The organism is Paenibacillus sp. J5C2022 (assembly GCF_025567625.1).
GTDB lineage: Bacteria > Bacillota > Bacilli > Paenibacillales > Paenibacillaceae > Pristimantibacillus.
The window spans coordinates 1-57671 of record NZ_JAOQJC010000034.1 but is presented as its reverse complement, the minus strand read 5'-3'; the positions used below and the strand labels follow the sequence as shown (position 1 = coordinate 57671).

Genomic DNA, 57671 nt, shown 5'->3' with positions numbered 1-57671 from the left:
CTCCGTACCGTCTGGCGGCAGGCGGCCAATCCACTTTTCGCAGCGCGCTCCTTAGCCGCTTCCATCCCCATCTGCCGCCCCATATGAGGACGGCAAGCGCAAGCAGCATGACGAGGAAGTATCGCTGCAGCCATTCGTAGCGAATGCTCCAATAAGCGTCGGAATACCCTTCGGCGTCATTGGATTGCTTGAAGTAAGCCAGCGCAGTCCGGTAATCCCCTTCGCGAAGCGCTATTTTGCCAAGGCCGTTGAAGGACATGTTCATCATGCCGTTCTCCGCAATGACAGCGTCCCAATACTGCTTGCTCGCCTCGTAGTCACCCTCGTAATAATAATGCGCCGCGGTCAGGAAGCGGTCTCCGAAGGACGTGCGCTTGAATACATGAATGGCATTCACACTGCTGTCTGCTACCCACAGTTCATGGTTCGCCCCTATTGCAATACTCGTGGCATAATTGACGGTACCAAGCTTATATACATTGCGGTTCACTCCTCCGAAGTAGAACAAAGGCTCTCCCATGGGATCGTAGATCGTCACATACCCTTCCTTGCGGTCAATGCCGTAAATATATCCCTGTCCGTCTATCGCCGCATCGACGAGATCCCACTCCTCGAACGGCTTGTTGCCGAAGGCGTCGAACCCGCCGGCGTTCAGCTTCTTGATCTGGCCGTCGTTGGCGAATCCGATGCTCGTCGTCAGGTAGAAGCCGTCTTCCGCGATGCTGACATTGCTTAGGCTGTTCGGTCGCTTCGCCACTTCCTTCGCCAGCTGCTCCCTGTTCAGCACAAGCCGCTTCAAGCGGTCAAGCGCAGTCAGCTTCGTCTTGTTCGCACCGAAAAATCCGGTGAACTCCCCTTCGCTGTTCATGCGCAGCAGGCCTTGATACGTATCCTTCGCCACAACATACATGACGCCTCTTGCGTCAACGACCAGCTTCGTCGGCTTGAAATAATAGTCTTCGCCGAGCAGGTTGCTCTCCGGCTTGCCGAACGTCCCCATTACGGTACCGTTCGGCGCAAACTTTACGATTGTGCCGCCACCTGTGTTAGCGGCGTAGACCGCACCTTCGCTGTCCACGAATACGCCTTCCGGTCCGTCAAGCTTGCCTGGCCCATCCGCATCTCCGATGCTGCGAATGAATCCGCCTTCGCTATTCAGCTGCACGATCCGGTTGTTCCCCGTATCGGCGATGTACATATCGCCGTTCTCTGCAGCGAATAGATCGCTCGGCCCTTGCAGCGGTATCTCGAGCTCCTGCAAGTCAATGGCGCGGTCGGGCAAGTAGACAGGCTGAACGATATACTTGCGCATGAATGACGAATGATCAACGAACACGGACGGATAATCCGCACTGGCAAGCGGCGGCGACAGCAGTGCCAGCACGCACAGCCATACGCCGATCCTGACGGCGGCCAGCCTCTTGCCTCTATTATGATTCCTGTTCATGTGACAGCCCCCCTTCTCATCCTATTTCACCCCGGAATGCAGCATCGTCTGAATGACTTTCCGCTGGAAGATGAGGAACATGATCATATTGGGCAAGAAGATCAGCAAGCCGATCGCAGCCGCCAGACTGGTCGCGGCAACGCCGGGAACGTTCACCGTCATTGCCGTGGCGTAGTAGGCGAGCGTCTTCATCGTCTCCTTGGTCATGAAGAACGTTGACACCTCGATATCCATATACACCGCCTGGAACGTAATGATGGATACCGTCGCTACCGCAGGAGAGGTTAACGGGATAATGATGCGGGTGAAAATGTACATGTCCGTCGCGCCGTCCAGCTTCGCGGCATCTATGAGGGAGTCCGGTATCTGGTCGATGAACTGCTTCATCAGAAAGACGGCGACCGGCGACGCCAGGAATGGCAGAATATGCGCGAAGTACGTATCCTTCAGTCCCAGCCCGCTGACGACGAGATAACGCGGTATGGCGACCGTCTCCGGCACGAACATAAGCGAGATCATAATCGCTCCCATAATGAGCGTTTTGAAATGAAATCTATGCTTCGACAGCACATATCCCGCCATCGTGCTGACCAATATGACGGACAGCGTCGCCACGGCGGATATGACCGCGCTATTGAACAGGTAGCGGGAGAACGGCACCAGTCCGGAGGACGTATGAAGCAGCAGTTGCTCGAAATTGCGTAATGTCGGCTCCTTCACAAAGATCGTCGGCGGGAACAGGAACAGCTCATTCAGCGGCTTGAACGCATGATTGAACAGGAAAATGATGGGAAGAAACATGAACAGCCCTACAGCCGTCAGCAAGGCGATCAGAAGCATCCGCTTCAAGGACAGGAATTTCCTCAGCTTTCTTATGGTAGCATTCATCTACTGTTCCTCCTTTGAGCCGAACAGGACGAATACGAGCCGCCACAAGCCGTAGCTCGCAAGAAGCAGCATGAACGACAAAGCGGAAGCATATCCCCATTCGTACCGGATAAAGGCGTAGTCTGTAATATGATTCGTCATGAGATGGCCGGCATATTTAGGGGTGACCGGCAGTCCCGTCAACTGCGTTGAGATCGCCCCGGCCTTCAAGGTGCCCACAATCGCCATCACCGCGCTGAACAGCATCTGCGGCTTCATGGACGGAATCGTAATGTAATACACTTCCTGCAGGCTGTTCTTGATGCCGTCAATCCGGCCCGCTTCATACAGCTCCGTGTTGACCGTCTGCAAGCCGCCCAGCATCGCCAGGAACCCGACCCCCATGCTGGTCCACAGCGTCACGCCGATCATAATGACCATAAGCGAATCGGGGTCCTGCAGCCATAGCTGAGGCGTCTCGATGATGCCGAGCCTCATGAGCACATTGTTCAAATAGCCTGCCGCATCGCCGCTGAACGCCGCTGCCCAGACGACCGCCAGGGCGGTCGCGCCTGCCATCGTCGGCGCATACAGCGCAAGCGTGAAGTAGTCGCGCAGCGATCGCGGCAGCTGGTTGATCAGCCAGGCGAAGGCGAATGACAGCACATAGCCGCCAGGGCCGGCGATGACGGCGAAGGTCAGCGTATTGGGCAGCGTATGCTTCATGAAGACGATATCCTGTGTGAGCATATAGATGAAGTGGTCCGCTCCCACGAAGCGCGGGAACTGGAAGCCGTCGAAGCTCGTAAAGCTGAGCAAGGTCGCGATAACGACCGGCACGAAAATAAAGCAAGCGAAGCAAAGTAGAAACGGCGCAAGAAACAGGTACGACATTCTATCGCGCCAGCACTCCCGCATAAATTGCGCCAGTCTCCGGACGAACTGAGGGGAAGTGCGAACGGCGCCGCCCGGGGAAGGCTTCGCCAAGTCTGTATAGCCCGTCTTGCTCATCGCTCTATCCCTCCCTCATACGGTTCGTTGTATCTGTCGATCGACAGATCGGTCTCTTCCGACATGCCGAACTCCTTCTGCTTGCGCTGCATCTCCCGCCGCAGCGACAGCTCCGCCTTCTCCAGCGCCTCACGTGGCGGATCGCCTTCCACGACGACGGCGTTCCATGCGAAATCCAGCTCGCGCGCCAGGAAATAATATCCCGGCACAAGAGGAATGTTCTTCGCCCAGCGGCTTTGCTCCTGCAGCTGCCGCAGCTCCTCCTCCGACCAGGGCAGCAACGTCATCGCTTTCAGATTGGCCGTATGCCAGCGGTATATGATGCCGCCATAGGCTTCAATGTCGGTGCCGTACCGGCTCTGGACTTCTTCCGACGTCCACCACTCCATGAACTTCCACGCTTCATCCTTCTTGTCGCTGCCGCGCATGATGAATGCCGACGTCGTCAGCTGGGGCCCCCATCTGGCGACCGTTCCGTCTTCGCGGGCCACGCCCGGCACCGGCAGCATGCCCCACTGGCCAACCAGTTCCGGCGCCGCCGTCATCAGCTGCGTATACATCGTCAGATCGCCGACGCCGACGGGCATGAGTCCGGAGCGGAAGTGATTGAAGAAGTTCGGCACCTCTCTTGGCAGATTGTACTTGGTGAACCATTCCGTCCACCTCTTGAAGGCGGCGATGCCCTCCTGGCTGGTCAGCGTCGGCTCCATGCCGTCCGATGTGAAGAACGGCGCGCCTTGCTGATAGAAGGGAAGAACGAAGTCCGGCCTGGATGTCAGATTGCCGCCCTGATGCTCCAGCATCATCGCCAGCTTGGGGAACATGAAGCTCATGCCGTTCTCCTGCAGCGTTGGCAGCAGCGCTACGACGTCTTCCCACGTATCGGGCGGCGCGAGACCAAGCTCCTCCAGAATATCCTTGCGATAGAACAGCATGTTGTACATCTGTGTCTCCGGCAATCCGTATATCCCGCCATCGTAGGCATACGATCGCATAATGCCGGGATTGAACCGCTCCATCACGTCCTGAAAGCCCGGGTATGCGGACAGATCCTCCGCAGCGCCGCGCATTGCGAAGTCGACCGGCGCCTCCATGCTGGCGCCCAGTGCCACATCCGGCTGATTGCCCGCCGCATTGCCCATCAGCAGCACATTGGGATCGGCAATCAGATTGACGTTCACCTCGATCCCCGTCAACGGAGTGAATTCCTGCTGGATCAACATCTGCAGAAGATCGGTATATTCCCGACCGCGCATGACCCACACGGTCAACGCATCTTCATCGTTCTCTTCGTTCGTATCGTATCGCTGGAAGAATGTTCGGGCGAAGTTCGTCGCAGCATACTTTGTCCTGTCCCATCTGTCCGGCATAGGCAGCTCCGGCTTCGCGCCGGGTGTGCGGACGACAAGATAATCCAGCTGTAGCGAGCTGCTCTCCAGCGGCTTCAGCAGATTGTTCAGGCTGGACTGAATGTTCATGAGCGTCTTGATCTCATGAGGCAGATTCTCGATATCCTCAAGCAGATGCTCCACCTTATTCGCGGAGGAGCTGAGAGCCGAGGCGGAATCGCTGTCATAGCCGTGAAGCCCCAGCACGTACGCTCTAATGTCAAGCAAGCCGCCGCGCAGCGACTGCAACTTCGCTTCCATATCCGGAGCATACTTGCTCAACTCCCATACGCGTCCGTCATCCAGATTCTGCGTATCGCCGAAGCCGTAATTGCCGGAGATCAGACGAATCTCTCCAATGATGGAGGTGAGTTGACGGCCGAGCTCGATCATCGCTGCAGTCGCCGGCTTCGCAGGCGATGTATCGGCGATCATGGACAACACATGCTTTCCTTTCTCCATATAGAATAGATAAGGCTCGCCGTCGTCATTCGCCAATGCGGCCAGCTCCATCCCCCGGTTGGCGGAGAAGCGATAGCTGCGCATCTCCCGGAACGGGATACGGCCATCCAGCATAATCGTCCGATAGACGCTGGCACCTCTGTTATAACCCTGAAAATACTTCACATCGATCGCATAGTAACCGTCGTGCGGCACTTCCACTTCCCAATCGATGCGCTCGCCTGCATTCCTCCAACTGTCGCCGCCTACGGCGTTATAGACGAGCCTCCCCTTCGGATCGGGCGATATGAACGGCTCCGCTACGCTAACCGTACGCAGACTGACGGAAGATTTGCGGCTGAACTGCTCCGCTTCGATCTGCATGTGCCACAGTCGCTCATCTTCCGCAAGCTTATCTTCGCTATGCCGATTCCGGTATTCCGCATACGACGGCAAGCCTTCCGGCTTATACAGCGTCAGGGAATGGAGTGCCATCGCCTCTCTGACGCCGACTAGACGAATCGTATGCTCCCCTTGCGACAGCTTCCACAGCAGGGACTCCGACGATACGGAATAATCCTTTAGTCCTTCAAGCTGCCACTCCAGCACCTCTTGCGGCACCGGCATAATTTCGTTGCCGATCGCATTGCGCGGATACGGACGGTCGCCATCCTTCCAATAACGGGGCAATTCGATATGCGCGGCTTCCTGGAACGACAGCTCACCATCGATGGCCACTCCGCGAACAATGGGGGAAAATCCTTGGTCCATCGGCTTGTATAGCGCTTCAATACCGTATACTCCGTCTTCCGGAACCTCCACATGCCACTCTACCCAGCCCGTTCCATTGCTCCAGCGAAGCACTTCGCCCCGCTGCTCGTCATCATGCCGCGCCAGCTTCGCGTCCTCTGATGAAGCGGCGTAAGCCAAAGCCGGAATCGTTATCCGCACAGACTCGCCCTCGCGATAAGCGCTTTCAGAGTAAGCCGGCGTATGCAAGCTCATCAGATACGAATGGGAATCCATCTCGCCTTCTTCACCGAAGACCGCGTCAAGGAGCGATGAAGCTGCGACAGCAGGGTAAGCCTTCTCCTCGTCGTCCAGCGAACGCCAGATGAGGACAAGCGCCGTTGCGATCAGGCCGATTGCAATAAGCGGAACGACAAGACGCCGGGAATTCAGCCTCTTCATCATCGCCGATCCCGCTCCCTGCCGATCAGGGAGGCGCCGCTCTCCTTATCGAAGAAGTGGGCTTTGTCCATTCTGAGCGCCAGCTCTACGGCATCCGCCGCCCCGACAGCTGTATGCGCTTCCGTTCGACAGATAAGAGAATCCCGGCCGACTGTCGTATAGAGGAAGGTATTCGAGCCCATCGGCTCTCTCATGTCCACTTGGCCGGATACCCGCCAATAGTTATACTGCTCCAGCGCCCAAGACTCGCAATAGACATGCTCCGGACGCACACCCATAACGACCGAGCGCAAGTTGGAGGACGACTCCCTCAGCCAAGGCGCATATTGCTCCGGCAGCATCATGCGGAATCGGCGACATTCGAAATAGAAATGGTCATTGTCGGAAAAAATGGAGCCGGGAATGAAGTTCATCTGAGGCGTTCCGATGAATCCGGCGACGAACATATTGCTGGGGTAATCGTAGAGGTCTTGAGGCGTCGCCACCTGTTGAATGCGTCCGTCTTTCATGACGACGATGCGGGTGCCCATCGTCATCGCTTCCGTCTGGTCGTGCGTGACATACAGCACGGTCGTCCGAAGCTCGCTGTGCAGCTTGCTGATCTCCATTCTCGTCTGCGTGCGCAGCTTTGCGTCCAGATTGGACAGCGGCTCATCCATCAGGAACGCTTGCGGCTCGCGCACCAGGGCGCGTCCCAGCGCCACGCGCTGCTTCTGGCCGCCGGACAGCTGCCCGGGCTTCTTCGTCAGATGATGAGAGATCTCCAGCATTCGCGCAGCGCGGTTGACCCGAAGCTCAATCTCGCTCTTGGGCACCTTGTGAAGCTGCAAGCCCAGCGCCATATTGTCGTAGACGGACAAGTTGGGATACAGAGCGTAATTTTGGAAGACCATGGCGATATCTCGGTTTTTCGGAGATATATAATTCGAGAATTTGCCGTCGATATAGATATCGCCCTTCGACACCTCTTCCAGCCCGGCCAGCATGCGAAGCGTCGTCGATTTGCCGCAGCCCGAAGGACCGACCATCACGAGGAACTCACCGTCCGCGACATCCAGATGGAAATTATCCACAGAGGGGGCGGCTTCCCCCTTATAATATTTGTACACGTGGTCGAATTTGACCTCGCCCATTCCCCTCACCTCCATTTTCTAATCACTGAATCTTTTTCAAGTACATAAATTTATAATAGCAAAACAACTTCCCTTCGTAAACCAAAATTTGAATAGGACTTCCCTTTTCATTTTATTAGTGAATATTTTTCCTTGACATGAAATAAGATCATGATAAAATCTACCTAGGCACAACTTCCATAATTTACACATAACACGAAAGCGCTGCCATGCAAATGAGGGGAGCCGCCATCCAGTACCGCTCACGGTGTGCGGCAAGTTAGAAATGAAAACAGGAGGCGAGTACAGTGATTCGTAAGTCAAAAAATGCAGCACCGCGCTTGATGATGTTAGGGTTTGTCGTATTGCTCTGTTTCCTCACGATTCTGCCCGCTTGCTCCAACAACAATGATCCGAAGCCAACCTCGGAGGCGACGAAGACGCCCGATACGTCGACTCCCGCTCCTACGGAAGCGGCGACGCCTGAACCGGAGAAGCGCGATCCCGTCACATTGACGGTTCTCACCTGGTTCGTCGGTCCCAATCAGGCGTTGTTCGATGAATTTACCAAAATGTATCCCTGGATTACGATTGAAGCCAACACCAATATTAACGGAGGCATCATCAATAACGTCATTGCCGGCGACAAAGCCGATCTGGTCTTCCTAGACAACGGCTTGTCGGAGTGGATGTCCGGCGACCTGCTGGAGGATCTGACCCCTTATATCGAGAAGGACCAACGCATTCAGAACGCGGATAAAGTAGCCAATCTGCTGGAATCGTTCCAGACGGGCGGCAAGCAATGGACCGTTCCTTATTCCGACATCCCGATGTGGATCGTCGTCAATGAGGAGCTGATGAACAAATACGGCATGACGATGCCGGGCAACGACTGGACGTACGACGACCTGCTCGAGATGGCCAAGAAGGCAACTAATGCAGCGAATAACGATTGGGGAGGCATCGGACTGCATCAGTTGGCCGACATTATGACCATGGCGAACGGAAGCGCCGCGAATTGGCGGTACATGAACGAAGACTTGACCGCCAGCGTCGTCAATACGCCTGCCGTCATGGACGATCTGAAGTGGATTCAGGAGCTGTCCACGAAGTGGAATGTCCATCCGAACTCCGAGCAGATGAAGGCGAACGGCATTCCTGCCGATCCTGCGGAAGCGTTCCTGAATGGCAACATTTTGTTCATGATCGGTGCGGACTGGTATCTGGAAGCGCTGAACAAAGCTTCGTTCGAATGGGATGTGCTGCCTATGCCTATGGGCAAAGAGAAGCAAGCGACCATTCATCAGGCAGGCGCCATATCCATTCCGAAGGCATCCGAACATAAGGAAGAGGCGTTCCTCTATATCAGCTTCCTGTTCGATGTTGCCGCTCAGAAGAAAATGATCGAGAACGGTTCCGGCAACTTCGTCAAGCATCCTGAGCTTGATGGGTACTATGACCAGGTAGACATCTGGAAGGGCAAAAATGTCGAAGGCGTCAAGCAAAACTCCGACATGTGCTGCTTCTCCAGCGATCCGCGCACCGTGGAGTTGGGTACGCTCGCAGGCAACGTCAACGGACCGCTCGCCAAGCTGTTGCTGGACGGCGGAGATCTGAGCACGATCATCCCGCACGTAGAATCGTATAACACGAAAGCTGCCGAGACGCGAAAAGCTTTGGGCTGGTAAGAGCTTTAAGTTAGTGAGAGCCTTGCATATCCATCGGTAACTCAACCTATTCACGCAGTTCCCAGCGCACGACGTTTCTCTACATGGTGAGGATCGAGCTTCACATGGTCATGAAAGGTCTGGGAGAAGGGGGCGCCGGTATCGGTATCATGTCCGTTGGTACCGCTACCGTCGTCCTGACGATATTACGCAGCGCGGGATCGTGACGGTATCGAGTCGTTACCGCTATCGGCATTCTGACGATATCACACAGGCGCGGGATCGTGACGGTATCGAGTCGTTACCGCTATCGGCATTCTGACGATATCACACAGGCGCGGGATCATGACGGCATCGAGTCGCTTCCGGTATCGGCATCATGACGGTACCACGAAGGAGCGGGATCATGACGGCATCGAGTCGCTTCCGGTATCGGCATCATGACGGTTTCACGAAGGAGCGGGATCATGACGGCATCGAGTCGCTTCCGGTATCGGCATCATGACGGTTTCACGAAGGAGCGGGATCGTGACGGCATCGAGTCGCTTCCGGTATCGGCATCATGACGGTATCACGAAGGAGCGGGATCGTGACGGCATCGAGTCGCTTCCGGTATCGGCATCATGACGGTATCACGAAGGAGCGGGATCATGACGGCATCGAGTCGCTTCCGGTATCGGCATCATGACGGTATCACGAAGGAGCGGGATCATGACGGCATCGAGTCGGTACCTATTCCTGCATCTCTGACGGTATAACGCCGGTGTCGGCTGCCCTCTCCCCTTCTCACTCTTGCATATGGCAGAAAGGAACATGCCTCTTGAATACAAACAATCAACACTATGGAACCGCCCAGCTGCCGTTCTCGTCAACAACGCAATCCGATTCACTCCTGTTCATCTCCGGTCAAGGCGGAATCGAACCTACTACTGGCGATATTCCCGTAGGTGACCTGGAAGCGCAGACGATACTGACGATCGGAAACATCGAGCGTCTATTGAAGCAGCACGGATTAACGCTTCGGCATTTGGTGAAGGTGACGATTTATTTGAAGGAACGCGCATTGTACGAAGCCTTCAACCAAGTGTACACACGCATCGTCCCACCACCCTATCCCGCACGAACGGTCATCTATTGCGACTTGAACTTCGATCTACTCGTTGAAATCGATGCCATAGCAAGCTTGCGCAACAGCTGAAGGATCGAAGGGCTTATGGGAAATATTGTGTGCAGCTACTTTTGTATGAAAAATCGTACAACGGTGCTGCTTTCTCGGGCTATCCTGCTACTTTTGTATGAAAATTCGTACAAATCTGCTGCTTTCTCGGGCTCCCCTGCTACTTTTGTATGAAAATTCGTACAAATCTGCTGCTTTCTCGGGCTCCCCTGCTACTTTTGTGTGGAAATTCGTACAAATCTGCTGCTTTCTCGGGCTCCCCTGCTACTTTTGTATGAAAATTCGTACAAATATGCTGCTTTCTCGGGCTCTCCTGCTACTTTTGTATGAAAATTCGTACAAATCTGCTGCTTTCTCGGGCTCTCCTGCTACTTTTGTATGAAAATTCGTACAAATCTGCTGCTTTCTCGGGCTCCCCTGCTACTTTTGTATGAAAATTCGTACAAATCTGCTGCTTTCTCGGGCTCCCCTGCTACTTTTGTACGATAAATCGTACAACGTTTCTGGGTGCATGCATGCTTTGCCAACGAACGCATTACCGGTACGTTACCAATGCTAACCGCAAAACTGGACAGCAGCAAGCGGAATCGCTTCAGCCTGGCCATTCTTCAGTCTGCTCCAGTCTTCAGTTTGCACCAGCCTGCCTACACCGTCTTCAGTTTACGCCAGTCTTCAGCTTGCACCAGTCTTCAGCCTGCACCGTCTTCAGTTTACGCCAGTCTTCAGCCTGCACCGTCTTCAACCTGCTTCAGTCTTCAGCCTGCACCTTCTTCAGCCTGCTTCAGTCTTCAGCCTCCACCTTCTTCAGCCTGCTCCTTTCTTCATCGTCTGCACCGTATTTACTAGCCAATCCGATACCTCTCCGACGATCGCATCCAAATAAGCCTTGCCCCGCTCTGCCGAGGCGAGTGAAGCGGCATCCGTATAACCGTCGGCGCCGGTCAGCTCCATGTGCTTGCCGATGAACGTGCCGGACGGCGTTGTGTGAATCCATTCCCTCGACTCATGAAGCTGCGGGATACGATCACTCCGCACAAGCTCCGGCTGTAAGGCCAGGACCGCGCAAGTCTCGAAATCGCCGGCGTGTCCAGGCGCTATGCCGTACGCTCTCGCCCCGCTGTCGTCTAACGCCCTCCGCGCTGCTTGCCAGTAAGACGCAGAAGCCGTCCACACATCGTGCGCTACTGCCAGATCATTCGCCGCTTGATGCATCATATGCTCATTGCCGCCATGACCATTCAAAAAAATAATTCGGCGGAACCCGTCCCGAATCAAACTTTCCCCGATATCCCGCAATACTTGCAAATACGTAGAAGAGGTTAGCGACACCGTTCCGCCGAAGGCCAAGTGATGCTGAGAGCAGCCGATTGTCAACAGAGGAGCGATTATGAGGTCCGCCCTCTCCGATGCTCTTAAGCTTGCCTCCTTAACGATATGCCTGCATATCAGGCTGTCGGTAGTAACGGGCAGATGGGGACCGTGCTGCTCCGTCGCCGCTAGCGGTACGACTGCCGCGCACCCCCTATTCGCCAGCTCCGTCACTTCCTCCCTCGTGTAGTCGCCCATCCATAATCTCTTCATATATGAAACCCTCCGTCCACCTGATATAATGCTCCCGTCACATAGGAGGAAGCGTCCGAGAGCAGAAATGCGGCCACCTCGTTCACTTCGTCGGCGCGCCCGCTTCGGCCAAGCCAAGTGTTCCGGTCGATAGCTTCCTTCTCTGCCTCCGATTGGCGGGACAGCGACTCCTCCGTGCCGAAATCGCCCGGCACCAGCACATTCGCCCGAATGCCCTGCCGCCCGTAATCCTGGGCAATATGACGCGTCATATAATTTAACGCCGCCTTCGCCGTCCCGTACGGCATGCTCTCCGGGAATGGCACGCTGCCCAGAATGGAGGACGTATTGACGATGGAGCCGCCCCCGCTGCGGATCATAAGGGGAAGGGCGTGCTTGCACAGCAGGAATGTGCTGGTCAGCGTACCGCGCAGTGCGTCCTCCCACTCCTGAAGGGTCGCCTCCATCGCCCGCTTCCATATACTCGTATACACATTATGGTAGGTTCCGTCCAGCCGGCCATAGCGACGATCTACCGCTTCCACCAAGCGCAGCGCACCTTCTTCCGCGCACAGATCGGCTTCCACATAGAGCAGGCGCTCATCTCCATATTGCCTCTGCAGCCCTTCCAGCAGCGGAGCCTCCTCGCGAGGCAGGCGGTCGCACCCCGCAATGACAGCCCCTCTGGCCAAAAACATGCGAACAGCGGAGCTGCCCAGGGAGCCCAGGCAGCCCGTAACGATTATGACTTTGCCGTCTAGCACGGAAGTTCCTCCTCTTCATCGTAGCAGCGGACTTCATACAGGGCAGCCGACGGATCGCCGTTGGTCGCCAGTACAACGATGCGTAGCGCATCGGTCTCAACCGCTTCATCCAGCACGACTGCACGCTTCCGCTGGTAATTGTTCGCTATCCGGCCAACCTCTCGCCACTCGCCGTCCTGATTGGCCTGCACGCTAATATCCTTCGGGCATTGCGGGTCCCGGTACAACTCCGGATACTGTCGATAGTCGCGCAGCAGACTTCCGGGCATCGTCAGCTCGACCCGCTTCAGCCGCAGCGGCTTCCGCCACGTCAACTGAATGTGCTGGGGCAACGGCTCGCGGGGATCGGAACGCCACAGATTGGTATATTTATACGGACGCGTTACACCGTTATTGACATGCTCCGCGCCATAGCACTTCTGGGAGGGGCGGATACGAAAGCCCATCATCTCGCCGATACCGTAGCGGCGCATAAGCCCGTTCCCGATCTCATAAGCGCTAACATGGCCCGGCTCGACGGCGGAAGCAATCCGCCAATGCACCTCCGGACAAGCGGCAAGATCAAGCCGGACATAGCTGCCGGCCAGCGCGGGCTCCCGCAGGCCGACCGGCCATCTTATCCAGCCGTTATGCCCGGACGGCACCGCCAGCCGAGCCTCTGCCAGCGGCTTGCCTGGGTCCACCCGGTAGTCCCACAGATGCTGTACGGCGAACAAGCCCGCCTCAACCGACTGCTCTACGGACGTCTCATTGGTCAAGTAGATCTCCAGCTCATCAATTACGCCTTCCTCGCCAATCGCAATCCATTGTCCACGCCGCTGCTTCAGCAGCTCCGCTTCCCATATCGGGCTGTCTGCCGCAGGCTCGCCGCCGGACATCGCAGAGCAGCTGCTTGCCGTAATAGCGGCTTTGCGGGCAATATCCAGCGGATCATCCGCCATCACGTTAGGCAGGAAGCAGCCATCCCGAAGCAGACGCTGCTGCACGTCGCGGATACATCGCTCCGGCACCTCACGAACCTCCATCTTCTCCTGAAGCGCGACAGCCGCAGCCGTGCCTGCCGCCTGCCCCATCAGCGCCGTCGTGCCCATGACCCGGACCGTGCCGAGCGCAGCATGCGTGACGCTGACGTTGCGCCCCGCCATCATCAGATTGTTCATTCCCTTCGCGATGAGCATCCGAAGCGGGATGCCATAAGGGCCGACATAACTTCGAGCCATGAAGGAGCTGTCCTTGCCATGCTCCAACGCCGCCTTCTCGCTGAAGTCGGCCAGCAGGCCGCCTGGCTCATGCAGATCGACGAACCAGCCGCCGTACGCTACTTCGTCGGGAAAGACGGTCTTCTGCAGCGGATCATGCTCCGTCATAAGATATTCGCCCATAATGCGCCGGCTCTCCCGCTTGCCGGGCACTTGCCCGATCCAGTCCAGCGCGTAAGTGGAAGCTTCCTCCTTCAGCCGGGGATCGCGATTTTTGATCCAGTCCCATATGCCCAGCACATGGCGGGTCAGCTCATGACGCAGCGTCTCGTTGTCATAGATGGTATGCCATGGGACGGACAGCTCAATCCACCAGTAGCCGTTGCGTGGAGTGCCCGGCCATCTTCCCTTGGCATAGAAGAAGTCGGGATCGTCGTAGCGGACTGCCCAATCCGGCGCCTTGAACGGGACGGGAATGCCGACATCCTTCGCTTTAAAATGAATGGAATTGCCCATCGTGTCGTCGCTCGCTTCCGGCGGTGCATGGGGCTCGCCGAACTCCGCATGCGATTCCGTCCCCATCCGCCACTCGCACCCCGCCAGCGCCGCCACTACACCGTCTCCGGTACAGTCGATGAACGTCCGGCCGCGTATCGTAAGCAGCGTCTCTGCATGACTTACCCGGGCTGTAATCGCTTCTATCGTAGCCTCATCCCGCATCGCCACATCCGTAATGCTGGCATTGAGATGAAAGTGAAGCCCCGGCGTCGATACCGCCACATCGTAAAGCGCCATATCCCATACGCTGTTAATATAGCCGTTATCAAATCCCGGCGGCTCGTGGTTGCGCGCCCGCTCCTCCGTCAGCAGCTCGGATATGATCCCCGTCTCTCTCGCATAAGCATGGAAGCTGGCAGCCCCTTGCGGCGGCACCCGGATCTCCGAAGAGCTTGTTCCGCCGAATACGGGGCGATCCTGCACCAGACATACGCTGCCCCCCCCTCTCGCCGCTGCGACAGCGGCGCAGAAGCCTGCCAGCCCCCCTCCGCATACGACCACATCATAGCTTTCTTCCACTGTTCGATATCCCATTTTGCGCCTCCCTTCTTGCGGATTGCCGACCTTTCAACTTATCACCTTATAGTTTGCCTTATTGTCTTATCGCCTCATTGCCTTATCGTCTTATCGCCTTGCCGCAGTCCTCACCTGTGCAAGCTCATGGCAGCCTAAGCCCTTCATAGCCGACTACCGCCCCATATTGTCGCTCGCCGGAAGCTACGCCTAGCCAATTCCCATCCGGAGAACAGGCGATAGACGAAATATAATGAATGCTCGCCCATTCCGTATCCATGCCTGACAGTTCGGCATTGTCCTTCACGACGCGCGGCCTGCCCAGATCGACAAAGCCTCGCTCTATAGAAAAATAGAAGACGTGACCCGCATCCCGCTCACCGCCGTATATGCCGAACACTTCATCGCCGCCGCGGGCTATGAAGCCCCTCAGCTCGCCGCTGGAGTAGAGCCTGCCATACCGGGTTGCCCGCTTCAAGTCCGAAGCCAGCGTGAACAGCATGCCGTCCAGCGTCCCGGCCACAATCGTGCCGTCGTTCAGCTGTGCGGCTCCCGTCAGCGTTGCCTTGAACGCCCTCCCCCGAATGGAAGGGGTGCGAAGGGACAGGCGCTGCATCGATTTCGTCCTTCTGTCGTAGACCAGCAGCTCGTCGTCCCGCCCCGACAGCAGCAAGCTTCCGCCCCGCAGCGGCAAGACGAACGCTTCAGAAACAGGCAGACGCAACTGCTCATCCAACAGGCTGGCAATGCTTGAGGCCAGATCGACGGCATAGAGCCGTCCTTCATCGTCGGCGGCCAGCAGTTCACTCGCCCCACTGGCGCACACCAATCGCGTCAACACCGTGTCTCCTGTACTAGAGAACACAAGCCTGCAGCTTCCTGAAGCGAGGTCGATCAGCAGCAGTTCACCGCTCGCCGATAGCGCAGCCGTCCCGCCGTCCGGCAAGCTCAAGCAAGACAGCGGCCCGCTCCCGTCATGCAGGAGCCGAATGCTTGCCGGCTGACCTGCGCCCAGCGGCGCCGTTGTCAGATAGATGCCGTCCCCGCCGCCGATCGTATAGAGCTGCTGTCCGTCTGCAGCAATATGGCATACAGCGGAATCCTTCCAATCCATATGCATATGCAGCGGCAGCGTTACGACGCGCAATGCATCAATATGCATATAGGCCGCCTGACCGACGCCGTTGTAGTCCGGCTCCGTATAGGGGTTAAGCCGACATGGCACGGCATCTTCAGCCGGCGGCTCCAGCCGCTTCACATCGACTGCCAGTATATAAGGGGAATGCTCGCCGCATACGTCTACCATATGGAGCACGCCCCTATCGTCGAAGATCATCTCGCACAAATATTGCGAGTCTTTCCCCCCCGGGCTGACCAGCCCCAGATTCTCCGGCTTGCCGCCGTTCAGGATATCCCATCTCACCAACCGTATCGGACAATACTCGTCATACGTCTTCAAGCCGTAGTAGATGATAAAGTTCTCGTCGGCAGCAAGGCCGCCGATGCCGTATGGATTGACCGGCACTTGCTCCGGCAGATGGATATGGCCGTGTCTGATCGCTTCCAGCGTGTCCGTATTCAGCTCAATGATCTCGCCGTCCATGTTGTCGACCATCAGCAGCGTATTCCTTGGCGTATGCAGTGCGAAAATAAATTGCCGTCTGTGCTTCGTGCCATGCGGCGATTGGAAGCTGACCTTCACATCCTGGATCGTGTCCGATGCGGGATCATATTGCCAGATTTCTCCGGTGTAGGAGCTGCCGTACATCCGCCCCCGTGAATCCTTCACTAGCCTGCAAGAGGAGAATTCCGACACTTTGCCGTAATCCTTCACCTCGTTCGTCTCCAGATCAATCCGGTAGAAGTGTCCCTTCATATAACCGAGAAAATAATAATAGCGCGGGTCGTCCCCCAGCATCCCGCCATACATGCTCTCGCGGGGAACGGGAATACCCTTCACCTGGACGTCATTGCTGTCGGGATCGACGATCATAAGAATGGACCCCGGATAGCCCTCCCACGGATGCTCGTAATGCTGCTCGAACATCCACTGACGATGACCCGGCGCAGGCGCCGTATTATGCGTCGCCATAATAAGACGGCCATCCGGCAGAAAATCGATGCTCGTATGAATTTTGCTGGGCGGCATCGCTTCCTTGTCAATGATCCACACATCCGCCACATCGAACATTCGCCTTAGCTCGCCCGAATCCGGCAAATATTCGTAGAGAATGGCGGTCAGCGGCTTCTCGTTCTCGCCGCACACACTGACGAAGAACCTCCCCTCCGGCGATCGAACGAAATCCCACACCGCATTATGTCCCGCATCGTTCGGCAGCTGCGTGAACCGCACATGCTCCTCTGGCAAAGCCGCGTACAACTGATTCGTCAACTTTCTCCCTCCAGCCTACTCCCGTCCTCGGAGTATTGAATGTGAAGCTGCGGCGTCTTCAGCTTCCTTCCCTGCAGCAAGGCATCCATCCCGAAGCAGATAACCCCGGTCGTCAATAAAGTGCGCTCCATGGGGAACGGTGGTCTGCCCGTCATGATGAAATCTTCAATAAGTCCGGTAAACCGCTCGAAATGGGAAAAAGGCCGTTCCAAATCGCTGTCGCACAGCGCTGCGGCCACTTCCCCATCGCCATACCGTATCGCAAATCCCCACAGCTCGGAAAATCGTCTGAACCGAATAATATACCCCTTTGTCCCGTCTCGATACGTGATCACAAAGAGGGCGGGATCGGGCTCCGACTCTCTGAGACGCCGATAGGCGTGTCCGCCTGCTTCAATGGGATGCACCTGCTCCTGCTCCTGCACAGTCCCAACGTCTGGATACTGCTGCACTTGTTCCCGCTCATTATCGGAATGCCGACGCTCCTGCCCAAGCTCTTCACCTGGATACTGCCGCCTTTTTCCGCGCCCATCATCGGAATGCCGACGCTCCTGCCCAAGCTCTTCACCTGAAAACTGCCGCCTTTTTCCGCGCCCGCCATCGAGGTGACGGCATTCCTGCGCACTCCCTTGATCAGGGTAGACGCTTATCGCTCGAAGAAGCAGCTCCGCTGGCCACTCCCCGCGATCCATCGCCTGCCACACCTCTCCTCTCTCTCCCCCGATCAGTTCCACCGAAGCGACTCCCGTCTCTCCTCCAGCCCTTTGTTCGGCGAGCGATTGCAGCACCTCCATCGCATGAAAGCCGTATCCTTCCAGATCGCCGTTGCTGACGACAAGGAACTCCTTCGCAGAGCGCAGTTGACCGCGATGAACGGGAGGCAGCTTGTCGACATGCGGGATGGAGGAGCCGCCCATGAACGGGATGCCCCTTCGCTTCAGCTCATCGTACATCCACTGCGCATCGTCATAATCGTATGCCAAGTGCTTATCACAAAATATCGGCACCTTCAAGCCAAGTTCATCCAGCGCCAGAAGACATTCCTCCAGAAAGCGGCGCCTCGGATACATGGTCTGTCCTTTCCCGTTGTGCGGATACGAGCCATGCTCTCCGATAATGACGATGCCGTCGATACCGCCTCCGTTGTGAGCGGTTACAATCGTATCCGCTATCGAAGGACAGAGGGGAACGGCAAAGCGAGCTGCCGTCTCCTTGCCCGTGTCATTGTCCGGCACTTGATCGGTGTAGAGAGCGGCAACCTTCACGCGAGGCGCATAGCCCATCTCACCGAGCATTCTGCCCACAATCACTTCCGCATGAGAATTGTAACGGTACTCCGTCACGATAGCGGCAACTCGCTTGCGCATATCAAGTCCTCCCCGTTGGCAATCGTCACTATGTCGCTTCCTACGATTCATCATCCATCATTTCAATTCCATACCAAAATTGTATAACCAATGCATGGAAGCCGTCAATAACTTTTTCACTCATTTGAAATGATTTTATAATTATGTTAGTTGTCATTATCTTCATTGCCATCTAGCGTGATAAACACTGAGAGTTATTGCCTAAAATCATAGTTAAAATTACATATTGTCTGTTCGTATTCGGACAGATGAAAATTATGCAGTGCCGTCTTCCCCGCCAATGGCAGGCAAGAGATTCCAATATGCCCGCAGGCTATCGCATAACTGTCCAAGAGCCGGGCAATCTATAGGAAAGGAATCTCAACCTTTACAACTATTTGATGGATGCATGAGGTGATGCAAGTGGATATGCAGGAGGATCTGATTACTCACTTGGCCGAGCTGAGGAGACGGCTGCTCGTGATCGCAGCAGCCTTCGTTACCGCGATGTGCGGAGGCTTGTACCTCTCCCCCCGTATACTGAGGTATATTCAATCGGGACCGACGGCCGAAGCTGTGAAGTGGAACGTATTCTCGTTCACAGACGGATTGTTCATTTACATGCGATGCGCATTCTTGTTCGCCTTGCTGTTCACGCTTCCCGTGCTGATCTACCATCTGTGGGCGTTCGCCAGGCCTGGTCTGACGGAGAAGGAAGCCAAGGGCACGCTTGCCTATGTGCCGATCTCGTTCCTGCTGTTCCTTGCGGGCGTAGCATTCAGCTACTTCGTCGTCTTTCCGATGATGCTCACGTTCATGATGGAGATGAACCGGACAGTAGGCGCCGTCGAGACATACGGTATCGACAAATATTTCAGCTTTCTGTTCAGTGTCATGTTCCCGCTCGGTCTTGCCTTCGAGATGCCGTTGATCATCCTCTTCCTGACTCGGCTGGGACTGCTGACGCCGGAGAAGCTGAAGGGGACGCGCAAGTACGCCTACTTCGGACTGACGATAGCGGGGGCGTGTATCTCACCGCCGGACTTCGTCTCCCATCTGTCCGTTACGGTGCCTCTCGTCATTCTGTTCGAAGCGAGCATCCTGCTCTCAAGGCGCTTCACAAGGCGCACCGCCGCCATTAGCGGCACAACCTGACTATACAACAAGGAGGAGATGATCGTATGTTCAACAATATCGGTGTATCAGGGTTAATCGTTATATTGCTTATTGCGCTAATCGTCTTCGGACCGGCCAAGCTGCCTATGCTGGGAAGGGCTTTCGGCGACACGCTTCGCGAGTTCCGCGCCTCCACCCGCGGCATCGTGGAGGAAGAATCCGATGGCAAGACAGCGATCGAGCAGAAGGAAGAAGTGCACAAGCTGTTGTAACCGCTATGCGCCGTTGCTCCCGCAGATAGATTCACAACGGTGAGCGACATGAAGAACAAGCCTCCGGCACGATGCCGGAGGCTTGTTCTTTGCCCGGTCTTTCAGGTGTCTTCTTCACGCCTTCCTATTGCCCGTCCTGCCCTGCCATACTAGACGAGCATTCCGCCCTTCTCCCTATACTTCAGGATGCCTTCCGCCGCGCGGTAAGCCAACGCGCCGACCGTGTCCGTCGGGTTATATCCGCCATTTTGCGGGAACGAGCTGGCTCCGACGACGAACACATTATCCGCATCCCACATCTGACTGTAGTTGTTGACGGCGGAACTGGACGGATCGGCCCCCATAATGACGCCGCCGGTATTGTGGGTGGACTGATAGGACATAATCTCGTAAGGCCCCAGCTCCTTCAAGAAATCCACCTTTCCGGCTCCCATCTCCTTGACGATCTCCGAACAACGCTCCGAGAGAAACTTCGCCAACTGACGGTCCTGCTCCTCGAAGTCGAAGGTTATCCGCATTAGCGGATCGCCGTAAGCGTCCTTGAACGTAGGGTCCAGATCGAGGAAATGATGCTTGTAGGCCATTGATGCGCCTTGCGTCCCGACAGCCAGCGTCCGATTGGCGTAGTGAATCGACTGCGCCTTGAATTCCTTCCCCCAGCCCGCCGTTCCCGAAGGCACCCTGTTGCTCTGGATCGGCCTTGCCCCCGTCTGCGACAGCGAGACGACCCCGCCGTGTATAAAGTTAAGCGAGGAATGGTCGAAGTTGTCGCCGTTGTAATCGTCAATCGATGCGCCGAGCGAGCCCGCCCCCGCATACGTATTGAATTGCTTGTCGTCAAAGAAGCCGACCGCAGCTCCTTTAATAACTTGATAGGCATAGTTTTTACCGACGACCCCCGATCCCGATGCGGGATCGTAAGGCTTGCCCAGCCGCGACATGAGAAGCAGCCGCACGTTGTTGAAGACATAGCTCGTGACGACGACGATGTCTGCAGGCTGCACGATCTCTTCCCCCGTCGTCACATCGACATACATGACTCCCGTCGCCTTGCCGCCCTTGTGAAGAATGCGACGCACGTCGGAATGGGTGCGGATCTGGAATTTCCCCGTCCCGTTCGCTACAGGAATGACAGTGACAACCGGATCGGCCTTGGCCCCGTATTCGCAGCCGAACCGCTCGCAATAGCCGCAATACTGACAGCCCGCCCGCGCTATGCCGTCGGGATTCGTGTAAGCATCGGACAGATTGGCGGACGGCATCATGTAAGGGTTCAGCTTCATCCGCTTCGTCGCGTCCATGAACAGCTTGATTCCTTCCGTTTGCTTCATCGGAGGCATCGGGTAAGGGCCAGCTCGCTTGCCTCCGAGTGGATTCTCCTCCCCGGATATGCCAGCCATTTTTTCGAACTTGTCGTAATAGGTCTCCAGCTCATCGTACGTAATTCCCCAATCCTGAATGGTCATCTCCGGGGGAATTTTGTTTTTTCCGTATTTTTCGATCGTTTTGCTTTTTATCTCGAAGTCGTAGGGAAGGAAGCGGTAAGTCTGACCGTTCCAGTGCACGCCCGCCCCGCCGAGCCCGTCGCCGATCAGGAAGGAGCCGTATTGCCGCATAGGCAGTGCCCGTACCCCTTCATTGCTGCGGAAGGTAATCGTCTCTTTGGACAGATCCTGCATCATTTCATATCGGAGCGCATACCTCAGCTCGTCATGCACCATGAAGTAATCTTCCGTCTTCCTTTCCTTGCCGCGCTCCAGGCCGACGACGTTTAATCCTTTTTTGGTCAGCTCGGAAGCGATGATTCCGCCAGCCCAGCCTACTCCGACGATGACGACATCCGTTTTGGGTAATGTTTTGGCCATAATTTCCTCCTGCCGGCTAATGGGTAGCCATATGATCCTGCAAGCTGCTCGGCTCGATTTTCGTGAAGCCTTTCTCTATCGTACTTAAGTAGCTCATCTGGTTGCCGGGATACCCACGCATCCTCCAGCCGTCCATATTGCGGTTGCCGCCGTAGAGCGGATCGCTGTACACGCCCTCCAGCGTGCTGCTGCGCAGCATATTGAAGAAGTTGCTCTCCGATATGGTGGAGAGATTGACTTCATTGGTTTCGAATGCTTTCAGAATTTCATCCTGTTCTTCGCCTGACAAGTCGGCGAACTTCTTCTCATGCTTCGACAAGCTGTAGTTCTCGAGTTCTCTTAGCCCGATATCGAATATTTCCCGGCGTTTCAGCCGTCCCTGATAGCCCTGCACCTTCTCCCCCTTGAAAAAAGGCGGGCTCATATAATCGCGGCCGTTGAAGCCCCATTCCCCTGCCAGCTGATGGTCGATGAAAAACGCAACGCCCAGCGTCTTCGCTCCCGGACCGTTCTCATCCTCCGGGAAAATGCGTTCCGTCGCGCTCTCCACGATGCGGAACTGGTCCTGCGTGAAGTACATTAACGCCTGATTATAGTTTTGGGCAGTCGGCTGCTTCGGCTTCTCCCCTTCTGCCGGGGCAGGCTCCGCCTCTTTGTTGCAGCCGACCAGCGCCGCCAATGTGCCGCTGACCATTAACCCGCCCAGCGCATACCCCGTGTTGACCAGAAATTTGCGCCTGCCGCTGTTCAGGCCCCCTGTTTCCGGGACACCTGCCTCTGGGACACCCGCTTGCTCCCGCTCAACGCTGCGCTTTGCGGACGGATCGGCTTCCTCTTGCTTTCCTTGCTCCATATGCTGTACCAACGTCCAACACCTCCTTCAATCTTTAAGCAGACTTGTCTCGATTATTATTTTCCAAGCGATCATGAATATTCATTTCATGGAAAAGCCTATCCTAAGACAAGCCTGCAGATGATGAAGGGGGATATAGTGACTATGCGAGCATTGAAAAAAGGATGGATCATATGGGCGGCGATCGGATTGCTGATTGTGCCCGGATGTACAAACAAGACGGCGAATCGCACCGATATGGAGGCTAAGGCGATTCACCGCCAGCATAAGGAGATGCTTCACGACCCGTCCGTCATTCCGAGCGAGAACGGGCTCAAAGTGCATACCACGAATAAAGACGGCAAAACGACGAACGGAATGGGCACGACAGTATACAGCGTTATTGGAAGCTCCGGACTCCATGCGAAGGGCTTCTCCGCGCATCTGGAATCGCGGCTGAGCGGCGAAGGCATTCCGGACGTCCGCGTATTCGTATTCGACGATACGGTGGTCCTCGCAGCGGAGAAGAGGCAAGCATCCGCCTCCCGATACGATGACGTCCAGAAGAAGCTGCTGAACGGGGAAGAAGGATTGTCGGGCAGCGGCTACCAGCCGATGGGATCGCCCGAAGGCATTTCGGGGACGGACAGCTCCAGCCATGACAATCTTACTTTGGCTGCGAAGCATATTCAGCGTTTCATCGGGGGCGAAGTGAAGATTCTGACAGCGGAAGGCGCCAAGGCGGTGGAGCTGATCGAGCGCATTCGCAGCGAAGCCACTTCCGAGCCTATGTCGCCGGCGGCAATCGCCGATGATATGCGAGCGCTGCTGGAGATCGCGAAGCCTTGATTGGCGAAGCCCTGATTAACGAAGGCTTGAATGGCGTAGGCTTGAATGGCGTAGGCTTGAATGGCGTAGGCTTGAATGGCGTAGGCTTGAATGGCGTAGGCTTGAATGGCGTAGAGGCCAGTGCTTGAATCGCACTGGCCTCTTCCAGGGTTGGAACAGGTGCGGCGGCTTAGCGCCGGGAGCGGCTATTGCTTCAAGTAGAGTCTCATTAATGGATGCACACCACAGCCAGCACAGTCCTTTCTCCTCACCTTCCCACTCGATATCCCCATGGAGCGACACATGGCGGGGGTGTTTTGCGACTATGTGACCATTTTGAGCGATAGCGCTCAATTTCCCGCTCGTTTCCGGAGCTATGTGTGCAATTTGAGCGATAGACCGCTATTTCCTCCGGCACGAAGTGGTTTAGTTGCTGCTATGTGACCATTTTGAGCGATAGCGCTCAATTTCCCGCTCATCTCCGGAGCTATGTGTGCAATTTGAGCGATAGATCGCTACTTCCTCTGGCACGAAGTGGTTTAGTTGCTGCTATGTGACCATTTTGAGCGATAGCACTCAATTTCCCGCTCGTTTCCGGAGCTATGTGTGCAATTTGAGCGATAGACCGCTATTTCCTCCGGCACGAAGTGGTTTAGTTGCTGCTATGTGACCATTTTGAGCGATAGCGCTCAATTTCCCGCTCGTTTCCGGCGCTATGTGTGCAATTTGAGCGATAGATCGCTACTTCCTCTGGCACGAGCCGGTTTGGTTCGATAGGTCAGCCACTCGCTCGGGCACAATAGATAGATACTGCTTAATAACGGATATTATCATCAAGATAACGGCTCATCCACAGGCATACTTCCCATAGATCGGCTACCGGCTGGTTCGTATACGGCAGCGTATGAAGATAGCCGGGAGGACCGAATTCCGGCGTAATCGTGATGAGCTCGCTGCCTTCGGCCTTGCGAAGGTCGACGATCTTCTGCCACCATTCGGCATGCGTCTCCAGCTCAAGCGCATATTCCGGAGCGCCGGGATGCGGCACCTGCGGACCTTGGGCATAGCCGACGCGAGCATGGATATGAATGACTCGTTCGAACGCACGGCGGAGATTATCCTCCTGATTCCCCAGCAGCGACTCGCACACGCAGCACCAGTGGCTGAAGTCAGCCGTCAGCTTCAACTCGGGCAACTCGTCGAGCAGACTGGCGGTTCCCCAAGGTGTGAACATGGCCCGGCCCCGATGCGTCTCGTGACCGACGGCTATGCCGGCTTGGCGTTCCACTTCAAGCGCTCTGGCGAAGAAGGCTACCTGCTCTTTATACGGCATGCAGTCCTGCGCACTATGCGAATTGATCAGAAGCGGGTTAAAGCCAATTGCCCGCTCCACCTGCTGCTCGAAGGAAGCCGCATGATCTTCTCCTCCTGTGAATACCATGGCAATATAGTCAAGTCCGTAGCGGCTCAGCAGCTCGCGGAACCGACTTTCCTCTTCCAGGGAAGGCAGCGGAGCTTCGATGCCGGCATACCCGGCTTCGGAGATTCGTTGCAGTTGTTCCTCCAGCGTTCCTTCCATTCCCCAAAGCGCTTTAATCATTTTTCTTTCCATGACATTTCCTCCTTGACGGGAGCTATACTCCCCATTCTTTGCGTGCATCGGCTACGGATTTCGAAGGCTTCTGGCCCCAGGCGTAGTGCCCCTTCGGCTTACGGCCGATCCATCTGTCGTCCACCGGCTCGGAAGCGAGCTGGTAGCGGGTATCCGCGCTGATCCGGTAGCGATTGGTGTTATTGTTAAGCGATGTGTGCATCATGTACATACCGAAGATTATAGCATCTCCCGCCCGGAATTCCGTAGTTGCCCATTGACCGCCGAACGTATCGACAATTTCGATGGGATCTTCGGAGAACCAGCCCGTCGCCACATTGTCGCGATCCACGTCCATCTCGCCGTAGGTTTGCCTAATGCGGTCAAAATGCTGCGAGCCCAGGCACATCGCCAGCGTTCCCATCTCCAGCGAAGTGTCTCCGAACGGCGTCCACATCGTGTACACCCGCTTCGTTCCTCTTCCCATATAGACGACATCGTAGTGCGCGCCTGTATTGCCCCCGTGAGGAATTGCACGAGGCCACTTGTAGTCGTAGGTCATGGCTTCTCCTCCCAGCAAGCGGTCAAAGAACCCCATGACGGAAGGATGATTGACCGTCTCCAGGAATTGAGGGAAGTCGGCTTGCAGGCTTTCCGCCGCGCCTCCCCACATCGCGCCTTTATTCTCCTTGGCGATTACCCCTTCTTCCATAGGATAATCCGGGTTCAGCCTGCCCATCGACTGCAGCTTCCGAAGAAACTCAGTTCTGGCCGACATAATCCGTTCCCGATCGTGGAAGCCGCGGATCAGCAGATATCCGTCTTCCTCCAGACGCCCCCTGAGCGCCTCCATATCATTAATGATATCGTTGCTGTCCTTTAATTCCGTCAGATACTTGCCGCCCATCTCCAATTCGCGTTGCCCGATCGTTACTTTCATACCGATTCCCCTCTCCTGCTCGCTGTGTAGCGATGCCTTATGCTTGGTTCCCTATCAGCATAGCAGGATGGCCGGAAGCAAGTCGTTAGTTATATCCATACATTATTTACGCAAAACCTGACGCTCTTACCGGCAATTGCTCTTACTTACTTGTTCTCCAAACCAGTATTCCTGCGTTCAAGCTCGTGCATGATGTCAAAGCGGCTTGTGGCGTATGGAGTTCCTCTCCCCAAGCAACATAGTACCGGAATTCATAAAACCCTCCCAATGTCGCCTTGAAGTTCGTCTCCCAATAATTGTTCATTGGCCATGCATAAAGGTGAGCTGGATCATGAGCCAACCCCGGATGTCCGCTCAGAAGGCGATCTTCGTAGTCTAATGAACCGATTTGAATTAACGGTGTGTCAGGCATTGCAATCGCAACCCCTTGTGCTTCATTGACATACGCTACGCCCTCATCCACGCAGTAAAAATCGGCAAGGGAGCCTGGGAGTTGATCGATTCGCGGACGTACTGCCGCACCTGTTTTCTCAATCCATAGCTCATGCTGCCGTGAAGCTGAAGCACTTCCGAAAGGAAGAGAAATGTACAGATTCTCGGGGTCCCATACACTTTCCTTATGCATGCGTACTGCAACATCAACGCGGGCACGGTCACTATATACAGTAACGAGTAACGAATAATGACTGCAGCCGTCTACTCTATAAGTTAACCGAACAGTACCGTAGAGCGCTCCCTTCTCCACAATATCAACGTTCATAAGTGTGCCTACAGAAGTAATCGCGTCGGGTCCTCTGCGATTTCGTCCCATCTTGCGGCGTACATCGTACATGCCAAATTCATCAGGTGCCCGCGTCACATTGTAGACAGGCGTAAATGCATGATGATTGCGGTCTGCTCGAAGCAGATCCTGGTTCGTGGATTTGTCAATCCATCTCGTAATGCCGGAGCCTATCTCCCATTCCAGCCGAACAAAAGGAGATTCTATAAACTTCGGCGTAATGTGAAGCTTGGGTGTAACTGGCGGAATAATATCCATCATACGATCCGATCCTACATAATCTGTTCGGAACGCCGTTACAGTTTTGCGGTTCGGCAGGGGCTTGATTGTCAACTGCACTCGTTGCTTAGGCTGTAGAGTTACCGGGATGGTAACGACAACGCCGCGGTGCCCTGTAACCATTTGGGCCTCGTAGTTGCTGCCTGTCGCCTCATCGACAACTTCAAAGCCGTTCTTTAATTCCGATATATGCCAGCCTTCCATAATGAGCTTGGCATAATCCGATTGTGTAAATGCATTGGGATTGTATAGCTCGAATTTCATAGGACGATCTGGACCCAGCAGCGCATCGCCGCGCGCCTCAAGAATGTCATATAAAGCGGTATGAGCTAGTGAGCTTGCATTGGCCGCATAAGCTTCTTTCCTGCAGCCAAGCTCCTGAACGAATGGATTCCAAGGTTCTGTAACAGAAGAATGATATCCCCAGGTATGCTCAGCGAATAGCGCGAGCTCGTATTCAATCGCTGCGAGACGTTCTTTGGAGACAATCTCACATGCGGGATCTGCTTGCTTCACCTTCTTATAGACACGTTGTGCTTCACGGAAGATCTGTACATGCATCGGCGTCGACGCCGAGCCATCCGTCCACCAATCTGGCCAATCCCCACCATAGGTCTCGATTTCTGCAGGATGCTCTGCTGCATAAGCTCTTACGTCCGTAAAGAAATCGTCCAATGTCGCCGGTTGAATATAGATGCGGTCGCCATGCTTCTCATTCCATGGATTCACAAAATCCATTAATGAAGCATTGGGCGAGCCGTTGTCGGTTGGGAGTCCCGATACCATCACCGGTACAAAGGGGAACGTAAAGCCATCAGCAGCCAATTGCTCCAAATAACGCTCAATTCGCGCCTCAGCCACTTCAAAGGATACTCCGTTGCGTACCTCATGCTCGTCTCGAATCGTATAAGATCCGCCAAGGCCAGGGATCAATCCCAGGTCATTGCCGAACATGTAATGCTCACCGCTCCAAGTGAGGATGCGTTCTCCATTAGGAGTCTCCCACCAGAATGGAACTTGCTTCTTCCACAACGGGAACATGGAGTGATGGGTATGAATGCACGTCATTACATTCTCGACGCCAGCATCCGCCAGCACTTGACTGTATCCCCATCCGAAGCCTGTAATGTCTGCCGTCATCGCAGAACGTACAGGGAATCCAATGGATTGTCCATAATCGGTAATCCGCTTAATCATAACCGAGATCATCTCTTGATTCAATTGCTCGCCGAAGTTGAGGTACGTGCCGGAGAGACCGATATACCCTTTATTCACAGCTTGAGCGAATGCTTCTCTTTCTTCGGCTGTAGCTTTCGATAGGAACGACTCAACAGGCCAATACGTTTCACATACCCACTTGTAGCCCTTCCAGTCAGGTCTAGCGCCGCTCTCGATATTCCGCACAATTTGCAGAGCCTGCCGGATATAATTGACATGATATTGGCGGATTTTTTCTTGTCGTTCGGTATAGCCCACATCGGTATGGGAGTGTTGAATCACATAAATTTTCCAAGGTTTGTTTCGATGCATCGTCAAGCTCCTTTCAAGGTTACAATAAATCATCCTATTGAGCATGCGAAACCATTACAAATGCGATTTTTTTATTAATGAATACCGCTATCAGTGTAAAGCAATTCATTGCAAATAACTTTTCGATTTGTATCCAATAGAAACAGAAACATTATAAATATAAAAATCGCCCCATCCATTTCAAGTAATGGATGGGGCGGTGTGCATTATCAAACAAGTTGTCAATCAAGCTTCGAACAAGCGCGCATTGGATGCAGGACATACGTCACACGCACATTTCCCAACTATCCGCTATCGGCTGATGATCAATCATGGTACAGTCTTTGACGCGCTCTCCATTCCGTCGGCGGACAGCCCTCCATCTTCTTGAACCAAAGAGAGAAGGAATGCAGCTTGGTGAACCCGATCATATCGGCAATCGCTTGCATGCTCTTCTCGGAAGAGCTGAGCAGCCACTTCGCTTCCGCAAGTCTGCACATCTGCTGGTATTGCTTGGGAGTAACGCCGTACACTTTGTAGAATTGCTTGCGGAACCCCTCCTCAGACAGTCCCGCCTCTTCGGCGAGCGCAGAGATCGGGATTGATTGCTGCAGATGTTCCCGGATGTAGTCGCCGGTATGCGCAATGGACAAGGCCTGCTGGTCGGAATGGCTATGCTCGTTCAGGAAGAGCAGCATCACTTCGATCCAGGCCATATAATTCCGCTCGGGCTCCTTCAACGGGGAGGAATGGATGCGAAGCCATTGACGGAACAACCTCTCATAATGATCCTGATCCAGTCTGGACAGCGTAATCATACGCGGCCCTCCGTCAACGATGAGCCTGTCGAACAATTCCCGTATGCGGGGAGACAGCCCGTCAATAAGCAATACACCGAAGCGAACGGCCGATACCGCATGGAAGGAATGGGGGTAATGGGGAGGAATGAGAACAATCTGGCCGGCCTCCACCACTCGCTCCTGCTCTTCCCCGCGGAATCGGCAGCGTCCTTCCAGAACGATCGTGATCTCCAAATGTGGATGGGAGTAGATATCTTCATCCTCCCAATTCCTGTCATGGGCTCCTATGAAGCTATTGATACCGAGCAAGACGCCATTTCCCTCCTTTCGCCAAGATGATGAGCTGCTGCCACTTGCGCAAGCATATGTTGCAATACACTATACAATGGTTTGCGGCTTGTAGCAACCGGGACCGAGAGTGGCTCGTGTCGTGTAAAAAACAAATCAACCTTACAGGTGACAAGCTCCTCCGTTCGTTCTCTAAAAGTTCCATTTGATGCGCTTAGGGTTGCCATCGAGCTTATTGCGTCACATATCCCGCTTTTATTGCTGTAACGGACACCATGAGGCTTATTTCTCACAGTGACAACCGATATCGCACTTTCCGGGCTCCATAAGCTCCAGGGCAACCGTAAGCCTGCAATGTCTCCCATTCCGAGCCAAATAAGCTCTGTGGCAACCGATAAGTCCGTTCCTGCATCAAGCGACAATTCGGTCCTTATTTGTTCCGCAACAGCGCCTCAACCGAACACAGTCGCTTATCCGCAGTTCGGAATAGAGCACAATCTCCTGAATATAGAGAAAAACCCTGATAGAACATTGCGATTCTACCAGGGTTAACTATAATACTTTTCAATTGAAACTTACATGATTCCGGCCTGCTGAGCTATACCGTCCTAGCGGCTCGCAGATGCCTGTGTCAGCAAATTGAACAAGAGCTGAACCATCTGCGCTCTTGTAGCCGATGCCGCTGGGTGCAAGCGGTCGCCGCTCCCGTTCACAATGCCAGCTTCCACCATGTAGGACATGGCTTCGGTTGCCCATTCGGAGATCTGACCGGAGTCGGAGAAATCCTGCAGCGCATTGCCTGCTTCTTGAACCGGAACCGGCAGCTTGCCCGTCTGCTTCAAGATAGCATACAGCAGCGTAGTCTGTTCCTCGCGGCTAATCTCCTTGTCCGGCGAGAAGCGATTGTCTCCTACACCTTGCGAGATGTTCAGGCGCTTCGCCGCGGCAAGGTAATTCGTGTAATACGCTTCGCCCGCATCGGCGAAGTTCTGCTGTGGCTGCTCGTCTGGCGCAATGCCGTACGCCTTCATCGCCAACACGATGAACTGCGCTCTCGTCAGCTTGTCTTCCGGACTGAACAGGCCATTGCCCGTACCGTTCGTGATAGCCCGAGCCGCCGCATAGCTCACCGCGTCGCTGTACCAGGCGTCAGGCGATACATCACCGAACGTGACCTTGTTATAGCTGACCGCGAAGCGACCCGACCCGACCGCGCGGAACACGACCGATCCCGTCTCCGGATCGTATGCGGATGTCATGACCGGCACCAATTGACCATCTTCGTTCATGCGGCTGATCAGTACCGCGTAGGCATCTTCGCCATCCTTCAGGCTATACGGCACGGCGATGAACAGCGGCACATCAAGCGCTTGATCGGCTCCATCTCCGCTCGTCAATGCCCATTGGATAACCGGGCGGCCTCCAATCCTTTGCGCCGCTTCCTCTGCTAGATCCGAAGCATCTGCCGCGTTCAGCAAGAGCTTCAGCTCCTTATCCGCTCTCTCTTGCGCTTCCGCCAGAGCGTCGCTTCCCAGCGTGACAGATGCCTGATTCGTGGATACGGTCAACTTGTCTACTCCATGTTCAATCAGCAATGCGATCAAGGATGGTGCAAGAAGCGTCTCGAGAGATGCAGGGGCGCTATCCGATTGTACGCGAATTGTGACAGCGGACGTCCATCCCTTCCCTTGCTGCGATGCCAGACGGACCGCTTCTTCCACCGCTTTCTTCACCAGCTCCAGGCTGATATCAATCGTTGCATGGCCGCTGTCGTTCGCTACCGCAACTGCCTGCACAATCCCAGTGACGATGTCCTGATCATGATTCGTCTCCGTCTCGACGTCCGGAATTTCCGGCGTTGCCGTTGGAGGCGTTGTTGAGATCGGCGGTATGATCGGCGGTATTGGAGTCGGCGTCGGTGTTGGCGTTGGTGTTGGCGTCGGTGTTGGTGTTGGCGTCGGCGTTGGCGTCGGCTCGCCGCCTGTATCGGCCGCAACCGTTACGTTCGCGACTGCCGTCTTGCCGCCGTCCTCCGTCGTTACCGTAATCGCGGCCGTTCCTTCGCCAACGGCTGTCACCAGACCGTTCGCGTCCACTGTCGCCACTTCCTCATCGCTGCTCATCCAGACCACTTGCCGATTGGTTGCGTTCTCCGGCAATACCGTCGCTGTCATCTGTCGCGTCTCGTCTACGTTCAATGCAAGCGTGTCTTGCGACAGACTGACCTCGGTTACCGCAACAACGGTCGTAAATTCATGAGCGCCGATGTCCGGTCCTTCCCCGTCATACAAGGCGTTGCCATAAATATCATGCTCTCCAGCATCGGCGATGACGGTACCCGCATCGATTGCCGGAGAGTCTTCGCCAAGCTTGAAGTTCGCAATATTGGCGTCCCAGACGCTTGGCGTCCATACATCCATCACAGCGCTTGCCGTATCCGGACTTGCCAGCTGCGGATCTTCCGTAACAAGGCTGGCATAAGCGTTCGGGCTGCCGGGCAAGCTCGCGATGCTTGCCGGGTAGAACAAGTTATGCGATACATTCGGCGCATCGTACGGCTCATTCACCGGCGAGTACTTTTCAATTGTACCGTCTACTTGCACAATGTTATTTTTGAAGAACATATTTTTCATATTGTCCTCATTAATGAGATAACGGACCGTCGTGCCTTCTCCTACATAGATCGTGTTGTTGTATATCGCTGTGCGATCGTTCATGCAGAAGAAAATTTCCGTGCCGCGGCCGTCGTTTTTGCTAATGTTGTAACGGAACACATTGCCCGAACCGGCGCTGGTCATCGTCAGCAAGAAGCCGCCCCTGTTGTTATGACTGTAGTTGTACTGATATACATTGTCGTTCGCCCCGATGTCGAAGTCGAATGCTTCCCCGTCGTTATAGCCTTGAACGCCGTCATAAACCTCGTTGTATTGAATAACGGCTCCGTTCGCCTGATACAGCCACAATCCCGCATAATTGCGCTTGCCGCTCTGGCTGTGCCTTCTGACGATATTTTTCTCCACGATGCCGCCGGAGCCTACTTCCGCGACGACGATGCCGTCTCCGTATATATCCTCGATCAGATTGTTGCGGAATACGACCCCTTCATTTTTGATGGCTCCGGTGTCGCCGCCGTTCAAGTACGTCTTGGTGCGCAGCCCTTCAATGGACACGTTCTTGATATGGGAGTCCTCTACCAGAATATCGTTGAAGCCGGAAGGAATGTTCGTCACATTGCCCTTCTCGTCCATCGTATCGCCCCTGAAAATGATGCCGCCCGATATTTTCTGAGCATCCTCATGCGCATTAACGTCATGCACATATACATTGCGAATATGAATATGATTGACGTAGCCGCTGCCGCCCGCCACGACCATGATGCCCGCCCGGCTTGCGTTCGGCGTATCCTCGCCCTGATTCGTAATCTCCAGATTATTCAATTCCCAATAGGACAAATTGTACAAATGCACTGCGCCTTCCGAAATCGTATTGCCGGTATCCAGATTGGAGATGCCGTTGCCGTTCATAATCGGCTTGCTCTCACCGTCACCGTAAGCGTCAACGATAATCGGCGCCTCCGTCGTTCCCGAGCCGTTCGGCCGGAATTGACCGTTCCAGATGCTGCCCCGCTTGAACAGAATTGTGCTGCCCGGCTGGAACGCCATCGCATTCACCTTGTCAAGCGACCGCCAAGGCGCCTCTGCGCTCAGCCCGTCGTTGGAGTCGTCTCCCGACATGCTGTCTACGTAATACACCGCTGCCGGAGCGGCGTACAGCCTTGTAACCGTATAGGTCAGCGACGTCTCGTTATACTCCTGATCCGTCGCGACTACCCGGATGACGTTCGTTCCCGCCTGCAGCGGGATATCGTACAGATTGCCGCCTCTGGACGCCACCTCGGTCCCGTTGACGCTCACCTCGACGTCAACCGCAATCGCATCGTTTACACTCTTCGCTTGAATCGACACATCGTTCAGGCTGTCCGCCGTATAGACGGCGTTCTGCTCGATTCCCGCCACTTCAAGCGACGGCGCCGGCAGTCCTTCCACGAGCACCAGCCGCGCTTTGTTCTCGGGATACTTCTCTTTGCTAGCGATATGTATCCCTTTCTGATCATGGCCGTTCTCGATCTGCAGGACGAAGTTCAAGCGTCCAAGTGGCGCGCCCGCAGTCAGCTTCTCATTGATATAATCCGTGATGTCCAGGTTCACATAGCGTCCGGCTTCGGATCGGTCGTAAGCGGCATCTGCCACCTTCTCTCCGTTATCCGGCGCCGATCCCCAGGTTAGCGTCGTCTCGTCGAAGTCGGCTACTTCGTAAATATTGACAATTTCGCTCGTCCGGTCCGTTCCCATCAGCTCGTAAGCATACAGTTGTATGCCGGCTTCTTTCACATAAGGAAGCGTGTTGCCCGACAAGTCGTAGGACACATATACTTTTCTGGTCGTGCTGGCGCTGGCCGGATTTTTCAGCTGCAGCCCGCCCTTGTCGGTGGAGCCGTTATAATTGGTCGAAGGGCTTCGCACATCAGTGTATGTATCCGCTATAACGGGATACATATGCGATTTCGAGTAATCGATGCGGAATACCATCGCTTCCGATTGATTGCCGGAAGCGTCTTCCGCGCTAATCGCGATAATGTTTTGCCCCGCTTGCAAGGTAATCGTATTGAGGCCGTTGACCGCCCCGACGCTTTGTCCGTTCACAGTCAGATGGATGATCGGATTAGCGTCTTCATTGTCATTCGCCTGAATCTGGAAGTCTAGCTCCTCTTCGAATACTTGCTGCCCGTCGGACATGCCGGTTACTTGCAAGGTCGGCGGCAGCGTATCGCTGTATTCGTTTTCATAGATGCTCAAGTACGGCGTATAGATTCCGCCTTCCTGATGCTGCGAGTAGAAGCGAAGTCCGCCCTGATCGTATTCCTCCTTCGGATACAGCGCGAGCGCAAGCCTGTCGCCGTCCTGCAGACCGACCTTCAACGCTGTCACGTCGATCTCCACCCAAGATCCCGCATCCGTCTCCGTGAAGGTCTGCTCCCCTACGACGACAGCGGTATCCATCAGCCCGACGGTATTGTTCCACGTCCAGTTCTCTTCGCTGACTGCCGGCTTGTCCGTCTTGAACACCTGTACCGTATCGGTCTTGCCGTTGCCGGTATGCTGATACAGGAACATGGTCAGCTTCATGCTCGCCACACCGCTCCAGTCGACGCCGGAAGGCATCTGGAACTCCATATGGCCGCGTCTGCTGTAGCTCATGTCGCCGGCCCACTTCGCCTCGATCATCTCGCGCGGAATTGTACTCGAGCCTGTTGCAGCCGGCTTATCCGCATGCGAACCGCCGCGCACCGTAGTGCCGAACAGCGCATTGGCCTTGATCGGAGAGTCCGTCGCCGCCAGCAAGGCAGCGGCAAGCGGCTGCTCTTCAACTGCCCCAGACACTTCCGCAGCCTGTTCCTCGGATTGTTCCGATGGTTGCCCATCTGTCTGATCCACTGGCTGCCCATCTGTCTGCTCCGCTGTCTGCTCTTCGGTTAGCTCATCACTCTGATCCTCCGTCTGTACATCCGTCTGTTCCTCCGTTGCCCCCGGCGACTGCTCCTCAACCGCTTCCGAAGGCTCTTCAGAAGCCGGAGCTTCCTGCCCTTCAATGATTGCGGCAATGGAACCCTCCTCCGCTGCGGAGACAGACATGCCGTACATCCCCAATCCTTGAAGCACGATGAGCGCAGCCAGTAATGCCGCAAGCATCGGTCTTAATCGTCTCATATCGCACATTCCCCTTCCCGAATATTATGGCATCTGCAAGCTGTCATACAGGGACTGATCGTGAATCACCACTTCTGCACTGCTGCCGGCGTCCTCCAGCGCGCTTCGGAAGCCTTGTTCCTTCAGCTCATCTTCAATCAACGCTCTAACCTCGTCATATTCAGCCACAGCCCCGTCCCTGCGCTCCAGGCAGACCAGCCTGTAGCTCTCATTGCCGTATGCTATAGCTCCGCTCGTCTGATCGGCTCCGAGCGCATAGGCATGCTCCTTCAGCAGCTCCTCCAGCCCGGAAGAATTCTCGTCCTTGCCCTCTTCGCTGCCGTATTGCTTCAACTCGATGCCCAGTATATTTCCGCCGATGTAGCGGCGTTGAAGCTCGCCGATCTCCGTACCGGCCCGCATCTCCCCAATAATCGCAGCGAAGAGCTCCTCCAAGCCGCCGGCATCCGGCTCGGCCAGACGGAAGACCAGCGCGCCCACTTCGTCCGGAGCCTTGAACCTTTCCATTCTATTGGCTTCATAGTAGCGGACAAGCTCTTCTTCCTTCACGGAGCCCGCCTCCGCATTGAACTTGACCATCGTATCCAGCACCAGCTTGCTGTGATAGACCATATACTTCTGGAACCGATTCAACGAATCGGCTCCGTACAAGCTCTGCTCCTTCTCCATCGCTCGTACGATATCCCCGAATTCGGAGCTTTCCAGTACGCCGTAAGTCACGGCCAGCTGCTGCTCCGCCTTCAGTTGCACAAGCTTCTTCAAGGCGTTGGCCTTGGCATGCTCCAGCGGCACCTCTCCTCCGAATTCGGAGAGCCAGAATGTCTTGCCGAACTCTGCGCCGTATGTCTTATAGAAATAGTCCGCGGTGGCCGCCTTCTCATCCTGGAAAAACATCATGAACTCTTCTTCCGGGATGACTGCGCCGCCTATCGATAATAGTCCGGGCTGACGATCTTCCCCGCCCACGCCGGTAAGAAGTCCGATGCAAGCCATTGCCAGGATAAGCGCACCAAGGATAGGCCATCCCAGCCTTGCAAGACGGCTGCCGCCTGCTCCTCCCCCTCTCTTCTTCATCGCTCCCAATCACCCCTGACTTTCTCGCTGATGTCACCTTTTTGAAAACGCTTCCTGAAGCGTTAACTCATCTTAACATGGCAAAATATCGCCAACAATTCACTATTTTGACCGGTTCGAAACGATTTCAACTACCAGTAGCCCTTCAAGCCGCGCTGCATCCGGACGAGGGCTTCCATATAATAGTAGTCGCCCCATATCATATAATCGTCCGGCGCGCGGTCGCCCAGCACATGGTAGGAACCGTGCTTCAGCAGCCCTTCCGCCTCGGCCGCGTCCATTGTCGAATACCGTTCAACCAGGCTTTCCATACTGTTCTGAAGCGCGCTCTCGAACAGCGGACGATCGGGATCGTCGGCTCCGGTCAGTTCCAGCAGTTCCAGCAAGCCGCAAGACGCAATCGCCGATGCCGAGCTGTCTCTCGGCGTGCCGTTCTCGATCGGAACGTCGAAATCCCAATAGGCGACATGGTCCTCCGGCAGATGCTCGATAAAGTAACGGGCAAGCCTCTTCGAAGTGTCCAGGAAAGGGGCGTGCTTCGTATAGCGGTAAGCGAGCGCGAAGCCGTAGATGCCCCAGGACTGCCCGCGCGTCCAGGTAGAGCCGTCCTCATAGCCTTGATGGGTGCCGCCGCGAAGGGCGTGCCCGGTCGCAGTATCGAAGTAGAAGGTGTGATAGGACGAACCGTCGCCGCGTACCAGGAACTTCTGGCTCTTCAAGGCGTGACGGAAGGCTACGTCGTAATAGCGGCTGTCTCCTGTCTGTTCGTATGCCCAGAACAATAAGGGCAGATTGAGCAGACAATCGATGATCATTCTGCCGCCGTTGTCGGCATCGTCCTCTTTGCCCCATGCCTGAATAATGCCGATCGCCGGCCGCCATCTCGCCAACAGCCGATCCGCCGCCTGCAACGCGACCTCGCGCGCTTCCGTGCTGCCGGTCACCTGCCACTGTGCCACCGAGGACAAGGAATAGAGAAATCCGATATCATGGTGGTCAAGCGCCACATGGCGATCCAGCCGATCCTTGAAGTTCGTCAAGTAATTCTGCGCCGCTTCCTTATAGAAGATCTCTCCGCTATATTCATAGGCAAGCCACATCAATCCGATATAGAAGCCTTCGATCCAATCGTCGTTGTCTCCCCATTCATAGCGCTGTCCATCTGCAATATGCGGCAGCTTGCCCGGGAATTTCACAATATTGTTCTTCACCTTCAGCATCGCGTCTTCAATAGCCGCGTCCCATCTTCCCTTCATCATCAGCCCTGCTTTCTCTCTTGTTATAGTTGTTGCTCTATACGGGCATAGAGATGCCCCGTCTCCTTGTCGAGTACCGCAATGCTTCCGTCCACGTCACGCTCCACGCTAGGCGGGCTGATCCATGCGCGCCTTCCGCTCTCGCCGATCGTTCCCCCGAATACGGCGGAGATCAGCCAATGTTCGCCCGGCTCCAGCCGTACCGTCAATGTCGGAAGCAGTGTACGCGAATGCAGGACATTCGTATTGGCTTCCGGTTCGATGACGAGCGCCTCCCGATAGCCGGATATTGAGCGAATGCCGGACATATGGAGGGAGGTCCGGACAATCGCGCTTCCTTCCTCCGCGACAGTCGCGTCGTCCTTGCAAGGAAGATAGCCCTCCGGCTGCCGTATGGCGAATCCGCCCTCTGCCGCGTCCAGCGGACGCTCGTTCCGCAAGCGATGTATCCGGACATGCCACATGCCGGAGGGAACGATCCAGCTGCGAACTTCCACATCGCGCCACGGCAACCACCGCGAATACACGAAGTCGGCGCGGATGTCGAACGCTTCGCATTCGCGCCGGGTACGGTAATAGCCGTCGCATTCGCTGAGCGCCAGCATGGAATCGTGGGCGCCTTGCACTAGCCCCCAGCCGCCCTTCGGCACGCTGAATCCGAACAGCGTGGAATAAGCGAACTTCGCGTACTTAGCCGCGCTGTGAGACATATCGAAGTTCGCCATCTGTCCCGAGCCGTAGACGACGACATGCTTGTCTCCTTCCGGCCGGCATACCGTCATTCGGGCATGCGGCATCGCCGCAGCCGCCTTCAGCGATGGAAGCGGCTCTTCCTCGGCTTCCCAGAACGGATGCCCGTCAGGCAACGCCAGAATAAGAAAGGCCTTGTAAGCCCAGTAAGGCGAGCCGGGAGCGTTGTAGCTCTCAGCCATGTTCAGATTGGGATAAGCGTAGCCGATAGAGAGCAGACTGTCGTGGCCGAAGATGGGCTGGTCGTGCCACCAGCGCAGATGGCGCAGCACGATGCCTTTCATGACTCCGATCGGGAAGGGATGCACCTCTGCATACAGCAGCGCGCTCCAGAATGCGCCTTGCGCGAACCGGTAAGTGAGGCTGCGTCCGAATGGAATCGCGCTGCCGTCCTCCGCGAACCAGTGGATGAAGTCGGCCGCGAATGCCGCCGCCCGCTCCTTGTAAGTCCTGGAGCGCAGCGGGTCGTCTTCCTCCATCAGCTTCGCATAGATCAGCGTATAATAATGCATGGCGAACGGTATGTAATAATCGCGCTGATCCGTCTTGCCGTCCGAATACCAGCCGTCGCCCAAGTAATAGGAATCGATGATCGACAGATATTCGTCCATGATCTTCTGATTATGCGGCCAGCCCACTTTCTTGAAGCCGATATTGACCAGCACGGTGAACATCAGCCAGTTGTTGGGATTCGACCGGTCGACGAGATTGATCTGGTTCAGCCAATTGTACAGGTGCCGCTTCTGTCCCTCCGTCAACGGTTCCCATAGCCGATCCGGCGCCAGAGCAAGCGCAAGCCCCAATACCGACTGCTCCACCATCCGCTGATCCTTCGTGCCGAACTCGCCCCAATACTCGGGATGCTCGGGGTCGGTGCCGTTCACCACACCCTGTACATATCTCTCCCATATGTCCGAAGCTCCACCTCCGGCCGCATGGGGAACAAGCCCCCACAGCGGACGGGCGAACGCTTCCATCAGCGCGATGCTTTCGTTGTGAATCGCTCCCGTCGCGCCAAGCGCCAGACCCGCACAACCGGGCGTGAATCTGTCCTTCAGCGGCTCGAACGCATTCGTGACCGCCTGCTGCAAATCCGCTTTGGTGCGAAGCCCGCCCCAAGCTCTCGTATGTCTCCCTGTCATTGCTTCGCTCTCCTTTCAAGCCGGAACTCCTTATCGCCAGTTGGCGTATTCGCTAGGTTTCATTCCCATCTCCCGCTTGAACAATTTAATGAAATAGCTTTTATTCGCGTAGCCCAAATAATCGGATATTTCCTCCACGCTTTTGTTCGTATGCTGCAGCAATTCCTTCGCCTTCTGAAGCTTGATCATATTGACATATTCAATGAAGTTCTGATTCGTCTCCCGCTTGAACAGTCGGCTGAAGTAGCTGGCATTCAAGTTCAGCAGCTTCGCCATATCCTCCAGCGAGATTTTCTCCGTCACATTGGAATTGACGTATTGCTGCGCCCGGATCACTTCCTGGCGTTTGGAGCCGACCGTGTAGACGCCCAGCTTCTTCGACAGGTCGTCCAAATAATGAGCGAGCCATTCCTCCAAATGATCCATCGTTCCGATCTCGTGCACGGAATCGTACAGCTTCTCCCCGTCCATCAGCCCCTCGCATTGCAGCGTCGTCTTCACCTTCATCTGCAGCTCGAACAGCAGCTGAAGGATGAATTCCTTCACCGCGCTGGGATGGTATTGCCGCATTCTCACTTCGCTCAACCATGACCCGATGGCGCTCCGCATCAACTCCGGCTGATGGAGAGCGGCGCTCGTATTAATGCTGGAGAATAAATCCGCATAATGCGTATAAATATCTTCTCTGGAGAAATCAATAGCCATATAACGATGTAGCGCGCCTTCCTTCCAATAGAACAGACATGCTTCCTCGCTTAATACAGGCATCAGAGCGCTCTGAATATCCTTCGGGGATCTCGCTTCCTTCCCTATAATGCCGGTAATCGTGAACTTCAGCAGCCGCTTGACGGTCTCCATCGCCTCCAGCATCTCATAATGCGCCGTCTGTCTTTCACGGCCGGGATCTTCGCAGCGGTAGAGCAATACCAGTTGCTTGCTGCCATAGCGGAATGCGACCCATCTGGAAGAGTCCAGCATATCCTGAATCACATTCTCAACGGCGAATGCAAGGGTATACTCATTCATTCTGCGCGTTCTCGCAATATGCGGCATGCGGTCGATTACGATGACAACCGGTATGTAGCAGCCGGCATTCAGCCCAATGCCCAGCGAACGCGCCTTCGCCAGCCAATCGTTCTTCGCCCATGACGATTGGAACAGCGTATCCTTCAGGAATTTCTCCTTGATCGCTGTCTGATTCATCGATTCCATCTGCCGGTACGACACCATATCCGCTTCCTGTTGAAGCTCTTGACCCAGCTCGTCGGCGATTCTGGACAAGATGTCCTGCAGTTGGCCGGCATCCATGCTTTCCTTCAATATATAATCGTCGGCATTCAGCTTCAGCGCCCGCTGCGCGAAGGCGAATTCGTTATGACAGGACAGCACTACCGATCTGACCTTGGGGTTGACGGCGTTGAACTTCTCCAGCATCTCCAGCCCGTTCATCTTCGGCATGCCGATATCGGTAATGATAATATCGGGCGGAGCAGCGCCCGCCGCTTCCCAGGCTTCCTGCCCGTTAGCGTAGCTGCCGATCAGCTGCAGACCGATCGTCTCCCAGTCAATGGCTTGGGAGAGATACCGGATAACCGGATAATCATCGTCCACCAGAATCGCTGTCAGCATGGTGATCACCTCTTTCGTCGTCGATAGGAAATGATAGATGAATGGCCGTTCCCACACCGGGCTCACTCTGAATATCGGATAGGAACTTCTCGCCGTAGATCAGCCTTAGCCGCTGGAAGACGTTCTTCACGCCAATGCCCGAGAAGCCGTTCGACGGCCCTTCTTCCGGCTGCGTCTCCCGCTCGCATCTGTCGCGCAGCTCCTCCAGCTTCTCCGGCGCCATCCCCGTTCCGTTATCCCTGACGCAAATATGCAGCATGGAACGGTCCGGACTGCAAGCCGCTTCAATATAAATATCGCCGTCGAATTGCTCGAAGCCGTGAATAACAGAATTCTCGATTAGCGGCTGAATAATGAAGCGCGGCACGGGCACTTCTCCGCAGCCTTCCTCCAGCCTGGCATGCAGCTTCACCTGATTGGCATGCCGGAAGTTCATCAGCTTCAAGTAGTGGGACAGCGTATTCACTTCCTCCTGAAGCGGAATGAATTCGTTGTCGCGGTTGAACGTCATCCGCAGCAAGGAAGACAGCGAACCGATCAGCTCCGCGTTGGCCTTGTCCCCTTCCACGAGAATATTCATCCGAATGGAATTGAGCAGATTGAACATGAAATGCGGATTGATCTGCGCCTGCAGCATTTCCAGCTCCGCCTTCCTCTTCTTGGCCTGCTCCTGCGTCGTCTGTTCGATCATATCCTGAATGCGGTCCAGCATGTAGTCGATCGTCCGGGCCAGCTGTCCCACTTCATTCGGCTCCCTGATTCCGTTGCGCGCGTCAAGGCGACCTTGGCCAATATCGGTTACGAACTTGCTCAGTCTGGCGATCGGCCTTGTAATGGAAGTGATCCGGATCGTAAGCAAGATGAAGAATAAGGTGAAGAATAAGGCCTGTACCAGAAAGCTGGTGAACAGAATCTCCTTGTTCTCTTTAATCTCCGCAGAGAGCGGAATGAGACTGACGACATGCCAATCGTTGCTGGACAGCGCCTGTGCCGTCACGATGTACTCCTTCCCGTCCATCTCCAGCGTGCGGGAGTCTCTCTTCCCTGTCCACCACTCCATCTCTTCCCCGATACGGGACGGGTCCTGATGCGAGACGATCGTGCCATCCCCATCCAGCAGCATCAGCTGACGGCCGCTCTCTTGGGCTAGCCGGGAGCGGATCACTCTCTCGTTCATCTGCACAATAATGGACCCCGCCCGCGTATTCGCCGAGCTGATGACGGGACGGCCAAGCGTAATCGTATATTCCTCTTGCCCGTCCACCGTGCTTCTCCCGCCCATCCACAGCGCAGAATAGGTCGGCATTCTCATGATCTGCTTCAGCCCGTCCCATTCGTAGAATTGATTGGGATTATAGTCGCTATGGGAGTAATTCGTATAGAAGGGAGTGTCCGTTCCCAATATCGTCACGCGCATATCCGTCTCCTGCAGGAACAGATCGTCCAATATGCGGATTAACCGGCTGTAGGCGAGAGAGTAATTGCGGCGCTCCTCCCCGCTCGCCAGCTCAGTCTTGTTCGCAGTCAGCAGATGCCGAATTTCATTGTTCATCAGAACGAAATTGGTCATCTCCAGACTTTGCTCGAAGAAGCCGTTAATCTCGGTGCTCGTTACTCGGAGCGCATTCTCCGAATTGGCGACGGCTTTATCCAGAATCATATCCTTCGTCACGTAATTCGTTACGAGATAAATGATCGCCAGCGGAATAAGGATGCAGTACAATGCCGACCAGACCAGCTTCATGCGCAGCGATTGATGCCGTTTGAACATGGAATTCGCCCTCTTAGCGTAATTAGAATCGGGACAGGAAAACGCTTTTCCTGTCCCACTGTATGGTCTTATTTTATCGCTATCGTTCGTTCAGGCAAGCGATTTGGAAGTTATTTGCTCTGGTTGTTTTTTACAATCTCGGCAATCTTCTTGTCGATGTTGGCAACAGTCGTGTCCACGTCCTGATTGCCCAGCAGATACAGCTCCGCTTCCGGAACGACCGTATTCTTCACTTCATCCGCATAAGTGAACGGTACCGGCGCTTGACCGGGCACGGAGTTCTCCATCGTATATTTCAACGACGCCGTATCGATCTTCGACGGGTCCTTCGCAGCGCCTACGATCGTATCGACCAGCTTGTCCGTATCCGCCTTCGCCCAGCCGGAGAATACGCGGCCCCCGATGCCGATGCCTTCCGACGTATACCATCTAACGAACGTATAAGCAGCTTCCTTGTTCTTCGACTTCGACGCTACGCCCATGTAAGTCGGTTGAACAGGGGAGTAGTTGCTGCTTTCGCCTTCAAGGCGAGGCAGCGGCGCGAATGCGGAGACGAAGGTTGCCGGGATCGCGTCCGTACCGCCGGATTCCGCCACCATCCAGTCGCCGATCGGCAGCATAGCCGCCAGGCCGTTGAAGTATTGATTGCGGTAAGCCAGTTTCTGGGAAATAATATCTTCATAAATATTGACGCTCTTGTCTTCGTACATCATCTTCTTCATCATTTCCAGGTTCGCCTTGAACAGCGGATCAAGCGCGTTGGACGTGCCGTCTCCCTTCAGGAACGTATTGTCGGAAGGCTTGCTCATCAGCTGCAGCTGGAAGTAATCCGGCCAGCTGTGCAGATAAGCGCCGTAGCGCTTGGAAGCTCCGTCGCCGGCAGTCAGCTTCGTCGCATATTCCATGAACTCGTCCCATGTCCAGTCCGTCGGCACCGGCAACCCCGCCTCGTCCAGCAGATCCTTATTCAGCAGGATGAACCAGCGCTGCATCGATGAAGGAAGAGCATAGATTTTATCGTTTACTTTCGTATCGACCAGATACTCCTCTTCGTACTTGAAGCCTTCCTTCTCGATATAGCTGTCGAGCGGCTCCAGCATGCCGATATCCGCGCGCTGCGAATAGTTCGTATAAGGCAGCTCCACGATGTCCAACTGATCCTTGGAAGCCGCCATCAGATCCAGCTTCTGCATGGAAGCGACGGAATCGCCTTTCTCGTTCAACAGATCCAGCTCGACCTTAATGCCGGGATGCTGCTTCTCGAATTCGGGAATAATGACGTCCCACTTCGCCTTCGCTTCCGTCTGCCACGTGCTGAGCTTCAGCGTTACTTCTTCCGCAGCCGGCTCCTTGCCCCCGTTCCCCGCATCGGGTTGTCCTGCATTCGTGTTGCCGTTATTCGCATTGCCGCCGTTCGCACCGCCGGAGCACGCCGACGCCAGTACCGTAAAGCCCAACATAGCTGCTGCCAATCTCTTTTTCATATAAACCCTCCTAATCATGTATACCGCATTGTTGTAACGCTTACATGTACATCCTATCATGATCGCTTGCGTTGCAAAGTTCCCATATTTGACCGATAGGAAACTTTTTTGACTTCTTATCCCTTCACGCCGCCTAGCGATATCCCCTCGATCACCTGCTTCTGCCCGATAGCGAAGATAATAAGCAGCGGCAAAATTGCAGAAACCGCACCCGCCATCATAAGCGAATAAATGTCGCCGTATTGATCGCCGAAAAGCCTGATGCCTAACTGAATCGTGAATAGTTCCTTCGTCTTCAGGAAGATAAGCGGATACTGATAGTCGTTCCATGTCCAGATAAACCGCAAAATTGCATAAGTTGCAAGTCCGGGGCGAATCAGCGGAAGCGCGATCTGGAAGAACGTTCTCACATACCCCGCCCCATCGATCCGGGCGGATTCCATGAACTCGTTATTGACACCCATAAAAAATTGTCTCAGCATAAATGCGCCAATAATACTGAAGCTGTTAATTAAGATAAGACCCCAATGAGAGTCAATCAGGTTCAATTCCTTAAACAATAGAAACTGCGGAACGAGCGATGCCTGCGGCGGTACCATGTACAAGGCCAGGACGAGCAGGAACATCGTGTCTCTGCCGCGAAAGCGCAGCTTGGAGAAGCCGAAGGCGGCAAGCGCGCAGACGAATACATTGATGGCAGTCGTAGCTATTGTAATATAGATCGAGTTGCCGTAATAGCGGACGAAGTCGCCCGTCCATACGTTCTTGTAGTTTTCGATGGCGTTCCATGTTGGCGGAATCCATTCGATCGGAAAGTTGAACACGTCCACTTCGGCCTTGAACGAGGCCGAGAGCATCCACAGGAACGGAAGCAGCGAGACGAGTCCGAACGCTCCCATGACAACTGTCCATACGAGCTTTGAAGCGCTGAATGGCTGGTTCATTGCATATTCTCCCCTTTGCTCTCTCTAGTAGTTCACCCATTTTTTCTGCGCCAGCATCTGCAGTCCCGTAATGAGGAGACAGATCAGGAACAGGATTAACGCCATGCTGGAAGCGTAACCTGATTTCAGCTGAATGAAGGCCGTGTCGTACAGCTCGTAGACGATAACGGTCGTGGAATTGGCCGGACCGCCTTGCGTCAGCACCTGGATCAGGTCGAAAATTTTGAACGTGCCGATAATGCCCGTGACGAGCAGAAAGAAGGTCGTCGGCGAAATGCACGGCACCGTAATTTGGCGGAACTTCGTCCATACGTTGGCCCCGTCAATGTCGGCCGCCTCGTACAGATCCTTGGGGATGCCCTGCAAGCCCGCTATGAAAATAATGATGTTGTAGCCCAGCATAATCCACACTTGAATCATCATGAGCGACGGCATCGCAAAGTCGATATCGGCCAGCCACTTCGGCGGATTGTCAATTCCGATCGACATCAGGAAATTGTTGACCGGGCCGTACGAAGGGTGGAACAGCACCTGCCATACCATCGCGACGGCCACGATGCTCGAAATATACGGCAGGAAATAGATAACCTTGAACATATCCTTCAAATAAACATGCTTATCGATCAATATCGCAAGCAAGAGCGCGATGGCGATCGTGACGGGAACGGTAATGATGAAAATAATGTTATTCATTAAGCTCTTCATGAACACATCGTCGCGGAAGAGCCGGTCGAAATTGTCCAAGCCGGTAAATCGGATGGCGTCGATGCCCGCTACGAAATTCCAGTCCGTAAAGCTGAGCAGCAGCGATCCGATGACGGGAATGAGCGTTAATATGACGAGTCCGATCATCAACGGCGCGACGAACAGATACCCCGCTATTTGCTCCCGCCTATTCATGTTCAATGTGATCAAGCTTTTTCTCCTATCCATGCTTTTCCTCCTCGAAGCTATCTTCTTGAAGACTATTGTAGGAAAAATACCATTCGTCCATAAGGATTAGAAACGTTCAATTTGAAACGAATTTTACTTGTTTGCTCATGGGCAGGCTAGTCCCGAGAGGTAAGAAAGACGCCTGGCGGCGTCCTTTCGTTCTTAATCCACTCTCCGGCCTTGGTCACAATTCCAGACGGCCTCCTACTCTCTTTCCACATACACACCTCTTTTCGGCGCTCCAATGTAGGTTTCATACACTATTTCGGCTCGCAAGCCTCTTTTCAGCTCCCCAGTGTAGGTTTCATACACTAATCCTGCTCACACGCACCATTTCGGAGTTCCAGTGTAGGTTTCATACACTATTTCGGCTCGCAAGCTCCTTTTCGCCGCTCTAGTGTACTGATATGAACGTGACTGTCAACTAACTGCTGATTTTAGTGGTATTTTCTTTATTTTCCACATGGTTAAATAAACGTGCGCGTAGCGCATGTTTATGAAGGTTTGAGGCCTCTACAGAATCTCATAAATCTCCTGACTTCATCGACTCGGGCAAGAAGGCAAAATGCAAGCTCGTTGCGCTAACATACTGATTTCCGTGGATTCTCACAAGTTTTGATTTCTTTAGTGCGATGGCGTGTTCCCTGGTAACTATTTCCGCACGTTCAGCCCATTGTGCAGCCTAATGCAAGTGTATGTCACGGATCATCGGCCATCTTTTCACTTTGCCTTCTTGCCCCAGCGATTAAGCGTCCTGAAAGGCGTTTGTCTGTTTTAAGCGTTTGAGATCGTTTGCGACACCTTTTTATGCTGTGCAAGACGCTACTGAAACACTTTGAGCTGCTGCCCATAGAAATCCGAGCAATTCTCTGGCTACAGCTGCTACCGCTTTTTTCGGGTGTTTCCTCCGATGTAACACCAAATACATATATTTTTTGTGAAACCTCGTCTGTGCTTCCCAGGATATCCGCTGGATTTCAGGTGGCAAGTCTGCGAGTCGTTTCTTTAATTCCCCTTTTACACCGGGTTTATGTCGGTAACTCCACGCGGCTTCGATTAAAATACGTCGCAAATGAGCGTTCCCTGCTTTAGTCAGTTGGCCTCTCCGTGTCGTTTGGCCCGTCGAATTTTCGCTGGGCACTAGCCCTGCATAGCTCATTGCTTTATCCGGGCTACTAAAACGACTGAACGTGAACACTTCCTGCGAAATGGTAAAGGCCGCGATGGCATTTATCCCCCGAAATCCTTGCAGTATACAAGCGAGTGACTCCTGCGGACTGTTCTGGATAAGGCTCAATATATGCCCCTCGTACCTCTGTATTCGTCCATCGCATTCCTTGATGGTCTGCAAATACTCCTGAAATACCAGTTGGTCCGTTGCATTCTCAAAGCTGAGCGACTCCAGCCATCTGTAGTAGTTTTTCGTCCAACGCGTTTTCATTTCTGATGGTTCTTGTATTTGCCATCGCAAGAACCGTTTGATCAGCCGCTGACGTGCCCGATGTAAATCTTCCTTTGCATCTTCGCGTGCAGGTGATAAATCTCGCACTTGCTCCAGTGTAGGATTCCTACTCTATTTCTTCCCGCACACCCTTTTTCGCCGCTCAAGCTCCAATTTTCCACGAAATTTTATAAATTCTATAATTAGCAAAAAGCCCGTTGAGCGACGCTCAACGGGCTTTACACTGACTTTTGGACAGCCTTCTTTGTGATGCTGCGGTTCTGCTATACTTTTTTCACTGTTACGCTTCTCACTGCACTGGAAGTAACTCCCGCGTTATTGACAAGCTCCGCGCGATACTCGTACGTACCGGCTGGCTTGCCGTTGATCTGTGTCTGTGCCGTCTGTGCGCCCGGCGTTGCCGCAACAAGAGGCTGCTCGTCGATCAGCACCCCGTTCTCGTACAGACGATACGCAGTTCCATTCGTTCCCCACCACATATTCATTGTAATCGTGTAATTGCTGTCTCCATCCCAGTTGTCATCAGAGAGTACCGGGACACCTGGAACTGCATCCGTCACTGTGACAGTCAATATATTGCTGGTCGTCACTCCAAAACCGTTAATCAATTCTGCGCGATACACATAGACACCGTTCGCTCGGCCGCTAATAGCGGTTGCCGTTGTTTGCGCTCCTGGCGACTGATCGCTCAGTAACTTTGTTTCTATTAATACATCGTTCTCATAAAAACGATAAACGGAACCATTGCTTCCCCACCACATATTCATTGTGATTGTATAATCGCCATCGCGAAGCCCCGTATCATGACCATTATTATCGGACAATGTCGGTTTGCCCGGAGCAGCAGTGCTTGCCGCAGTGCCGACTACTTCAACCGAGACCGATACTGCTGCATACGTGCCATAGGTTGCACTAATGATTGCTGTACCTGCTGACTTATATAAAACAATGCCATCAGACAGCACTTCAGCAACTATGTTATCTGAACTTGAATACACAACCTCTGTACTTACATTTTCATGTGTACCGTCACTGTAAATAGCATGAACTGTTACCTGTGCTGAGCCGCCTGCCGATGCAGACAAGTCCAAGCCGCTCAATTCCAGATGAAGCAACTCCGGTTCTTCAACAATTAGCTCATAAGAATCCGTCATTCCCTCATAGGTTGCGGCAATCGTCGTTGTACCCGGCGCCTTCGCCGTAACGATGCCGCTGGCGCTTACCTCTGCTACTTCCGGATTGCTGCTCGTATATGCAACACCGCTTGTCACATCCTCGGTACTGTCATCGCTGTATGCAGCCATCACTTGCAATTGCACAGTATCATTGACTTCCATCGAAGCAAGAGCGCCAGCGATCTGAATGCTTTGCAGCGTTGGCTCCTCTTCATCTTGGGGGACGATTTCCAATCTCATATCATCGAACCATATCGGGGGACCATCATTTGCTTGTATGCGGAAATACAGTTGCAAAATCTCGGTTTGGCTTCGTGGTGTAATTTCCCTTTCGTAGTACACCCAGTCATCGACAGGTTGAATACCGCCTAAATACGTATAGAGGATGCTTTGCCCGCTTGTATTCGTCTCCCGTATCCCGAATTGTCCTTGCCCTGACGGACTGTACATCCAGCCGCTAACACGATACGTGGCGCCGGGCACAACTTCAACATTGTTCGATCGGCTCTGCTTTATTCCATTTGAATCCGGTATAAATTTAAACGAATAGTGTCCACTATGCGCTTTTTCATCTACGCGTCTGGCGCCAGTATTCCCCACTGACCAACTAACCGGAATCGTTGGATCCTCTGAAGTGCCGTTCTCAAAACCTGGGTTTCCAATCAGGTTTCGAGTGTACTCTACTTGAAAATCAAGAGTTTCTATCGGCACTCCGCCTATCCTGGTTGTCAACTTGGCATCATACTGTTCTTCCTGCAGTTGCGGAGTAATCGTCAGATTGCCTTCAACGGTTATTTTTTCACCGGCAGGTATCTGAATCGGGTTGTTAAATGCCAATTGCATCCCCTCTGGCACTATACCCTCCAATGAGAGTTCAAGCGGCTGCGTTTCTTTGTTGTGCAAGGTAACTGCGAACGGATGTGTTCCTCTGACACTCACACGTACATCCTTTGAATCCAATTGCACAGCTAGAGATTGATTCAATATTTTATTACCTTCATGATAGATGGCTTGGACAAGCTCACTCTGAGGCCCCTCTTCTAGCCGCTGTTTCAATAAAGTTAAGAATTGGCCCAGTTGTTGTATATAGGGCTCCAGTTCGTTTTGATCATCATGAGTTTCAGCCAGACCAAGATGCAGTAACAGGGCGGACGCCAATGTCGCTTCATCTTCATCTTCAGCTAAAAGATTAACGAGCGGTATCAAATCTCCCACAGAAGATGTGGATTGATAAACAACTAAATCATCTAAATGTACAATAACATCTTCCGCACGGCTGACCTGTGTATTAATCAAAATACTGGTGAGATCACCGCCGTTAAATTGCTCAGGTAATTCTTCCAGGAAGTTCACAGTCGCCCACGTTCCGGCTGTGTCTGCGAAAGTAACTCTATCCGATCTGTATACAAGTTTTTTTCCAGCAGTGTTATAGGCCTCAATTACAATTTGAAGTGTTCCGCCGCTCTGCGAACCCTCGGGTGTATAATAACGAACGGAAGACCCCAACAATCCCGGCTTGACCGGAATCGTCTGATACACACCGCCAGCTAGCGTATTCTCGAAACGCATACTGCTATTTCCTTGCTCATCAGTCGCTTTGGTAATTTGAGCAGATTGATGCGGATTCCAAATATGCCAAGAATCAGGCGCTGCATCTCCAACCTCAAAAGAGGGATTCGCGGACAAAGATGTCGCTGAATCAACTGACAGTAACAACTTAGAAAACTCGCTTAGTTTAGGCGTTTCGTAGCTTTGCAACAATGATTGCAATCTAGTCGTTATCGCCCCGCCCTCAGGTTCATACTGCTCTATATATTCCACTAGATTCCAAAACTCATACGCATTCCATCCCGACCAGCTCTCTCCGACTGGTGTAGCAGGATACCTCAATGCAGGAATTTCTTCATATTCTGCGAGCAATTCATTGCGACGTTGAACGACGTTCAAACGAGTCTCCAATGACTGTTCCAACTCATCCAATATGTCCAGAGCATCCTGCTCCGTTGTCGGCATGTCTATTTTGCCTGGATAACTCAAGACTGAAATTTCATAGTATTCAAACTGATGAAGCAACTGCTCCGCCCGTAATTTTTGCTGTTCCGTTTCTGCTTTGGCGAGCACGGAGTCAAGTAATTCTCTGCTTCTCCGAATCTCATCTTTCGCTAGACCGAGGTAACCGTTTTCATTGAAGGATAGATAGATATAATCTTTGGATATTTGGAACCACGCAGTGTTGATCGCTTTTTCACGCCAAAATGTTTCCCACAGATCAAAATATTCCTTCAAGTCAGCAGCAGCTTCTTGACCAACAGCTCGTTCATACCAATTTTGCAAAAGTTCATCTACATCTTGATCCAAATTCCATTGTAATTTCGTTATAATCCACGGCTGCGGTCCATCCCCTAATACAGGATGCATATCCCAATGATGTACCAGTACATTCTTTTCTTCTGCATATTCATATAAATCAGCCAGTAAATGTGGATATACACGAGGCAATGGGTAATGGTAACTTAACATATAATCATACCATCCCAGTTGTGAAGCCACCTCACCCCACTGATCCATCAGGTTTTGTTCATTTTGCCTGACCTCTTCATCCATCCATGCAAGGCGGTCTTTCGTAATTACCGGAATCACTCGTTCATTCAATTCAAATTGAGGAGGCTCCGCAACTTGATCATAAGCATAGACGCCGAACCATTTGTCCGGATGTTCTACAAGTACTTGCTCAACCACATCATTAACCCATTGATAGTAAATTTCAGACATATGTGTTCTGCCATAAGAATTTATTCTGTCAGGTCTGTCCGGATGACCCGGCACATCTTCACAATAACCTTGTCTGTCGTTGACCGCCAATGAAAAAGATATTGCGTCAGGATTTCGATCAAAATAGGCATTAATTCTCTCGACAGCTACGTCTACCGTTCCCGGCACAGTAAAACAAGGTTGCCAGCCATGTATTACTCCCGGTGCTGGAGGAGTATTGTTAGGATAAAATTCCGGATTACTTTCCCCATATACTTCCACCGGGAACAGGTTATACAGATTATGTCCCAATTCGACCCGTTGTTCCGATACTGTTCTATTCCGTTCCAGCCACTTCTTGCGAATATCTCCATACTTACTTGTACTCCCCATATTCACAGTACGACGCAAAGTCAAAAAAGTAGGTTCGTCGCGAACATCTTGCTCGGGAAGCAATAACTCGCTTATTTGCGGCACATCTTCCCAGTCTTCGCTGGGCATTAACCAGGTTACTCCCACATAACGCTCGAGAAAATCAAATACGCCGTTACGGGCTCCGGTTGATGTCAAACCAGTAATCGTAAGCGAATGGCCATCCGGATGAATGAAAAAACCGTCTTGGTGCAAACCGACTAATCCATCTGCAATATGCTGATCTTCCGGGTAGGAATTCGCACCAATTTGAATGCGAATGACAGATTCATCATAAGCCGACTCATCAAATTCACTCCGATTCCGCACAGGCAATGTTACCCCAGTTGCCTTAAACAAATATTCGACCATTGTTTCGGCAGCATCTTGTGTAATAGCATCTGCATTGTCGGCAATAAGAATAACAGCATAACCTGCACCGTCACGAATGATCACCGGCTCTGTCGTCTCTTCCGCATACACATGCGAGCGATTCATTATTGTAAGCGATAACAAAATGATGATCAAAAATAAAAACGTAAAGAATATGAAAGTCGGCTTCTCAGCTACTCTTCTCAAGTTCATCATTTTTTCCTCCCCGTAGTATCGTTTACTCTCATAACACCGATAAACTCCTCTTAAGTCACACCACTTCTATTCTCCCTTCTTTTCATTCGGAAATCGATTTCTCAATTTAACAAATTAAACGGAAATTTTAAACACTGACTCTCCCGACACCACAGTCTCTTTAACCAAAACTTCCCCACTCTGGGCATCATAGTCGAACAAAGTTAAATCTGCCGGACTGCCGACTTGTAACCGTCCTGACCGCTCATCCCTCATCACCTTCGCAGGTCGTAACGTCACAGCTTCGACTGCCTCCGCCAAATCCATATCTGTATAGCGAATCGCATTGGCGATGCCCGTGTCGAGGGAGGCGGCTGAGCCTGCCAGTATGTCCGGATTTGCTGCTGTATGCAGCCAGCCGTCTTCATGCAGGACGACACTGCCGCCAATCAGGCTGCTGTACTCGCCAGGAGGCATACCTCCGAACTGTGTTGTATCGCTTACGAGGATGCTTCTCTCCCGTTTGACTCTTAGCATTGCCTTCAACACAGGCGGAGCCAGGTGATGGCCATCTGGAATAAATGCCGCCCATAGCCGATCGTCCGCCAATTGATGCCAGATGTAATTCGGATGACGCGGCAACATCGGATGCGATCCGTTACCCAGATGGGTACATAGCGAAGCACCGGCACGAACCGCATCATCCAGTTGCTCCGCCGTTGCCGCCGTATGTCCGATAGCTGCTACTACACCTGAATCCGCCAAGCGTTCGATGAACGCTATAGCGCCATCTCGTTCGGGCGCAAGCGTCACCATGCTGATTCTCCCTTCCGCAGCATCTTGCAGACGCATGAATTCCTCCCAGTCCGGGTCCCGGGTATGGACTCGCGGATGCGCGCCTCTGCTCCCATCCTCACTGGATAGATAAGGGCCTTCCAAATGTATGCCTCTTATCGAAGCAGCAGCATATTGATCAGTCCGACAATAGTCAGCAATGATCAACATTGCTTGATGCATCCGCTCATAACTTCCGGTGATCACAGTAGGCAAGTAGGTGGCCACGCCCTTGGCATGCAACGTTCGGGTCACACCTTCGATGTCTTCGACAGTCGTCTTCTCTGCATTCAGATCATATCCACCGAAGCCATTCACTTGCAAGTCCGTCCATCCTGCCGATAACCAAGGCAATGGCTCACGCAACTGCTGATTATCAGCCAGAGCTGACGAGGCAATGAACGCTAACGGGGTAATCCCCGAAATCACACCGTTCTCTACTTCAATCTGTACAGCTTCGCCAGACGTCGTCAGCTTACCTTGCCATTTCATCTCCATCACCTCCAGATCAGCACCACTCATAGATGAGCGAAGAAGATTGTTTATCCAGATACAAACTCCAATTGGCGTGTTTTTTCATAATGGTAGCCGGGATATTGGCATCAATCCCATTCTTCAACGTGTCCTGAATCGCGCGAGCTTTCGATTGACGAGGCACAACAGATATAATATTGCGGCTTTTCAGAATTTGCTGGACGGACATCGAAATAGCTTGCTTAGGCACATCTTCAATTGTTGCAAACCAGCCTTCGCCAACCTGTTGCATTTTGCAAGTATCCGATAAATTAACAATTTTAAACGGACGATCATCATTAAAGTCTGCAGGCGGATCATTGAATGCAATATGCGCGTTCTCTCCAATTCCAATCAACGCCAGATCAATGGGAGACTTACTGATTTCTTGATTCAAGTTATCTAGCACCGCTGCGGTATCTCCCTCGCCGTCCACTAGCCAATACTTTCCTACATTCACATGCTGCAAGAAACGTTCTTTAAGATATTTGCGGAAACTGGCGGGATGCTCCTCTGACAACCCGATATATTCATCAAGATGGAACATCTCTACCTTTTCCCACGCGATATCCATTTTCACAAATTGCTCCAAAAATTCAAATTGCGAAGCTCCCGTCGAAAGCACGATTCTGGCAGTGTCATTCACCGATATCGCCTCATTGATGATTCGCGCACTCTCGCAAGCCGCTTCCAGCCCTGATTGATTCGCTGACTCAAGTATATGAATTCTCATTATGATTGCCCTCCTAATAAAATTCTTCTAGTTGCACCATTCTTTTTTCGACTCTGGAACGTTCAGCGGCAAATGCCATAAGGTGACTCTGAACTGATTCCTTGGCCGATGTTTGGCCCACACTTGTACCCTGTCCCGCCTCCAAGGCGCGAACAGTTCGCGCAAAGTCCTGCACAAGACGTCCATCACCGCCTCCATGACCGACATGCCCTGAAGTTTCTTCAAGCTTAATCACTTCGGTTCGCCCCGCGCCGAAAGGACGAACTTCGATTTCATTCGTCTCCATTGTCGCACGAATTTCACCAGTCGTACCCATTAGCTTGAGCGTACGGCTAGTCTTCTCTGTAAAGGCACTCATTGTAAATGCCACTGTAACTTCATTATCAAAATCCATAGCCACTACTTGATGGTCAACTACATCATTATCGCTTCGGAACACACAACGGCCGAACGGACCCTCTTTCATCGCCTTATACCGAGCTTCGAAACTGGGGTCTGTACTTGCTGCTTCCGCTTTCCACCCACCATTGTCGGTCATATATGTATCTGGCGCATAATATACGCATGAATCGGCAATCGGGCAACCATCGATACAGTATTCAGGCGCTCCATCAGGTGCATTCTCTTTGTTGAAATAAGACAAATGTCCGTAAGATGAAACACTCACGCATGTTCCACCTGCAAACCATTGAATAATATCCATGTCATGACAAGACTTGGCCAGAATCATCGGACTGGACTTCTCCGCACTGTTGAAATAGCCACGAACGTAACTATGCGCCTGATGCCAGTAACCAACATTCTCATTGTGCTGTATGGACATTAAACGACCGATTCGCCCTTCATCCAATAATTGCTTGATGGTCTGGAAGAAAGGAGCGTAGCGCAGCACATGACAAATCGTTAGAATACGATTATGCTTTTCCGCCATCCTCTCAAGCTCAATACATTCCTTCCAGCTTGGCGACATCGGCTTCTCCAGCATCACATGATATCCGGCTTCCAACGCCTTCATAGCCGGAACATAATGATCCTGATCTCGCGTACAAATAAACACAGCATCAGATTGCTTTCCGGCGGAGAACAGCTCATCCCAGCTTTTGAAACACTTCTCCTCCGGAATGCCGAAAGCTTCTTTTGCACGAATGCGTTTGAAATCATCCGGTTCTGCAACAGACACGATCTTCATCTCCTGCAGCCGCTTGTTTGCGTATTCACCGTATCTGATTCCTCTGAGCCCCGCGCCAATCAATGCAATTGTAACTGGTTTCATCGATTTTCCACCTTCCGTATCCTGCTCATATCTGCTCTATCTTCCCGAAATCTCACATCCAATTTTGCAACCAGATCAGCATAAATCCAGAACAAGTCTGCGGCATACAACTCCATCCCGCACTCACCCGGTCATCGGCGTAATGATTGCAAATCAGGCACTTGTAACAATTTCCCTTCCACAATCGAGCGATTAGCAGTTGCCCCGATCAAGCAAGATTCTGCTCCCGCCAGACTATCTGCCTGCTGACCGAGCGGATCCTCGATACCGCCGGCGAATATCGCCTTGCGCAGCTTCTCATCTCCGCCGCCATGTCCGCCGATTTGCGAGGATACCTCAATAAGATCTGAACTGCCGTCCAGCTTATGGTATGTTATCGTGCTGGCATCAACAGCGCTCATATCAGCGCTGCGATACACATTGCCGACTTCCAGCCTTCCCTTGCTCCCATTAATAGTAGCTTTCCAGCCTTCATACGGACTGTAAGCAACCAATGAATAATTGAGGAATACCCCGTTCTCATATTGCAAATTAACACTCATCGTGTCATAAATATCTACACGCTCATCGAACACACAGCGATCTCTCCAATAGCCGTCTTCGTACTCCGCTTCTGCGTAGTATTTTTTCATGAACGGATCTTTCGTAATATCCTTGTAAAACTCGCATGTTGCTGCGTATTCACAAGTCATGCAACGCTCGCCTTTTGGTTGACCTTGATCGCCATATACATGCCGAGCGCCAAAAGCTTGTAGCTGCTTCGGCCTGCTATCCACCCACCAATTGATAATATCAAAATGATGAGTAGACTTATGCACAAGCAAACCGCCGCTATTCTTCATCTCCGAATGCCATCTTCTGAAATAATCAGCGCCATGGTCTCGGTCAAGGAACCATTCAAGCTGAATATGATAGACGTCGCCAATTGCTCCGGTCAGAATCAATTCCTTTACTTTGGCAAAATAAGGCGCGAACCGCAAGTTAAACGTCACTGTTACTTCCTTGCCGCTTTTCCGCTCAGCTTCAAGAATGGCTCGCGTCTTCTCCTCATCAATGGTCATCGGCTTCTCGGATATGACATCACATCCCGCCTCAAGCGATTCAATAATGTAGTGATGATGCGTATCGTCCGTACTGGCAACTACAACGACATCCGGCTCCACCTCGTCAAGCATTTGATGAAAATCAGCATACACCGGCACCAGACCGCATTCTTCACTAAGCAGTCTTGCTCGGGTCTGATTTCTATCAAACACACCTCTGAAATCTACATAATCCTGCAATTCCGTCGCCATAGGTTTGGCGAACATATATAGTGCTCTTCCGCCGGCACCGACAATCACATATTTTTTTTTCGTCACGGTTGTTCTCTCCTTGTCCTATCCCTTCATGCCTGTGGATGCGATTCCTTGCACGAACTGCTTCTGCGCAACAAGATATATAATGACCACTGGCAGCGTAGTAATG

At 53.4% G+C, this 57671-nt stretch carries 37 protein-coding genes (1 of these 37 running past the window's edge); 5 read left to right on the top strand and 32 right to left on the bottom strand.

What is annotated here, in order from left to right:
• The 5 genes in view from M6D81_RS22995 to M6D81_RS22975 are tightly spaced (at most 21 nt apart) and all read right to left on the bottom strand, a layout consistent with a single transcriptional unit that may run on beyond the window.
• Positions 1–1447 carry the 5' portion of a YIP1 family protein gene (locus M6D81_RS22995; RefSeq protein WP_262679454.1) on the bottom strand. The gene continues 608 nt to the left of window position 1, outside the view, so the window shows 1447 of its 2055 coding nt (coding positions 1–1447); it begins with the start codon at positions 1445–1447; its stop codon lies beyond the left edge, outside the window.
• 21 nt (positions 1448–1468) lie between these two features.
• Positions 1469–2335: a carbohydrate ABC transporter permease gene (locus tag M6D81_RS22990; RefSeq protein WP_262679453.1), complete on the bottom strand. Its 867-nt coding sequence runs from the start codon at positions 2333–2335 to the stop codon at positions 1469–1471.
• Complete coding sequence (locus M6D81_RS22985) at positions 2336–3325, bottom strand: carbohydrate ABC transporter permease (protein ID WP_262679452.1); 990 nt, start codon at positions 3323–3325, stop codon at positions 2336–2338.
• Entirely contained in the window at positions 3322–6348 is a 3027-nt protein-coding gene (locus M6D81_RS22980; protein ID WP_262679450.1) for an extracellular solute-binding protein, read from the bottom strand. The genes M6D81_RS22985 and M6D81_RS22980 overlap by 4 nt, the downstream gene beginning before the upstream one ends.
• Complete coding sequence (locus tag M6D81_RS22975) at positions 6345–7478, bottom strand: ABC transporter ATP-binding protein (protein WP_262679449.1); 1134 nt, start codon at positions 7476–7478, stop codon at positions 6345–6347. Before M6D81_RS22975 ends, M6D81_RS22980 begins: the two co-directional genes overlap by 4 nt.
• A gap of 287 nt (positions 7479–7765) precedes the next feature.
• On the opposite strand from M6D81_RS22975, the gene M6D81_RS22970 reads away from it, so the two are divergent.
• Complete coding sequence (locus M6D81_RS22970; RefSeq protein ID WP_262679448.1) at positions 7766–9145, top strand: ABC transporter substrate-binding protein; 1380 nt, start codon at positions 7766–7768, stop codon at positions 9143–9145.
• Between the two features lie 799 nt (positions 9146–9944).
• Positions 9945–10322 (top strand): RidA family protein, encoded by a 378-nt coding sequence (locus tag M6D81_RS22965; protein WP_262679446.1) that lies wholly within the window; start codon positions 9945–9947, stop codon positions 10320–10322.
• Between the two features lie 783 nt (positions 10323–11105).
• On the opposite strand, the gene M6D81_RS22960 is transcribed toward M6D81_RS22965, so the two are convergent.
• The 5 genes from M6D81_RS22960 to M6D81_RS22940 form a co-directional block, all read right to left on the bottom strand.
• Positions 11106–11882, bottom strand: a complete 777-nt coding sequence (locus tag M6D81_RS22960; RefSeq protein WP_262679444.1) for a creatininase family protein — start codon at positions 11880–11882, stop codon at positions 11106–11108.
• Positions 11879–12625, bottom strand: coding sequence for an SDR family NAD(P)-dependent oxidoreductase (locus M6D81_RS22955; protein ID WP_262679443.1), 747 nt, complete (start codon positions 12623–12625; stop codon positions 11879–11881). Before M6D81_RS22955 ends, M6D81_RS22960 begins: the two co-directional genes overlap by 4 nt.
• Positions 12619–14916 carry an FAD-dependent oxidoreductase gene (locus M6D81_RS22950; RefSeq protein WP_262679442.1) on the bottom strand — a complete coding sequence of 766 codons (2298 nt, stop codon included), beginning with the start codon at positions 14914–14916 and terminating at the stop codon, positions 12619–12621. The genes M6D81_RS22955 and M6D81_RS22950 overlap by 7 nt, the downstream gene beginning before the upstream one ends.
• 124 nt (positions 14917–15040) lie before the next feature.
• Entirely contained in the window at positions 15041–17287 is a 2247-nt protein-coding gene (locus M6D81_RS22945; protein ID WP_262679441.1) for a hypothetical protein, read from the bottom strand.
• Positions 17284–18654 (bottom strand): hypothetical protein, encoded by a 1371-nt coding sequence (locus M6D81_RS22940; protein ID WP_262679440.1) that lies wholly within the window; start codon positions 18652–18654, stop codon positions 17284–17286. Before M6D81_RS22940 ends, M6D81_RS22945 begins: the two co-directional genes overlap by 4 nt.
• Before the next feature lie 396 nt (positions 18655–19050).
• Between M6D81_RS22940 and tatC the strand changes: the two genes are divergently transcribed.
• Positions 19051–19788, top strand: coding sequence for a twin-arginine translocase subunit TatC (gene tatC / locus M6D81_RS22935; RefSeq protein WP_262679473.1), 738 nt, complete (start codon positions 19051–19053; stop codon positions 19786–19788).
• 26 nt (positions 19789–19814) lie between these two features.
• Positions 19815–20021 (top strand): twin-arginine translocase TatA/TatE family subunit, encoded by a 207-nt coding sequence (locus tag M6D81_RS22930; protein ID WP_262679439.1) that lies wholly within the window; start codon positions 19815–19817, stop codon positions 20019–20021.
• A gap of 149 nt (positions 20022–20170) precedes the next feature.
• Here the strand turns inward: M6D81_RS22930 and M6D81_RS22925 are convergent, their stop codons facing one another.
• Positions 20171–21886 carry a GMC family oxidoreductase gene (locus tag M6D81_RS22925; RefSeq protein WP_262679437.1) on the bottom strand — a complete coding sequence of 572 codons (1716 nt, stop codon included), beginning with the start codon at positions 21884–21886 and terminating at the stop codon, positions 20171–20173.
• Between the two features lie 16 nt (positions 21887–21902).
• On the bottom strand, positions 21903–22751 hold the full coding sequence (locus M6D81_RS22920) for a gluconate 2-dehydrogenase subunit 3 family protein (protein WP_262679436.1): 849 nt from the start codon (positions 22749–22751) through the stop codon (positions 21903–21905).
• A gap of 132 nt (positions 22752–22883) precedes the next feature.
• On the opposite strand from M6D81_RS22920, the gene M6D81_RS22915 reads away from it, so the two are divergent.
• The gene (locus M6D81_RS22915; RefSeq protein WP_262679435.1) at positions 22884–23567 is read left to right on the top strand and encodes a hypothetical protein; all 684 of its coding nucleotides are present in this window, start codon (positions 22884–22886) and stop codon (positions 23565–23567) included.
• 15 nt (positions 23568–23582) lie between these two features.
• Here M6D81_RS22915 and M6D81_RS31895 read toward each other — a convergent pair whose 3' ends face one another.
• The 20 genes from M6D81_RS31895 to M6D81_RS22815 all read right to left on the bottom strand — a co-directional run bounded on the left by M6D81_RS31895 (position 23583) and on the right by M6D81_RS22815 (position 57565).
• A complete protein-coding gene (locus M6D81_RS31895) occupies positions 23583–23702 on the bottom strand; it encodes a pentapeptide repeat-containing protein (protein WP_410795782.1) in 120 nt (39 codons plus the stop codon).
• A gap of 658 nt (positions 23703–24360) precedes the next feature.
• Complete coding sequence (locus M6D81_RS22905) at positions 24361–25158, bottom strand: sugar phosphate isomerase/epimerase family protein (protein ID WP_262679433.1); 798 nt, start codon at positions 25156–25158, stop codon at positions 24361–24363.
• Positions 25159–25180: 22 nt separating this feature from the next.
• Positions 25181–26077, bottom strand: a complete 897-nt coding sequence (locus M6D81_RS22900) for a phytanoyl-CoA dioxygenase family protein (RefSeq protein WP_262679432.1) — start codon at positions 26075–26077, stop codon at positions 25181–25183.
• Positions 26078–26219: 142 nt separating this feature from the next.
• The gene (locus M6D81_RS22895) at positions 26220–28667 is read right to left on the bottom strand and encodes a glycoside hydrolase family 38 N-terminal domain-containing protein (RefSeq protein WP_262679431.1); all 2448 of its coding nucleotides are present in this window, start codon (positions 28665–28667) and stop codon (positions 26220–26222) included.
• 305 nt (positions 28668–28972) lie between these two features.
• Positions 28973–29755: a helix-turn-helix domain-containing protein gene (locus tag M6D81_RS22890; protein WP_262679430.1), complete on the bottom strand. Its 783-nt coding sequence runs from the start codon at positions 29753–29755 to the stop codon at positions 28973–28975.
• Positions 29756–30342: 587 nt separating this feature from the next.
• Positions 30343–35502 (bottom strand): S-layer homology domain-containing protein, encoded by a 5160-nt coding sequence (locus M6D81_RS22885; protein WP_262679429.1) that lies wholly within the window; start codon positions 35500–35502, stop codon positions 30343–30345.
• A 24-nt stretch (positions 35503–35526) separates the two neighbouring features.
• Positions 35527–36576: a peptidylprolyl isomerase gene (locus tag M6D81_RS22880; RefSeq protein ID WP_262679428.1), complete on the bottom strand. Its 1050-nt coding sequence runs from the start codon at positions 36574–36576 to the stop codon at positions 35527–35529.
• Between the two features lie 131 nt (positions 36577–36707).
• A complete protein-coding gene (locus M6D81_RS22875) occupies positions 36708–37832 on the bottom strand; it encodes a glycoside hydrolase family 88 protein (RefSeq protein ID WP_410795781.1) in 1125 nt (374 codons plus the stop codon).
• Positions 37833–37855: 23 nt separating this feature from the next.
• Entirely contained in the window at positions 37856–39724 is a 1869-nt protein-coding gene (locus M6D81_RS22870; RefSeq protein WP_262679426.1) for a DUF2264 domain-containing protein, read from the bottom strand.
• A gap of 30 nt (positions 39725–39754) precedes the next feature.
• Entirely contained in the window at positions 39755–41353 is a 1599-nt protein-coding gene (locus M6D81_RS22865) for a response regulator transcription factor (protein WP_262679425.1), read from the bottom strand.
• Positions 41325–43124, bottom strand: a complete 1800-nt coding sequence (locus M6D81_RS22860) for a cache domain-containing sensor histidine kinase (RefSeq protein ID WP_262679423.1) — start codon at positions 43122–43124, stop codon at positions 41325–41327. Before M6D81_RS22860 ends, M6D81_RS22865 begins: the two co-directional genes overlap by 29 nt.
• Positions 43125–43234: 110 nt before the next feature.
• Positions 43235–44608 carry an ABC transporter substrate-binding protein gene (locus tag M6D81_RS22855; protein WP_262679422.1) on the bottom strand — a complete coding sequence of 458 codons (1374 nt, stop codon included), beginning with the start codon at positions 44606–44608 and terminating at the stop codon, positions 43235–43237.
• Positions 44609–44724: 116 nt separating this feature from the next.
• A complete protein-coding gene (locus tag M6D81_RS22850) occupies positions 44725–45552 on the bottom strand; it encodes a carbohydrate ABC transporter permease (protein ID WP_262679421.1) in 828 nt (275 codons plus the stop codon).
• A 24-nt stretch (positions 45553–45576) separates the two neighbouring features.
• Positions 45577–46485: a carbohydrate ABC transporter permease gene (locus M6D81_RS22845; protein WP_262679420.1), complete on the bottom strand. Its 909-nt coding sequence runs from the start codon at positions 46483–46485 to the stop codon at positions 45577–45579.
• Between the two features lie 805 nt (positions 46486–47290).
• Entirely contained in the window at positions 47291–48034 is a 744-nt protein-coding gene (locus tag M6D81_RS22840; protein ID WP_262679419.1) for a transposase, read from the bottom strand.
• Between the two features lie 176 nt (positions 48035–48210).
• A complete protein-coding gene (locus tag M6D81_RS22835) occupies positions 48211–52872 on the bottom strand; it encodes a DUF4838 domain-containing protein (RefSeq protein WP_262679418.1) in 4662 nt (1553 codons plus the stop codon).
• A 114-nt stretch (positions 52873–52986) separates the two neighbouring features.
• On the bottom strand, positions 52987–54177 hold the full coding sequence (locus M6D81_RS22830; protein ID WP_262679416.1) for an N-acetylglucosamine-6-phosphate deacetylase: 1191 nt from the start codon (positions 54175–54177) through the stop codon (positions 52987–52989).
• Positions 54178–54193: 16 nt separating this feature from the next.
• A complete protein-coding gene (locus M6D81_RS22825; RefSeq protein ID WP_262679415.1) occupies positions 54194–54931 on the bottom strand; it encodes a glucosamine-6-phosphate deaminase in 738 nt (245 codons plus the stop codon).
• A 13-nt stretch (positions 54932–54944) separates the two neighbouring features.
• Positions 54945–56204 (bottom strand): Gfo/Idh/MocA family protein, encoded by a 1260-nt coding sequence (locus M6D81_RS22820; RefSeq protein ID WP_262679414.1) that lies wholly within the window; start codon positions 56202–56204, stop codon positions 54945–54947.
• Between the two features lie 131 nt (positions 56205–56335).
• Positions 56336–57565 (bottom strand): Gfo/Idh/MocA family protein, encoded by a 1230-nt coding sequence (locus M6D81_RS22815; RefSeq protein WP_262679413.1) that lies wholly within the window; start codon positions 57563–57565, stop codon positions 56336–56338.
• Positions 57566–57671 lie beyond the last annotated feature (106 nt).

Coding starts and splice junctions, on each gene's coding strand:
- M6D81_RS22990 (WP_262679453.1), bottom strand. CDS start 2,335: ATGAATGCTACCATAAGAAAGCTGAGGAAATTCCTGTCCTTGAAGCGG.
- M6D81_RS22985 (WP_262679452.1), bottom strand. CDS start 3,325: ATGAGCAAGACGGGCTATACAGACTTGGCGAAGCCTTCCCCGGGCGGC.
- M6D81_RS22980 (WP_262679450.1), bottom strand. CDS start 6,348: ATGATGAAGAGGCTGAATTCCCGGCGTCTTGTCGTTCCGCTTATTGCA.
- M6D81_RS22975 (WP_262679449.1), bottom strand. CDS start 7,478: ATGGGCGAGGTCAAATTCGACCACGTGTACAAATATTATAAGGGGGAA.
- M6D81_RS22960 (WP_262679444.1), bottom strand. CDS start 11,882: ATGAAGAGATTATGGATGGGCGACTACACGAGGGAGGAAGTGACGGAG.
- M6D81_RS22950 (WP_262679442.1), bottom strand. CDS start 14,916: ATGGGATATCGAACAGTGGAAGAAAGCTATGATGTGGTCGTATGCGGA.
- M6D81_RS22940 (WP_262679440.1), bottom strand. CDS start 18,654: ATGCGCAAGCGAGTTGCCGCTATCGTGACGGAGTACCGTTACAATTCT.
- tatC (WP_262679473.1), top strand. CDS start 19,051: ATGCAAGTGGATATGCAGGAGGATCTGATTACTCACTTGGCCGAGCTG.
- M6D81_RS22930 (WP_262679439.1), top strand. CDS start 19,815: ATGTTCAACAATATCGGTGTATCAGGGTTAATCGTTATATTGCTTATT.
- M6D81_RS22925 (WP_262679437.1), bottom strand. CDS start 21,886: ATGGCCAAAACATTACCCAAAACGGATGTCGTCATCGTCGGAGTAGGC.
- M6D81_RS22915 (WP_262679435.1), top strand. CDS start 22,884: ATGCGAGCATTGAAAAAAGGATGGATCATATGGGCGGCGATCGGATTG.
- M6D81_RS22905 (WP_262679433.1), bottom strand. CDS start 25,158: ATGGAAAGAAAAATGATTAAAGCGCTTTGGGGAATGGAAGGAACGCTG.
- M6D81_RS22900 (WP_262679432.1), bottom strand. CDS start 26,077: ATGAAAGTAACGATCGGGCAACGCGAATTGGAGATGGGCGGCAAGTAT.
- M6D81_RS22895 (WP_262679431.1), bottom strand. CDS start 28,667: ATGCATCGAAACAAACCTTGGAAAATTTATGTGATTCAACACTCCCAT.
- M6D81_RS22885 (WP_262679429.1), bottom strand. CDS start 35,502: ATGAGACGATTAAGACCGATGCTTGCGGCATTACTGGCTGCGCTCATC.
- M6D81_RS22880 (WP_262679428.1), bottom strand. CDS start 36,576: ATGAAGAAGAGAGGGGGAGGAGCAGGCGGCAGCCGTCTTGCAAGGCTG.
- M6D81_RS22875 (WP_410795781.1), bottom strand. CDS start 37,832: ATGAAGGGAAGATGGGACGCGGCTATTGAAGACGCGATGCTGAAGGTG.
- M6D81_RS22870 (WP_262679426.1), bottom strand. CDS start 39,724: ATGACAGGGAGACATACGAGAGCTTGGGGCGGGCTTCGCACCAAAGCG.
- M6D81_RS22865 (WP_262679425.1), bottom strand. CDS start 41,353: ATGCTGACAGCGATTCTGGTGGACGATGATTATCCGGTTATCCGGTAT.
- M6D81_RS22860 (WP_262679423.1), bottom strand. CDS start 43,124: ATGTTCAAACGGCATCAATCGCTGCGCATGAAGCTGGTCTGGTCGGCA.
- M6D81_RS22855 (WP_262679422.1), bottom strand. CDS start 44,608: ATGAAAAAGAGATTGGCAGCAGCTATGTTGGGCTTTACGGTACTGGCG.
- M6D81_RS22850 (WP_262679421.1), bottom strand. CDS start 45,552: ATGAACCAGCCATTCAGCGCTTCAAAGCTCGTATGGACAGTTGTCATG.
- M6D81_RS22845 (WP_262679420.1), bottom strand. CDS start 46,485: ATGGATAGGAGAAAAAGCTTGATCACATTGAACATGAATAGGCGGGAG.
- M6D81_RS22835 (WP_262679418.1), bottom strand. CDS start 52,872: ATGATGAACTTGAGAAGAGTAGCTGAGAAGCCGACTTTCATATTCTTT.
- M6D81_RS22830 (WP_262679416.1), bottom strand. CDS start 54,177: ATGAAATGGCAAGGTAAGCTGACGACGTCTGGCGAAGCTGTACAGATT.
- M6D81_RS22825 (WP_262679415.1), bottom strand. CDS start 54,931: ATGAGAATTCATATACTTGAGTCAGCGAATCAATCAGGGCTGGAAGCG.
- M6D81_RS22820 (WP_262679414.1), bottom strand. CDS start 56,204: ATGAAACCAGTTACAATTGCATTGATTGGCGCGGGGCTCAGAGGAATC.